General features: G+C 57.7%; 48 protein-coding genes and 1 tRNA gene (2 of these 49 cut by a window edge). 29 read left to right on the top strand and 20 right to left on the bottom strand.

Features of this window, described 5'->3' with window-relative positions; all coding sequences use genetic code 11:
* Positions 1–19 carry the start of a Glu/Leu/Phe/Val family dehydrogenase gene (locus tag AC1Q67_RS08940; RefSeq protein WP_492234395.1) on the bottom strand. 1,241 nt of this gene lie to the left of the window's left edge, so only the first 19 of its 1,260 coding nucleotides appear in the window; it begins with the start codon at positions 17–19; its stop codon lies off the left edge, out of view.
* 370 nt (positions 20–389) lie between these two features.
* Here AC1Q67_RS08940 and AC1Q67_RS08935 point away from each other — a divergent pair, with 370 nt between their 5' ends.
* From AC1Q67_RS08935 to AC1Q67_RS08895, 9 genes are all read left to right on the top strand, one after another.
* Complete coding sequence (locus tag AC1Q67_RS08935; RefSeq protein ID WP_492234396.1) at positions 390–1,580, top strand: OpgC domain-containing protein; 1,191 nt, start codon at positions 390–392, stop codon at positions 1,578–1,580.
* Between the two features lie 157 nt (positions 1,581–1,737).
* Entirely contained in the window at positions 1,738–2,151 is a 414-nt protein-coding gene (locus AC1Q67_RS08930; protein ID WP_492234397.1) for a DUF1622 domain-containing protein, read from the top strand.
* Positions 2,152–2,801: 650 nt separating this feature from the next.
* Positions 2,802–3,488: a Spy/CpxP family protein refolding chaperone gene (locus AC1Q67_RS08925; RefSeq protein ID WP_492234398.1), complete on the top strand. Its 687-nt coding sequence runs from the start codon at positions 2,802–2,804 to the stop codon at positions 3,486–3,488.
* 463 nt (positions 3,489–3,951) lie between these two features.
* A complete protein-coding gene (locus tag AC1Q67_RS08920) occupies positions 3,952–5,649 on the top strand; it encodes a 2Fe-2S iron-sulfur cluster-binding protein (RefSeq protein WP_492235680.1) in 1,698 nt (565 codons plus the stop codon).
* 1 nt (position 5,650) lies between these two features.
* Positions 5,651–6,352, top strand: a complete 702-nt coding sequence (locus AC1Q67_RS08915) for an iron reductase (RefSeq protein ID WP_492234399.1) — start codon at positions 5,651–5,653, stop codon at positions 6,350–6,352.
* Positions 6,349–7,125 (top strand): cytochrome c3 family protein, encoded by a 777-nt coding sequence (locus AC1Q67_RS08910; protein WP_492234400.1) that lies wholly within the window; start codon positions 6,349–6,351, stop codon positions 7,123–7,125. The genes AC1Q67_RS08915 and AC1Q67_RS08910 overlap by 4 nt, the downstream gene beginning before the upstream one ends.
* Before the next feature lie 551 nt (positions 7,126–7,676).
* Entirely contained in the window at positions 7,677–9,677 is a 2,001-nt protein-coding gene (locus AC1Q67_RS08905; protein ID WP_492234401.1) for a copper resistance system multicopper oxidase, read from the top strand.
* A 9-nt stretch (positions 9,678–9,686) separates the two neighbouring features.
* Positions 9,687–10,466: a copper resistance protein B gene (locus tag AC1Q67_RS08900; protein ID WP_492234402.1), complete on the top strand. Its 780-nt coding sequence runs from the start codon at positions 9,687–9,689 to the stop codon at positions 10,464–10,466.
* A gap of 132 nt (positions 10,467–10,598) precedes the next feature.
* The gene (locus AC1Q67_RS08895) at positions 10,599–11,054 is read left to right on the top strand and encodes a four-helix bundle copper-binding protein (protein WP_492238146.1); all 456 of its coding nucleotides are present in this window, start codon (positions 10,599–10,601) and stop codon (positions 11,052–11,054) included.
* An 83-nt stretch (positions 11,055–11,137) separates the two neighbouring features.
* Here the strand turns inward: AC1Q67_RS08895 and AC1Q67_RS08890 are convergent, their stop codons facing one another.
* On the bottom strand, positions 11,138–12,469 hold the full coding sequence (locus AC1Q67_RS08890) for a type II restriction enzyme NmeDI-related protein (protein WP_492234403.1): 1,332 nt from the start codon (positions 12,467–12,469) through the stop codon (positions 11,138–11,140).
* A gap of 250 nt (positions 12,470–12,719) precedes the next feature.
* Positions 12,720–14,279, bottom strand: a complete 1,560-nt coding sequence (locus AC1Q67_RS08885) for an oleate hydratase (protein ID WP_492235682.1) — start codon at positions 14,277–14,279, stop codon at positions 12,720–12,722.
* A gap of 843 nt (positions 14,280–15,122) precedes the next feature.
* On the opposite strand from AC1Q67_RS08885, the gene AC1Q67_RS08880 reads away from it, so the two are divergent.
* Together AC1Q67_RS08880 and AC1Q67_RS08875 are read left to right on the top strand one after the other, a co-directional pair.
* The gene (locus AC1Q67_RS08880; RefSeq protein WP_492234404.1) at positions 15,123–16,310 is read left to right on the top strand and encodes an MFS transporter; all 1,188 of its coding nucleotides are present in this window, start codon (positions 15,123–15,125) and stop codon (positions 16,308–16,310) included.
* Between the two features lie 250 nt (positions 16,311–16,560).
* A complete protein-coding gene (locus AC1Q67_RS08875; RefSeq protein ID WP_492234405.1) occupies positions 16,561–16,731 on the top strand; it encodes a DUF411 domain-containing protein in 171 nt (56 codons plus the stop codon).
* A 146-nt stretch (positions 16,732–16,877) separates the two neighbouring features.
* On the opposite strand, the gene AC1Q67_RS08870 is transcribed toward AC1Q67_RS08875, so the two are convergent.
* Positions 16,878–17,180, bottom strand: a complete 303-nt coding sequence (locus tag AC1Q67_RS08870; protein WP_492234406.1) for a hypothetical protein — start codon at positions 17,178–17,180, stop codon at positions 16,878–16,880.
* Between the two features lie 169 nt (positions 17,181–17,349).
* On the opposite strand from AC1Q67_RS08870, the gene AC1Q67_RS08865 reads away from it, so the two are divergent.
* From AC1Q67_RS08865 to AC1Q67_RS08835, 7 genes are all read left to right on the top strand, one after another.
* On the top strand, positions 17,350–17,757 hold the full coding sequence (locus AC1Q67_RS08865) for a FixH family protein (RefSeq protein WP_492234407.1): 408 nt from the start codon (positions 17,350–17,352) through the stop codon (positions 17,755–17,757).
* Positions 17,754–19,139, top strand: a complete 1,386-nt coding sequence (locus tag AC1Q67_RS08860; protein WP_492234408.1) for an efflux RND transporter periplasmic adaptor subunit — start codon at positions 17,754–17,756, stop codon at positions 19,137–19,139. Before AC1Q67_RS08865 ends, AC1Q67_RS08860 begins: the two co-directional genes overlap by 4 nt.
* Complete coding sequence (locus tag AC1Q67_RS08855; protein WP_492234409.1) at positions 19,136–22,327, top strand: efflux RND transporter permease subunit; 3,192 nt, start codon at positions 19,136–19,138, stop codon at positions 22,325–22,327. Before AC1Q67_RS08860 ends, AC1Q67_RS08855 begins: the two co-directional genes overlap by 4 nt.
* Before the next feature lie 310 nt (positions 22,328–22,637).
* Entirely contained in the window at positions 22,638–23,318 is a 681-nt protein-coding gene (locus AC1Q67_RS08850; RefSeq protein WP_492234410.1) for an RNA polymerase sigma factor, read from the top strand.
* Between the two features lie 102 nt (positions 23,319–23,420).
* Positions 23,421–23,912 (top strand): hypothetical protein, encoded by a 492-nt coding sequence (locus AC1Q67_RS08845; protein ID WP_492234411.1) that lies wholly within the window; start codon positions 23,421–23,423, stop codon positions 23,910–23,912.
* A gap of 72 nt (positions 23,913–23,984) precedes the next feature.
* A complete protein-coding gene (locus AC1Q67_RS08840) occupies positions 23,985–25,847 on the top strand; it encodes a DUF3141 domain-containing protein (RefSeq protein ID WP_492234412.1) in 1,863 nt (620 codons plus the stop codon).
* A 205-nt stretch (positions 25,848–26,052) separates the two neighbouring features.
* Positions 26,053–26,475: a hypothetical protein gene (locus AC1Q67_RS08835; protein WP_492234413.1), complete on the top strand. Its 423-nt coding sequence runs from the start codon at positions 26,053–26,055 to the stop codon at positions 26,473–26,475.
* 171 nt (positions 26,476–26,646) lie between these two features.
* Here AC1Q67_RS08835 and AC1Q67_RS08830 read toward each other — a convergent pair whose 3' ends face one another.
* The 7 genes from AC1Q67_RS08830 to AC1Q67_RS08800 form a co-directional block, all read right to left on the bottom strand.
* Positions 26,647–27,930, bottom strand: a complete 1,284-nt coding sequence (locus tag AC1Q67_RS08830; protein ID WP_492234414.1) for an MgtC/SapB family protein — start codon at positions 27,928–27,930, stop codon at positions 26,647–26,649.
* Positions 27,931–28,181: 251 nt separating this feature from the next.
* A complete protein-coding gene (locus AC1Q67_RS08825) occupies positions 28,182–29,711 on the bottom strand; it encodes a thymidine phosphorylase family protein (protein ID WP_492234415.1) in 1,530 nt (509 codons plus the stop codon).
* Positions 29,708–31,066, bottom strand: a complete 1,359-nt coding sequence (locus tag AC1Q67_RS08820) for an MBL fold metallo-hydrolase RNA specificity domain-containing protein (RefSeq protein ID WP_492234416.1) — start codon at positions 31,064–31,066, stop codon at positions 29,708–29,710. The genes AC1Q67_RS08825 and AC1Q67_RS08820 overlap by 4 nt, the downstream gene beginning before the upstream one ends.
* Positions 31,067–31,074: 8 nt before the next feature.
* Entirely contained in the window at positions 31,075–33,444 is a 2,370-nt protein-coding gene (locus AC1Q67_RS08815) for a phosphoketolase family protein (protein WP_492234417.1), read from the bottom strand.
* Between the two features lie 130 nt (positions 33,445–33,574).
* Positions 33,575–33,880 (bottom strand): hypothetical protein, encoded by a 306-nt coding sequence (locus AC1Q67_RS08810; RefSeq protein ID WP_492234418.1) that lies wholly within the window; start codon positions 33,878–33,880, stop codon positions 33,575–33,577.
* Positions 33,881–33,907: 27 nt separating this feature from the next.
* Positions 33,908–34,903, bottom strand: a complete 996-nt coding sequence (locus tag AC1Q67_RS08805; RefSeq protein ID WP_492234419.1) for a ribose-phosphate pyrophosphokinase — start codon at positions 34,901–34,903, stop codon at positions 33,908–33,910.
* A gap of 31 nt (positions 34,904–34,934) precedes the next feature.
* Positions 34,935–37,034, bottom strand: a complete 2,100-nt coding sequence (locus tag AC1Q67_RS08800) for a heavy metal translocating P-type ATPase (RefSeq protein WP_492234420.1) — start codon at positions 37,032–37,034, stop codon at positions 34,935–34,937.
* A 425-nt stretch (positions 37,035–37,459) separates the two neighbouring features.
* Between AC1Q67_RS08800 and ppk2 the strand changes: the two genes are divergently transcribed.
* Complete coding sequence (gene ppk2, locus AC1Q67_RS08795; RefSeq protein ID WP_492234421.1) at positions 37,460–38,248, top strand: polyphosphate kinase 2; 789 nt, start codon at positions 37,460–37,462, stop codon at positions 38,246–38,248.
* Here ppk2 and AC1Q67_RS08790 read toward each other — a convergent pair.
* From AC1Q67_RS08790 to AC1Q67_RS08780, 3 genes are all read right to left on the bottom strand, one after another.
* A complete protein-coding gene (locus AC1Q67_RS08790; RefSeq protein WP_492234422.1) occupies positions 38,223–38,879 on the bottom strand; it encodes a hypothetical protein in 657 nt (218 codons plus the stop codon). The two genes, ppk2 and AC1Q67_RS08790, sit on opposite strands and share 26 nt — an antisense overlap.
* 79 nt (positions 38,880–38,958) lie before the next feature.
* Entirely contained in the window at positions 38,959–39,612 is a 654-nt protein-coding gene (locus AC1Q67_RS08785) for a methyltransferase family protein (RefSeq protein ID WP_492234423.1), read from the bottom strand.
* Positions 39,609–39,743, bottom strand: a complete 135-nt coding sequence (locus tag AC1Q67_RS08780) for a DUF2933 domain-containing protein (protein WP_492235683.1) — start codon at positions 39,741–39,743, stop codon at positions 39,609–39,611. Before AC1Q67_RS08780 ends, AC1Q67_RS08785 begins: the two co-directional genes overlap by 4 nt.
* A 551-nt stretch (positions 39,744–40,294) precedes the next feature.
* Here AC1Q67_RS08780 and AC1Q67_RS08775 point away from each other — a divergent pair.
* The 4 genes from AC1Q67_RS08775 to AC1Q67_RS08760 all read left to right on the top strand — a co-directional run bounded on the left by AC1Q67_RS08775 (position 40,295) and on the right by AC1Q67_RS08760 (position 44,789).
* The gene (locus AC1Q67_RS08775; RefSeq protein ID WP_492234424.1) at positions 40,295–41,086 is read left to right on the top strand and encodes a DUF6629 family protein; all 792 of its coding nucleotides are present in this window, start codon (positions 40,295–40,297) and stop codon (positions 41,084–41,086) included.
* Between the two features lie 738 nt (positions 41,087–41,824).
* Positions 41,825–42,277 carry a hypothetical protein gene (locus AC1Q67_RS08770; RefSeq protein ID WP_492234425.1) on the top strand — a complete coding sequence of 151 codons (453 nt, stop codon included), beginning with the start codon at positions 41,825–41,827 and terminating at the stop codon, positions 42,275–42,277.
* A gap of 139 nt (positions 42,278–42,416) precedes the next feature.
* A complete protein-coding gene (locus tag AC1Q67_RS08765; RefSeq protein WP_492234426.1) occupies positions 42,417–43,217 on the top strand; it encodes a Crp/Fnr family transcriptional regulator in 801 nt (266 codons plus the stop codon).
* 804 nt (positions 43,218–44,021) lie between these two features.
* Positions 44,022–44,789, top strand: a complete 768-nt coding sequence (locus tag AC1Q67_RS08760; protein ID WP_235098031.1) for a Crp/Fnr family transcriptional regulator — start codon at positions 44,022–44,024, stop codon at positions 44,787–44,789.
* Between the two features lie 130 nt (positions 44,790–44,919).
* On the opposite strand, the gene AC1Q67_RS08755 is transcribed toward AC1Q67_RS08760, so the two are convergent.
* The 3 genes from AC1Q67_RS08755 to AC1Q67_RS08745 form a co-directional block, all read right to left on the bottom strand.
* Positions 44,920–45,135 (bottom strand): GDCCVxC domain-containing (seleno)protein, encoded by a 216-nt coding sequence (locus AC1Q67_RS08755; protein WP_235098033.1) that lies wholly within the window; start codon positions 45,133–45,135, stop codon positions 44,920–44,922.
* 183 nt (positions 45,136–45,318) lie between these two features.
* Entirely contained in the window at positions 45,319–46,392 is a 1,074-nt protein-coding gene (locus AC1Q67_RS08750) for an NAD(P)-dependent alcohol dehydrogenase (protein WP_235098035.1), read from the bottom strand.
* A gap of 158 nt (positions 46,393–46,550) precedes the next feature.
* Positions 46,551–47,021 (bottom strand): hypothetical protein, encoded by a 471-nt coding sequence (locus tag AC1Q67_RS08745; protein WP_235098037.1) that lies wholly within the window; start codon positions 47,019–47,021, stop codon positions 46,551–46,553.
* A 408-nt stretch (positions 47,022–47,429) separates the two neighbouring features.
* Here AC1Q67_RS08745 and AC1Q67_RS08740 point away from each other — a divergent pair, with 408 nt between their 5' ends.
* Both AC1Q67_RS08740 and AC1Q67_RS08735 read left to right on the top strand, forming a co-directional pair.
* Positions 47,430–48,776, top strand: coding sequence for a class I SAM-dependent methyltransferase (locus AC1Q67_RS08740; RefSeq protein WP_492234428.1), 1,347 nt, complete (start codon positions 47,430–47,432; stop codon positions 48,774–48,776).
* Positions 48,777–49,186: 410 nt separating this feature from the next.
* A tRNA-OTHER gene (locus AC1Q67_RS08735) sits at positions 49,187–49,257 on the top strand.
* A 286-nt stretch (positions 49,258–49,543) separates the two neighbouring features.
* Here AC1Q67_RS08735 and AC1Q67_RS08730 read toward each other — a convergent pair.
* A complete protein-coding gene (locus tag AC1Q67_RS08730) occupies positions 49,544–50,524 on the bottom strand; it encodes a Bug family tripartite tricarboxylate transporter substrate binding protein (protein ID WP_492234429.1) in 981 nt (326 codons plus the stop codon).
* A 247-nt stretch (positions 50,525–50,771) separates the two neighbouring features.
* Here AC1Q67_RS08730 and AC1Q67_RS08725 point away from each other — a divergent pair, with 247 nt between their 5' ends.
* The 4 genes from AC1Q67_RS08725 (at position 50,772) to AC1Q67_RS08710 (ending at position 55,287) form a co-directional block, all read left to right on the top strand.
* On the top strand, positions 50,772–51,467 hold the full coding sequence (locus tag AC1Q67_RS08725) for a HoxN/HupN/NixA family nickel/cobalt transporter (RefSeq protein WP_492234430.1): 696 nt from the start codon (positions 50,772–50,774) through the stop codon (positions 51,465–51,467).
* A 125-nt stretch (positions 51,468–51,592) separates the two neighbouring features.
* The gene (locus AC1Q67_RS08720) at positions 51,593–52,354 is read left to right on the top strand and encodes an N-acyl homoserine lactonase family protein (protein WP_492235684.1); all 762 of its coding nucleotides are present in this window, start codon (positions 51,593–51,595) and stop codon (positions 52,352–52,354) included.
* A gap of 131 nt (positions 52,355–52,485) precedes the next feature.
* On the top strand, positions 52,486–53,358 hold the full coding sequence (locus AC1Q67_RS08715) for a patatin-like phospholipase family protein (RefSeq protein WP_492234431.1): 873 nt from the start codon (positions 52,486–52,488) through the stop codon (positions 53,356–53,358).
* 246 nt (positions 53,359–53,604) lie between these two features.
* Positions 53,605–55,287 carry an FMN-binding glutamate synthase family protein gene (locus tag AC1Q67_RS08710; protein ID WP_492234432.1) on the top strand — a complete coding sequence of 561 codons (1,683 nt, stop codon included), beginning with the start codon at positions 53,605–53,607 and terminating at the stop codon, positions 55,285–55,287.
* Here the strand turns inward: AC1Q67_RS08710 and AC1Q67_RS08705 are convergent.
* Together AC1Q67_RS08705 and AC1Q67_RS08700 are read right to left on the bottom strand one after the other, a co-directional pair.
* On the bottom strand, positions 55,284–57,293 hold the full coding sequence (locus AC1Q67_RS08705; protein WP_492234433.1) for a carbohydrate porin: 2,010 nt from the start codon (positions 57,291–57,293) through the stop codon (positions 55,284–55,286). The genes AC1Q67_RS08710 and AC1Q67_RS08705 overlap by 4 nt on opposite strands.
* Positions 57,294–57,612: 319 nt before the next feature.
* Positions 57,613–57,671: the end of a hypothetical protein gene (locus AC1Q67_RS08700; RefSeq protein ID WP_492234434.1), read on the bottom strand. Its footprint extends 211 nt past the window's final position; 59 of the gene's 270 nt are visible here — the last part of the coding sequence; its start codon lies beyond the right edge, outside the window — the gene reads right to left on this strand; its stop codon occupies positions 57,613–57,615.

Below are 57,671 nucleotides of genomic sequence, written 5' to 3'. Positions count from 1 at the left end.
GACCGCTATAGATCGTCATTCGTCTTCATCCCTTACGCGTCGGCTGCTTGTCTTGTGGTCTTTAACTTCCGCGAAATGACTTTAGAAGATTTCCCGGTATCACGATTATTGTGCTTTGTATAATTGGCGCTGTAACCTTGGATCAATTCAATGCAGAATTCTATGAATGGCTCTTGCTCTTGTTCGGGATCGCGCTCGATATCCCAGATACCATGACTAACTCGATGACATTGAGTGCGGCTGGTATCTATCATAAGCGGATGGCGTGCCATCCAATGTGGTGTCGAGGTCAAACGTTTTCGGGCCGACGCGTCCTGTAGAGCGTGCGATTTCCTCGACCAAGTGTACGGTGAGGCGATGATTCGCCAGTAACTATCTCGGACCGATAGATGCAAGTTGACGCCATTTTCCCAACTACACAGCGCGATGTTCGCCTCGATTTATTCCGAGGACTTGCCAATTGGGCGATCTTTTTGGGGCACATATCCGGCACGATTCTCTCATGGTTCACGACGCGGAATTATGGCTTCAGCGATGGAGCCGACCTGTTTGTGTTCATATCGGGTTACACAGCAACGTTGGTCTTCGGTCGAATGATGGTGGCGCATGGGTTCGTCATAGGCGCCACAAGATTGATGCGACGCGTTTGGCAGATCTATGTCGCGCACATATTGCTCTTTGTCTTCTACGTGACGTCGATTCACTACGTGGCACATAATTTTGACGTTCCCCATCTGATGGATCAATTCAATGTTGCCCGTCTAATGGAGTATCCGGTTGAAACTCTTAGCCAGGGGCTGATATTGAGGCTCAAGCCACTTAATTTAGATGTGCTGCCTCTTTACATCGTATTGATGGGACTATTTCCACCAGTCCTCTGGCTTATGCTGCGATGGCGAAACTTGGTTATGATTGGCTCTGTACTGCTTTATGTGGCTGCGCGATATTTTCAGTGGAATCTTCACGCTTACCCAGCGGGCGTTTGGTATTTCAACCCGCTCACGTGGCAGTTGGCCTTCGTCCTGGGCGCTTGGCTTGTATTGGGAGGCGCCCATACGCTTCGATTTGTGATCCAGTCTCGGCTGGCACTACTCCTAAGCGTTGGATTTTTAGTCTTTGCCCTTCTGCTGACTTTGTCAGAGCGGATTCCAGAGTTGCAGAAGATGTTTCCTGCTATGGTGATGGAGGTATTCGTCCCCAATGATAAGACGAACCTCGCCCCTTACAGAATGCTGCACTTGGCTAGTTTAACCTTGCTTGTCGTCCGCTTTATGCCCAGTGACTGGTCAGGTCTCAACTGGCCGGTGTTTCGTCCATTGATCAAGTGCGGCCAACAATCTCTTGCAGTATTTTGTCTTGGGGTTTTTCTCTCCTTCGCGGCGCACTTGGTACTCGACACAATCTCGAATGGAATTCTGGCCCAATTGTTTGTCGGTGTCGCCGGACTGTCGATCATGACAGGCGTAGCCTACTATCGGTCATGGTCGAAACAGGTCGACAAGCTGTTATCGGTGCGTATGGACGGGGCTGCTCGCGAAAGCCGCTTTCCCGGGTTGAGGGGCGCTGATCGAACAAGCTAGATCGAAGGTTATTAGCGGCATCTACGGAAAGCCGAAGGTGCTGGCGGAACAAACCTGAGTCGGTGCAGAAGTCTAAGTTTTTGCTTATATGACGACTCGTGTCTCATGCAGTATCGGTGGAACTGCGTGAGAATCAGTGCGAAGGGAGAATGGAAGCATGATGACTTCCGAAATGGTTCTCAGCATTGAGGCGCGAGCGGCGGTGCTTCACGTGCTCCACTGGATGGCATTCGGCATCGAGATGCTCGGTGTGACGGTCATTGTTCTCGGCGTGATTGCTGCGAGCGGTTGGTCGGTTATTCAGACCTATCGAGGCGAATGGAATGGAGCGTTCCGCTCGTATCGCGCCAATCTTGGGCGCGGTATCCTGTTGGGCCTTGAGTTCCTCATCGCGGCTGACATCATAGGCATGGTGGCGATCGTGCCAACGTTCGAAAGACTGGGGATTCTTGGGTTGATTATCGTCATTCGAACGTTCTTGAGCTTTTCTTTGCAGATCGAGATCGAAGGCCAATGGCCTTGGCGCCGATATAGGGCAGACGCTCAGAATGGGGAAAAAGATGTCTTGTGAACGCGGTAAGTTCAAACGAATTGAAAACTAATTCTGCCTCTTCTCGGTCGCATAAAGGCAAGGCGTGACACGATCGAGTCGTTCAGAGGAAAGCTGATAGATCAGGTCAAAGTCCTTTCCGGCACGAGTCACGCTGCTTTCGAAATTGTTCAAGTGTCTCGGTCATCCTGTTGATCGATTCGCACTCGCCTTTCGTCATTGGATGATCCAAAGAGGGCGTTCGACAGCCCGGCACGATGGCGGAGGCTTTTCCAAGCAAACCTTGAACACTCGTCGTAAGTACAGACGAAATTATATGTTGGTCCATCCGCATCGGATGTAACCACTTCACGACGTTGGCGTTCTACAGATCTGAAATCGCTTGGAGGCAAGAGTTGAGGAAGATCCAGTAAATGGCTTCCGTAAACTCCTCCACGCCCGCAGCGGTATTCCGGATCGCTGGTCTGATTATCGATCATCATTTTATATAATTTCAGCTCGGGGCCCCAATTTCTCGGACATGCTCGAAGTCGCCAGATGCTGAGCGAGTGCTGTATTTATAAAACTTAACCTGGGTCAATTTACGAAGGGAATTTCAGGCTTACAAGGACTCTTGAAGATTACGACGGCCAACTCGGCATTTGTCGAGCGCAGTGATCGAGGAGATTCCGATGAAGAAATCTGTCAAGCTGCCCGCTATTGCAGCCGCAAGCGCAATCATCGCCGCTTTCGGGTATCCACAAAGCGTATCAGTTGCTGGGCAACAGTCACCTAGTCGCTTCATCGTTGCTATGGATGACATGAAATCCATGCAGCCGGACTCTTCGAAAAAGGCCGATCCTAGTATGGGGACGCCGAGCGGTCAGTCTCCGAAGATGGGACGCATGATGGACGACGATAAGATGGAAATGCCGCAAAAGGATCAGGATAAAATGGGTTCGGGTTCAACGAACCAACCCGGCGGCATGATGATGGAACGGATGATGCGACAGATGTGCGGAATGTCAGGCACTGCAGGGGCCGCAGCATCAACCGATATTACTGATCGAACCGAAGGACGGATCGCTTTTTTGAAAGCAGAACTACAGATCTCGGATAAGCAGGTTGGTGACTGGAATGCGCTGGCGGATGCACTGCGATCCGCGCGCTCGCACCTTGTCCAGGCGCAGCAACTTGTGGCTTCCGATAAGAAAATGACCTCGGCCGAGCGTCTCGAAGCCTACGAAAAACACCTGGCAGAACGGCTTGAGGCGGTCAAATCCTCGCGTGCAGCATACAACCGCCTGTACGCGGCGCTGAGCGAGGAGCAGAGGCGTACTTCAGATACGATACTTTTGCCGCTGATCGGGGCATTCTGATTTCTCGGTGCTCACAACGCACATGAGATATGCGACGTTGGAAAATCCGCTGCAACGAACAATCGTAGGAATTGTTGCGCTTGCTGTTTTCGGTCTTATCGAGGGCCGGGCAGCAAACGCTGGTCGTTTGCAAGAAAGCCAGATATCAGTTGGAATCCGTCTGCTGCTCACGTCTGATACCTTCATCCCTGAAGTGCGCGCGACCGCTCAAAGCCGCTGGGTTATGGCTCAGGCGCCAGATGGTCACTCCGAGCATCATCCCAATGCTGGGGCGAGTCCGATCTCCCCCAATATAGAGCCGCCAACAAATCAAAAGGGCGCACCCGCAAACACGCCGAGCGCTGCGCCGGCCGCAGGGGGAATGAGTTCGGGCGGGGGCGGCGCCATGAGCGAAATGATGGCGGGCGGCTGTATGGGCGGCGGCTGCATGGGCGGCGGGCGTAAGGAGTTTTACCCATCCCTGATGGCTCTCCCGTCGCTGACCGACGAGCAGCGTCAAAGCATCGAGGCGCAGGCACGTGGTTGGATCAGTTCAGGTACGGATGAGATCGCGCGTGCGCAGGACGAACTGCGTCACGCTAATGCGGCTGGCGACACCGCTGGCGGCGAGCAAGCCGCATCACGCCTCCGGGACGCATTGAATCAGGTCAAGAGTGGAACGACGACGCTGCGATCACTCGCTGAAGGGGCGCCGCCCCAGCAAATCGCATTGGATTGGTTCAAAAGTCAGATGAGCCTCGTATCTGATCGGCACGATCAAGAAGTGGTCGGGCCGCTCGGTTTCTCCTGGTTTCATTTGATCACAATGGCATTGGTGGCAACCTTCGCGGTTGCCATGGTTGCTATTTATCTGATGCGCATGCGCCGCGCGAATGCGCTCGTGGATCGTCTGGTCGGTGGCACGCCTGCCGCAGCGCTTGGCCCGGCGGCGGTCACCCCGTCGGCACGGTCATCCCCTGGCGGGACGCTTGGTGTCGCAGATCCGATGGTTTCACCCGCGCCGGTGACCGGGCTGCCACCCTCTGTCGTAGCGATTGGTCCGGCTGGTCAAGCTGGCCGTACGGGTCCGGGGCTCTGGAAAGGGAAATTGCGCGTTGTTGCTATCTTCGATGAAACTCCCAACGTCAAGACGTTCAGGCTGAGGGATCCAGGCGGTGGGCCGATTCCCTTCAGTTTCGAACCAGGCCAATTTCTCACCTACTCCGCCGAGATCGACGGCAAGGTGCTGAAACGGTCCTATACGATTGCATCATCGGCCGCTCAGACCGCTTATGTCGAGACCACCATCAAGCGTGAGGACAAAGGGATTTTCTCGGACTACATGCACCAGGAGATCTCCGAGGGCGACTTGGTGGACGTAATGGGACCCTCCGGCGCATTCACGTTTACAGGTAAAGAATCCGAGGGCGTGGTGCTCATCGGCGGGGGGGTCGGTATCACCCCCCTCATGGCGGCCATTCGCTATCTCGACGATACGGCGTGGCCTGGAGAGATATTCCTCATCTACGGCGCTCAGACGACCGAGCACTTCATCTTTCGCAGCGAGCTGGAATTTCGCCAGCGCCGCATGCGTCATCTGCATGTGGCGGCCACAATGGCGCGGGCCGCTGGTACGTCTTGGATGGGGGCCGAAGGACAGATTAGCCGGGAGTTTCTTACACAGTCCGTTCCCGACTTGGTGAAGCGTCGCATCCATCTGTGCGGCCCGCCGGGTATGATGCAGGCGATGAAGAAGCTCCTTGCCGAGATTGGAGTTCCGGCAGAACAGATCAAGACAGAGGCGTTCGGACCGGCCCTCGGAGCCGTGCCACCACCCGGTTTCACCGTGGTAAGCGAGGCCAGATCTACCGGCGCCGCAATCGCTCCGTCTGAGGCGAATGTACCGGCTATTGGTCCAGCAACCGCCTCGATACGCTTCTCAAAATCGAACAAGGTGGCGCCGCTCCCACCCGACAAGAGCGTACTCGAGGTTGCGGAATCCGTTGGTGTGCCGATCGACTATTCCTGCCGCGCCGGCATTTGCGGGGTATGCAAGACCCAGCTTCTTGAAGGCAAGGTAACGATGGAGGTTGAAGAGGCCTTGACGACCGATGACAAGGCTCGTGGCCTCATCTTGGCGTGCCAAGCGAAGTCGATCGATAACCTAGTCGTCGAGGCCTGACATGAGCGGGGCAGAGCGCGCTATCGTTGGGCTCGTGCTCACCATGTTGCTTTTTTTGGTTCCTGCGTTCGTCCTTCATTCATCGCAACGATTTGCCGGAAGCCTGGCCGGATTTGCGCTTGGTACCATCGCCGCAACCTTGATGGTCTCCCTACTCATTTATCCGCTTGCCAAGCGCAGTCTTGGGCTGAGGTCACTGATCAACCGGCTGATATCGATGCGCGCTCTTCTCGCATTTCACGTTTATGCGGGCGTGTTCGGAGCTTTTCTTGCTATCCTGCACACTGGCCACAAGTACCAGAGTGCGCTTGGTGTCGCACTGGTGATCAGCATACTGGTGGTGGTGGTAACAGGGCTCGTGGGCAGATACCACCTGCCTGAGACCGCAGCGGAGCTGCGCGAGGAGCAAGCGCGGTTGGCAACGCTAAGGTCCGCATACGACCGCACGGCAGCCGCCTTGGCAAACCGTAGCGCGGCGGGAAACAGCCCGCTCCCTAGCGCATCGACCTTGCTTGAAGTGCCGATCCTGCAACTCGTCGACGGCATAGCCGATCTGGAATATGCTATCGGATCGCGCGAAGGGGTGAAGCGCATCTTTACGCCGTGGATCGTCGCGCATGTTGTGGCGGCGATCGTGATGTATTTCCTATTGTCGCTTCACGTGGCGGGCGAGATCTATTATGGATTGCGGTGGCTATCGTGAAGAAGCTCGGCGCATTCTATACAGTGCTGATCACGCTGGCGCTGGTAATTAGCGTAGCGGCTATTGGAACTCTCTACAAAAAGGGATCGATATCGTTTCCAGGCTGGCAGGCCTCGTTCCAGCCTGGGCCGCTTTCCGCAAAGCACTCGTTTCTTGCTGAGAAATGCGAATCTTGTCACACGCCGACCCGCGGTGTTGAGGCAACTGCCTGTATCAACTGTCATACCACGGCTGCTACCGACCTGGCCAAGCAGTCGACCGCATTTCACGCAAACGCCCAGAACTGCACTGGTTGCCATGTAGAGCACACCGGTGCAGCGCGGCCGATAAAAATGGCTCACACCTCTCTCGTTCGGATCGGTTCACATGCTGCCTATGGCGACACAGGACATCCGAACGTTCCGCGCCAGATGGTGGACGATTTGAAAGAGCTCTTGGGGCTACCCGCCTCGGAGCCGATTGAGAAGTCGCAACTCGACTGCGCAGGCTGCCACAGCAACCGTGATCCGCATCGGGAGCTGTTTGGGCGGGACTGCGCGAACTGTCATGCGACCGCGACTTGGCGGATTTCCCCATTCTTGCACCCATCGCCGACTTCGAAAGACTGCGCGCAGTGCCATCAAGCACCGCCGAGTCACTACATGATGCATTTCCAGATGATGGACCGGGGTATTACCGGTCGGGAGCATGCTCAAGTAAACCAGTGTTTCGAATGCCATCGTACAGACTCGTTCAACAATATCAAAGGCGTCGGCTGGTTTAAACACCACTGAGAAAACATGCCTTATGACGAGCATGGTCAGATTTGGTCCGACACCATTTGATTTTGGCTTCGCCGATCTCGTCTAATGAACGAACGCCCTCCGATACGTGAAAGCCTGCATTCTAGGAAACAAAACGTGTGAGCGTAGCTCGATTCCTTAGTTGGGTTGGACCGGGACTAATGGTTCAATCTAGCCTACAGTCTCGAACCCAATGTATGCGGAATTGTTTCAACCGTGACGCCGAGGTGATCTGCGATATCCTGGGTGGCGGTCGGTCGATGTCGCCGGTGGCACTAAGCAGTTCTCATAACAGCTTGCCATCACAGCACGGAGAACGGCACGCAGTGATCGAGAGCACCAAAAGAAATTCCTGCACAAGGGTACAACCGCGCTGCTTACTGTTGCGCGAAAACATCAAGCTTGCGAGATCGCAGCAATCTTTAACGTAGATCAGTTTTTTAAATCAACGGAAGCCTAACTTGCCAGTCGCTTGTACGCGACGCTGACTCTGGTCAGGCACCATGGTTGCCTCGATTAGATGCGTCCAAAATGGTGTTGGCATGCACAAGATATGGAGCGCTGCTTGGTGTGCAGTGATTGCCTGTATCCCCGCAAGCAGCGGATCGGCGGTCGCCGAAACACATGACATCGTGATCGAGCGTCATGTTGTAAATGTAACGGGACGCGAGCGCGTTGGCATGCTCATCAATGGCCAACTTCCAGGACCAATTTTAAGGCTCAGGGAAGGGGAAGACGCTGAGATCAATGTCACCAACAAACTTGATGAGAATGCGTCGATCCATTGGCACGGTTTGATCGTGCCACCCGAAATGGACGGTGTGCCGGGAATTTCACCGGGATACGGGGATGGTATCAAGCCAGGTGAGATCTTTACTTATCGGTTTAAGGTTCGGCAGGCCGGTACCTATTGGTTTCATAGTCACTCCTCGGGCGAGCAAGAGCAACTCGGGATGTACGCCCCTCTCATTGTTGAGCCGCGCGAGCGTGAGCCATTTAGTTATGACCGCGACTATGTGATCATGCTCTCAGACTGGACGGATGAGGATCCGAAACGCATTATCAGGAATCTCAAACAGGATAGTAGCTGGTATAATTTTAACCGCCGTACCCTGGTCGGGTTGATACAGGAGCTCAGCCAAGCCCCCGATGAGGAAGCGCGCCGAGCGATCATTAATGATCGCGCGACGTGGGGACTCATGCGGATGGACCCGACTGATATCGCGGATGTGTCGGGCTACACGTTCTTGGTGAATGGTCAATCGCCGGAGCGGAATTACACTGCCTTGGCCCGTCCGGGCGAGCGGGTACGTTTGCGTTTTATCAATGCGGCGACGTCGACGTACTTCGATGTTCGCATTCCAGGGCTCAAGATGACGGTCGTGCAGGCCGACGGCAACAACGTGTCACCGGTGCAGGTCGATGAATTCCGTATCGCAGTCGCAGAGACTTTCGATGTCATTGTGCAACCAAAGGAAGATCGCGCCTATACAATTGTAGCGGAGTCGATGGACCGGACCGGCTTTGCTCGCGCGACCTTGGCGCCGCGACTGGGGATGATTGGACAATTACCGGTTCATCGCGCTCGACGGCTCGTGTCCATGTCCGAAATGGCGATGAATCCTGGGCCGACGGGTATTGATCGTGGCACGGTTCATCCGGAACAGGACATGCTGGGTCATGTAGCACCGCAGATTCCCATGGAAATGGAGAACGGCACTGGCGGCATGCCAAGGATGGGTGATGCGCCTATGACGGGAAAAAGCGTCATGCCCATGAAGCGCGGCAGCGTAGGGCAGGAGGAGAAGCGAAAGACGAAAAGGCCTTCTTCTAGTCCAAGCATGCCGGGAATGAAGCATGAGAGAATGCCGGGGATGAGTGGGGCACCGGCCGACGAAAGGGTGGCCTTTGCGCAGATGCAAAGCGGAGGTCACGGCAGCATGCCTAGCATGGCTGATCAATCGAAAGGCAAGCCCGGCAACTCCACTCCTTCAGCAGTTCCGATAACGCCGGCGCCTGAGCAAGGGGGAGAGGATATGCCAAGCGTTGGTGAGATGGGTCAGCAGGCGATGCCCGATCCGATCACTCACGACACCGGAGCGCCCCCCGGCACAAGAGTTCTTTCCTACCGCGACCTGAAGCCGCTCAAACCTTATCCCTACAGGCGCTTTGACCGGATCATCGAAATCCGGCTGACCGGGAACATGCAGCGATATTTCTGGTCGATCAACGGGCGCAAATTCAGCGAAGCTGAACCTATTACCTTGCGTTTCGGCGAGCGCGCTCGATTCCGTTTCATCAATGAGACCATGATGAATCATCCAATGCATATCCATGGTACGTGGATGCTTCCGGAAGTTGGAAACGGGGCACGCAATCCCATGAAACATACGGTCAACATCAAGCCCGGTACCACGCTGGATGTCGACATACCGGCAGATGCGGAAGGACCATGGGCCTTTCACTGCCATCTGCTCTACCACATGGAGACAGGCATGATGCGCCAGGTCAACGTGGTGCGCCGGACTGCGTCGACCCATTAGGAGGCGGCCATGAATCGGGTCCTGCTGTTCAGCCTCTGTCTCGCCGCTTCTTTCGCACGGGCGGGTCTCGCCACCGCTCAGACGGTTTCGAGCCCATCCCTGGACATTCCATATTCCGGGCTTCGCAGTTTGCCCGGGTCGAACTTTCCAGATCAGGCCCTGTTCGGCGGTGTCCGTTTCGACAAATTGGAATGGGCGGGTTTGGGCGCCGGTAACTCTGCCCGCTGGGATATGGAAGCCTTTGTCGGCAATGACTACGATAAGTTCTTCTTTAAATCAGAAGGTGCTTATGATGGCAGAAAGCAGAAGTTTGAGGAGGCTCGATTTCAGGCGCTCTACTCGCGCATGATCAGTTACTTCTTTGATCTACAGGTTGGCGTTCGTCATGATGTCTCGCCGAACCCGTCGCGTACTTATGCGGTAATTGGCATTGAGGGCTTGGCGCCGGGCGTGTTCGAAATCGATGCGGACGCGTATGTTAGCCAAAAGGGCGAGTTATCTGCATCATTCACTGGGTTTTATGATCTTTTGATAACGAACCGACTTATCCTACAGCCGCGTATCGACGTAAGATGGCAGCTACAGTCGGTTCCAGAGTTGGAGCTCGGCAGCGGTATTACCGATTTCGAACTCGGCGCTCGGCTCCGATACGACATTACACGCAATGTCTCGCCGTATGTCGGCGTGAGTTGGGATCGTAAGCTAAGCGAGACGGCGGCTATTGCGGAGCGCAACCTGAAGGCAGTCTCAAGCGTGAATTTCGTAGGCGGAGTACGCCTTCTCTGGTGAGAAATTCCAAGTGGATTGAGTTTAAACGTTCTTCTAGAGGCACCTTGAACATTAAGCGTTCGCGGGATTTGCTGGCTGATTAGGTTCAAAATCTCGACGCCGTATCAAGCAGTTCGAACGAAGGTAGATAACATGATGGACCGTCGTCAGCTTCTCGGATCGTCTGCGGTTCTTGCCGCAGTCAGTCTCGCCGTGGGGCCCGTTTCGGCTCACGGACCAGATCATTCTGCGATGCCTGGAATGACTCCAGGTGCCATGACGCGGGAGAGCTGCATAGAAGAGTGCCTAAGATCCCATCGTATGTGCCTCGAGACTGCAAGGTACTGTACCGAAAAGGGAGAAGGTCATGTTGCCGCAGCACATATGGCTCTCCTGCTCGATTGTGCGGAGATGTGTCAAACCACAGCTAATTCCTTGCTTCGCTTTTCTCCGCAACACGGTGTCATATGCGGAGCATGTGCTCAGCTATGTGAGGCTTGCGCTAAGGATTGCGAATTGTTTGCTGGTGACGACCGGATGGCGCGCTGTGCTGCGACGTGTCGCGAGTGCGCCCAGCATTGTCGTGGAATGATCAACGTGAAGCTGTGAGTTGATAGTCTTTGCGAGAAGGCGTCGGGCTGCAGTGATCGCCTAACTGCCGATATTCATCGTGGCGAGCGGGGCTGTGGCCTTCAAGTCGGCACTTCGGACGACCCACATCCATGCATTCCGGCGCTTGGAATTTTGGTGGATGACGAAACGGAAGTGATCGGTCTGCTGATGGCAAGCAAGCCCTTTAGGCCTTCGCCGAAGCGGGCAATCGATTCTCGATGATTTCGAAGTTCGCTGTAAGGAAGATACCGTAAATTTAATTCAGACACGCGGGAGAACGCAGGTCGGCCAAATTGCGTCCGGACCTCGCCTTGCCGATTATCAGGGGCGACGAGAAAAAGGTGATGCGCGGCGCCGCCTTCTATGCCGAGCGCGAGGTCCAGCATTCTCAAGATGCCGGAGTAGATGCTGGTCGTATGCTCGACCTCAAAGGCCGCTGCGACATGTCCCTGGGTATCGATCCAAAGAACGTCGATTAGTTTGATGGTATCGCCTTGCATTGCATATGCAATATTGTCGGGCAACTGCACAAGGCAGCCGTCGCTAAGCCGGCCGTTACGGTAGGATCGGGAGGAATCATTCGAGGCGATCCATACGCTATAGCCCAGTGCCATTCCAAGATCCCGGAGCCATCCCTGGATTTCGGTGTGAGTGTGGTCGGCGTCGCGAGCGATAGTTGTCGTTGCCGCAGCGGATTCGGCGCGGACCTGCTCGAGAATTGCTTTCCATGCATCGAGCGAGCCGTTCATCGCCTGCGGCGGTAGCGGATAACGTTCCGTACCTAAATCGAACAGGAACGCAGCGGCCGCTCCTAAATCATTTGACAGCAGGCTCCGATGTTGGGAGTTCAGCGTCAGGATCCCTTTTCGCATCCCCAGATATTGATCCCACCGGCCAAGTTTGACGCCGGCATTTGTCAGCGCGTTGTAGCCTCTAATGATAGCTGTGTTGAACGGGGGCATGATCGTCGGATGCAAAAAATACAGCAGGTTAGCAGCAGCCGGCCCGAGGCCTTTTATTGCCACCTGCTCTAAAGTCCGGATTGCGTCGAGTACGTGCTGCTCGGTATCGCAGCAAAGGCAGGTGTCGAGGAAACGACCGAAGGCAATCTGGTTTGGACGGCTCTCATAGATGTCTGGAATACGTAGTTTTGGCTTCCACATAAACGCGTGATTGGCACCTTTGAACACTTGCCGCTGCTCGGCGATCGAATCGAGCACCGTCTCCAGGGAGGATCCCCTATAGGCGTTACCGAAGGTGTCGGCCTTGATTTCCGTGATGACCTCCTGTAGCCCGCGCCGGATGGACCGGAAATTCTTGATCCTTTCCTCCCACAGGAACCAGTTCCGGTAGGTCCCACCCTCGTCGTCCCTCCAGTGCCGTATGAGTTCTCCGATCCATATCTCATCCACCTACTAAAGTCCTTTCTGTTCACAACCCGCTGACCGATGCAGTTGTTCGCCGAATCCCTCAGCCAATTGCACGAAATATAGCTGGAGGTTGTGATCCGCGAAACGGCCATATCTCGGAAGATCATCCAAGGACCACGAAATAAGCATCAAAAGCCAATTCTTTCCTCGGAGGCCTTATCCGATAGCGGTGGATCTAGACCACACCCGGCCGCCTATCCGAGTGATTCAATTCGCGCGTGATCAGCATTTCTCAGGCGAAGGCTTTTTCTAGCGTGTCAATGAGAACGCTAATCGACTTATCGTGTCGGGTGATGGGAGGGACGGGGCGCCTAATTTTCAGAAGCTCGTAAACTGCGGTCTGTGCTGCCCGGACTGAGTATTCAACAGTAAACACAACGTCATCCGGAATCTCAACAAACTGGCTAATAAAGGCAAGATTCTTGGAGTTCGAGGGGACCGGGAGTGGCCGATCAGAGCTGCTCCGTGGCATAAACATGCTTGTGATATATGGCATCCGGCAGGGAATGCAGGTGGACTTTTCGAATACCGTCCTGCTGAAGTTTAGGTGGCCACACAACTCGTGAAGAATCTCGGCGCCACCGCATTCCGACATAGGCTTGGCAACGAAATCCCCGACCCGGTCAGGATGCAGCGCATAGCCCCAAAACACCTGAACATCTTGTGGCTGTCCGATGAAGTGCGGCTGATGATAGAGAACTATCGACATCAGCCAGTTCGAATCCTTGAAGGTGACGAGTCCGCCTGTTCCTGCGGGGTTGCCAGAAAATGCTTCCATCTGGTCGAAGAATGTTCGATCACGACATGTGACCGTGAAAGATGCCCAATAGGACTCTGGAATTGAGGTGTTAAATGCGGTGGGATTGCCGAACTCCGGTCGCCTCGCAGCGATCTTCTCCCACAACTCCCATCCGCGGCTATCGGCCTTGGTCAGTTGTCCCGGAGGCCTTGTCATTGAACCGAGACTCGATGCATCTGTCATCGAACCATTCTGGAAGAATGCAAGGTCATCGTCATCGAGAAAAACGATTGTGTCGTTTCCATTCTGATCCAGAACAAGGTGCTTTACAGAGATTTTGTCGCCATCTTCTTCAAATCTCATATCGGTCACCCGCGTGTTCCGAACGAACTGGACATCCTGCTTTTCCAACCAAGTCATCAAGGGACGGACGATTGCATCGTATTGATTGTAAACAGTTCGCTTCACGCCGCCGAGCGTTTCGATACGTGGAAACTCGTTCATGAAGCGATGAAGATAGCGCTTCAGTTCGACGGCACTGTGCCAAGGCTGAAAAGCGAAAGTCGTTTGCCACATATACCAGAAGTTTGTTTGAAAGAATGATGGAGACAGCCAGTCTGTGATTCGGCTCTTGCCGAGTTTTTCCTCCGAAGCTTCAGACAGTCTAACTAATTCCATCCGGTCGCGCATTGTGAACCCCATCGTCGACACATCCACTTTGAAGCGGTTACGATCGACGAGGCGAGCCCGTGAATGTGATTTATGCTGGAGATTGAATGCCACGGTTTCATCGCGGACTGACTGGCTTGGATGCTCTAGGGAGGGAATGCTCGATAGAAGGTCCCACGTGCATTCATAGTGATCTGTTGTTAGCATGCGGCCACCGCGTAGCGAATATGAACCGTCGGCAAGTTGAGTGCCGTCCAAACTCCCGCCAAGCGTCGGCAACTCTTCGTAAATTATGATATTCCGCCCGTCGACCCCGCCGTCGCGGATTAAGAAGGCCGCTCCCGCGAGCGATCCGACGCCACTGCCGATGAAATATGCTTTCATAAAAGCCCCATCTTTGCCGAATTTTATATTGAAGTTTCGCTCTGATAAATCACGCGGACTCTCGGAGGATTGAGCTAAATCATAATTGTGACGGTCGATGCGCGAGCAATTGTTCGGCATCGATCTCGCGAGTAGACATCTCTGACCGCCCACGCGCTCACTATGCGACAGTGTCAGGGTAGCATGGATTAAGTTCCGCCCCCAGCAGACGCTAGGCAGACGAAGCTTGCTATCCGCTACACGGATCCAAACTATTTGATGTGTTTAGTGCTGAGCATGGCGATTTAGATCCTTTCGGAAAAGAAAACCGATAATTTGGGATTGGCGTATATCCGTCGATTGCCAACGCCAATGCTTTGTCGTTGATCGAGGCGAAGCGTCGTTACGAATAGATCGTTGGCGAATATGGAAATTGAACCCGCACCGACGGTACCTCTCGATTTAAGTCAACACCGCACTTGGTTCGAGAACTTATCCGCGAGAAATTCCTTGTTCACAAACCGCCGGCGAAGATGATCGTAAGGGCCGGCATTGCTACGGTGTTCAGTTGTAGCTCCAACCAGCCGCCGGTAGCATCCAAATAAAACTCGTTTCTTTTGGGCCGGGTCGGTTGGTGGTGGGACTTGGCACAAATTATCAGGGGCAAAAATTTCTAGGATCACTAGTCTGTTTCTGCTTGCGATGCCCACAGCAATGCGCAGACATAAAGCGCTTAGAGGATGCGCGGGAAGTCGTTTGGAATCACTGCGCTTAGAGGGCGGCACTGTCCAGTAAGGGGGCTATCGAGTGTTCGAAGAAACATGCTCTCGGCCGCTTCCAGTACGCGCGCGGTTTGCAATATTGATGGGCGTATTTGCCATCGCTGTCGGCTACGGCATTATTCTGCCGATGCTTCCGTTTTTGATTGAACGACTTGCCCGCACTACGGACGCTACGACGCTATCGGGGCATACCGGCCTTCTGAGTGGAATTTATGCTATCGCCCTCTTTTTGTTTGCGCCGCTCTGGGGGAAAATTTCCGACCAGCACGGGCGGAGACCTGTCATTCTCTTAGGATTGATTGGTTTTGCCGGATCGTTGGGGCTGTTCGTGTTGGTGCAAAACTTGCCGGCCCTTTATTTTGGCCGTTTTCTCGCGGGTCTATTCGCGGCAGCAGTCACGCCGGCGGCATACGCCCTGATTTGCGACCATGCTCCTTCAGAGGAATGGCGCGCTCACCGTTTTGCTCTAATAAATATCGCCGGCGGTGCCGGCTCTTTCGTTGGACCGATGATCGGCGGCATGGTTCTGGGTGCTACTACTGGCCTCCTCACCGAAAGGGCGGAGGAAACATTCGTCGCCGGTTTTCTTGCTGCTGTGGTTCTAACTCTCCTAGGAGCATCAGCGGTGTGGAGCCTTGTTCCCGATACGATAGAGCAGAACGATGTTAGGGCCAAGAAAGCCGAAAGAGGAGGCGAGTGGTCGCTTGTTCTACGTCTATGGTTCATCGTGTTCGTTACTGCGGCGGCGGTCGGTGCCTTCGAAGTAGGATTATCCCTACGAGGCAAACAAACTCTCGGCATGGATAAGTTCCAAGTCGGCATGATGTTCACTGAATGCGGCTTGGTGATGTTCGTTGTCCAAGGGATGGTGCTTTCGCCCCTCATCAAGCCTCAAATCACGCGTTGGCTCTTGGCGCCGGCCCTCCTAATGTTGGCGGTAGGACTCGTCCTTGTTCCGTTGGCAAGCAGTCATATCGCCGTGATTATAGATATTGCCCTTGTCGCGGCTGGTGCCGGTGCCATTTTTCCGATCGTGACATATTGGGTGTCGTTTCATGCTGGTCAGACGCGAGGTGCTAACTTGGGTCGTGTAACCGGGGCAGCGAGTCTTGGGCAGGCGCTCGGCTCGACGACAAGCGGCCTGCTGTTCGATGTTTCGATCCTACCGAATGCCGCTTTTGCCGTCGCCATTATAATCGTTATAGCGGGTATCGCAGCAACTCTGGGTCTTCCCCGCATGCTTGCTGGTCTAATGGGCCGGGCCGATTGAATAGATCAAGCGAGATAAGGTTCAGTAATCTTCGAGCCACATTTTTGAAGCTGCGGTGCACCTAAATGCAAGATAATGAGGTCATGCTCCGCAAGGTTGGTTGGGTTGGGTTCGTCAGCTCAAGAAAGCTCGCTTCGCTGTTAAAATTAATGAAATGATAAATCTTCACGACGTTCGGAGGCGTCTCGGCATCGCCCCGATTTGACCGCTTATGATACTGCTGAGATAAGCGGATACGTCCTTGAGGGTCATGTCCGCTGTAGCCGCTATACGAGAACTATTAGAAAGGCGGCCCAATGTTGTCGGGTTGTCGGTTCCTGGAATGCCCGGCGGCTCATTCGGAATGGAGAGCGGTGTATCCGAAAGCTATCAGGCCATTCTCTCCGGGGCCTCTGGTCGTCAAACATTTTCGCGTTTATAGAGGAAATCTGGCTGGTTGAGGCGGTTCTTTTAACCATATTGCAGGTAACCGGCACGCGATTGTTCCAGATCAATTGTGTTTGCGGATTTGTAATGTGATCTCTCTTCCCAAGTCCGCGATCCTATGTGAAATTGGGCCATGGATTTTTATCGATTCATCAGTCGTTTGCTCATGATCTTTGCGATCGTTGGGCTCGTTGTTGTGCCACTGCCGCGCCCCGTGATGGCGCAGCCATCTTCCGATGCTTCGACGCACGCGATGATGGATGGCATGTCTGCCCCGGCCACGACGGACGAGATGGCCAACGACATGCCGTGCTGTCCGTCGAAGGCTCCGGCGCCGATCACTTGCGACAAATGCATCTTCATGGCGGGCTGCAACGCCCAGTGCTTCACCGGCCTGTCGGCGGCTATTGTCCAGCCGTCTTTCACCGCCGCCGGAACCGTCATGTCCCTGCGGAATGAGTCCTGGCCCGATAGCCTGGGTCATCCGCCTCCCGACCAGCCTCCTCGAATCCTGATCTGATCGGCGCTTCGCCGCCGTGCTGCCGCGCGCTGAATTCGCGCGGATCGACGCATGCCGTTTTGCGGCAATCATGATCATTCGAGGATTTTTGAAATGAAGAAGCTCAATTCACTGCGCGTCCTTCGGACGGCGCTCATCGGTGTTGCCGTTGCCGGTTCGATCACCGTCGCACGCGCCGACATCAAGGACTATGAATTCCAGCTTGTAGATCAGACCGTCAAGGCCGGTCCGGACAAGACCGTCACGGTTCGGCTTATCAACAAGACCACCGGCAAGATGGTGCCGGACGCCATCATCATCGCAACCCGTCTCGACATGGCCCCGGACGGCATGAAGGAGATGGCGACGAAAGTCGTGCCGGTACCGGGCGGCGAACCGGGGACGTACAGGTTCAAGGCGACTTTCGGAATGGAAGGCCGCTGGCAGCTCTCGCTCGGAGCCAAGGTGCAGGGCGAGGCCGGGACTGTCGAAAACAAGTTCGTCATCACGGCGCAGAAATGAAAACCGTCAGCACGGTTATCGCTGCCGCCGCCGCGTTGATCGCGGCGGCCGGCGGCGGATTCATCATGGTTCACGGGCAACATCGGGGAGCCGAGGCTCCGCGCCTTGCTCTCGTGACGGTGGCGCGGGCAAATGACGCGCCGATCTATTACCAGGATCCGGACGGCAAATCGCTATACTCGCCGACGCCGAAGACAACTCCGGACGGCCGCGATTACATCGCCGTCTATGCCGACACAGAGGAGGCGTCCGCTCCCAAAGTGCCGACGGATCGAAAGATCAAGTACTACCGCAATCCGATGGGACTGCCGGACACATCGCCGGCGCCGAAAAAGGATTCCATGGGGATGGACTACATCCCCGTCTATGAAGGCGAAGACAGCGACGACGGCTCGGTCAAACTTTCGGCCGGAAAGATCCAGCGCACCGGCGTGAAGTCGGAACCCGCGGCACCTCGCATCATTCGCACCTTGATCCGCGCACCGGGCACGATCCAGCTCGACGAGCGCCGCATCTCCGTCATTTCAATGCGGGCGGAAAGCTGGGTTCAGAAAGTCGCGAACGTCACCACCGGCAGCAAGGTCAGCAAGGGCCAGCCGCTGATGGAGATCTACAGTCCGTCCGTGGCCTCGGCGGCTGCGGAATATATCGCCACAATCACGTCGAAAGGCACGAGCGGCGTGGCCGCATATGGCCGCGGCTCGCGGCAACGGCTGATGAACCTCGACGTCCCCGACGCGGCGATTGCCGCCATGGAAAAGAGCGGCACCGTTCCCATCACTATCGATTGGTCGGCGCCGCGCGATGGCGTGGTGCTGGAGCGCAACGCGATTGAGGGGATGCGGGCGCAGCCCGGCGACGTCTTGTTCCGGGTTGCGGATACCTCCGTGGTATGGGCCATGATCGACGTCGCGGAGCGCAATCTTGGCGCGTTGGCGGTGGGCCAGCCGGTGACTGTGCGTGCGCGTGGCTTTCCGGGGCGGGAGTTCACCGGAACAGTCAGCGTCATCTATCCGCAGGTCAATCGTGAAACGCGAACGGCGCGGGTCCGGATCGAACTGACAAATCCGGACCTCGCGTTGCTTCCCGACATGTACGTCGATGCGGACATCGATATCGGCAGTCCGCGGCCGGTGCTCGCCGTTCCCGAGAGCGCCGTGCTCGATACCGGCAGCCGTCAGGCGGTATTCGTCGACAGGGGGCAGGGACGCTTCGAGCCGCGCGACGTGAAACTCGGTCATCGCGGCGATGGCCATGTTGAAATCCGTGAGGGCCTCGCCGAGGGCGATCCTGTGGTCGTGTCGGCAAACTTTCTGATCGACGCGGAAAGCAATCTGAAGGCCGCCCTCAAGGGCTTCTCGGAAGCGGGAGGTCAGCCATGATCGCCCGCATCATCGATTGGTCGGCGCGCAACCTGCTGCTGGTTCTGTTCGGCGCCGGTTTTGCCGCCGCCGCCGGCATCTATGCGCTGGTCCATCTGCCGCTCGATGCGATCCCCGATCTCTCCGACACGCAGGTCATCGTCTATACCGAATATCCCGGACAGGCGCCGCAGGTGATCGAGGATCAGGTCACCTATCCGCTGACAACCGCGATGCTGACCGTGCCGCGGTCGAAAGTCGTGCGCGGATTCTCGTTCTTCGGGGTCTCGTTCGTCTACGTCATTTTTGAAGATGGCACCGACATCTATTGGGCGCGTTCGCGGGTGCTCGAATTCCTCAATGGCGCGGCCTCGCGGTTGCCGGCCGGTGTGAGCCCCACGATCGGCCCCGACGCCACCGGTGTGGGATGGGTCTATCAGTACGCGGTGATGTCGAAGGAGTTGAACCTCGCCGAGACACGCACCATCCAGGACTGGAACCTGAAGTTCGCGCTGGCGAAGGCCGAAGGCGTCGCGGAGGTGGCCAGCGTCGGCGGCTTCGTCAAGCAATACAATGTCATTCTCGATCCGCAGCGCATGCGCGACCGCGGCATCACCATGCAGAAGATGCGTGATGCGATCCGCGCCAGCAATGCCGATGTCGGCGGCCGGACGGTGGAATTGTCGGAGTTCGAATACCTCATTCGCGGCAAGGGCTATCTGAAGAACATCAACGACCTCGGCAACATCGTGCTGAAGACTGACAACGGCACACCGGTGCTGTTGCGTGATGTCGCCCGCGTCGAGCTCGGTCCGGACGAGCGCCGCGGCATCACCGAGCTTAACGGTGAGGGAGAGGTCGCCAGCGGCATCGTGCTGCAACGGTTTGGCGTCAATGCACTCGACGTGATCGACAACGTCAAGAAACGCTTCAAGGAGATCGCCAGCAGCCTGCCGAAATCCGTCGAGATCGTTCCGGTCTATGACCGCTCCCACCTGATCAACGCGGCCATCGCCACCCTCAAGCACACGTTGCTGGAGGAAAGCATCGTCGTCGCGCTGGTCTGCATCGTCTTCCTGCTGCATGTCCGCAGCGCGCTGGTGGCGATCCTGATGCTGCCGGTCGGGGTGCTGATGGCGTTCGGCGCGATGAAGCTGCTCGGTCTCGGCTCCAATATCATGAGTCTCGGCGGCATCGCGATTGCGATCGGCGCCATGGTCGATGCGGCGATCGTCATGATCGAGAACGCGCACAAGCATCTGGAACGGGCCGAACCCGAACGGTCCAGAGTCGACATTCTGATCGAGGCGGCGTCGGAGGTCGGCCCCGCACTGTTCTTCAGCCTGCTGATTATCACCGTGTCGTTCATGCCGATCTTCACGCTGGAGTCGCAGGAAGGACGACTGTTCAGCCCGCTGGCCTTCACAAAAACATTTGCGATGGCTGCTGCGGCCTTGTTGTCGGTGACGCTCGTTCCGGCGCTGATGATCATCTTCGTGCGCGGAAAAATCGTTCCCGAGCACAAGAACCCGATCAACCGCTTCCTGATCTGGATCTACCGGCCGGTGATCAAGGCCGTGATGCGCGCCAAGATTCTGGTGATCGCGCTGTCGCTCGCCGTTCTTGCGGTAACGGTCTGGCCGGCTCGTCAGCTCGGCACCGAATTCATGCCGAACCTCAACGAAGGCACGCTGCTCTTCATGCCGACGACGCTGCCGGGAATTTCGGTGACCAAGGCGGGTGAACTGTTGCAGATGCAGGACAGGATCATCCGGTCGTTTCCGGAAGTGGCGTCTGTCTACGGCAAGGCCGGCCGCGCCTTGACGGCAACCGATCCGGCGCCGTCGGAAATGTTCGAGACCATCGTCAATTTGAAACCGAAGGAGGAATGGCGCACCGGCGTGACAATCGACAGTCTGATCGCGGAGATGGACAAGGGGCTGCAATTCCCCGGCGTCTCGAACGCATGGACCATGCCGATCAAGGCGCGCATCGATATGCTGTCGACCGGCATCCGGACGCCGGTCGGGGTCAAGGTGATCGGCACCGATCTGGTCGAGATCGACAAGCTCGCCAAGCAGATCGAACAGGTGCTCAAGGCCGTGCCTGGTACCTCGTCAGCTTATGCCGAACGCGGCATCGGCGGCTATTATCTCGACATTACGCCGGACCGCGCGGCGCTCGCGCGCTACGGCATCATGGTCCAGGACGTTCAGGACGTGATCGGGACCGCGCTCGGCGGCCAGACCGTCACGATGACGGTGGAGGGCCGGCAGCGCTTCAGCGTCAATATGCGTTATCCGCGCGACATGCGGGACAGTCCGCAGGCGATCGCAAACGATGTCCTCGTTCCGATGCCGGCCGGTGGCGCGGTGCCACTCGGCGAGATCGCCAGGATCGAACCGGCGCGCGGGCCGACATCGATCCGCACCGAGAACGGCCAATTGGCGACCTATATCTATGTCGACATTCGCGACCGCGATCTCGGCGGTTATGTTGCCGACGCGCGGCAGGCGGTACAGGCCAGCATCCAGTTTCCGCCGGGTTACTACGTGGTCTGGAGCGGCCAGTACGAGTACCTCGAACGCGCCACCGCTCGGCTGAAGGTTGTCGTGCCGGTGACGCTGCTCATCATCTTCCTGCTGCTGTATCTCAACTTCCGCTCCATCGCCGAGACCTTGATCGTCATGCTGTCGCTGCCGTTCGCGCTCGTCGGCGGACTCTGGTTGATGTGGTGGCTCGGCTTCAATCTATCGGTCGCGGTTGCCGTCGGCTTCATCGCTCTTGCGGGCGTGGCAGCCGAAACCGGTGTCGTGATGCTGATCTATCTCGATCATGCATTGGTGGAAATCAAGGCAAGGCGTGACGCCGAGGGCCGGGCATTGACGCGCGCCGATCTTTACGAGGCCGTCATGGTTGGCGCGGTGGAGCGCGTGCGCCCGAAAATGATGACCGTGGTGGCGATCATGGCGGGGTTGCTGCCGATCATGTGGAGCACCGGCACGGGCTCGGAGATCATGCAGCGCATCGCGGTGCCGATGATCGGCGGCATGATTTCGTCCACGCTGCTGACGCTGATCGTGATTCCGGCGATCTTCGGGCTGGTCAAGGGCTTCCGGTTGCCATCAAGCGATGCCGGTGTTCCTCAGCCTCCGGTCCGGGATGCTGGAGTGGTGGCACCGGCACGTATTCCGGAGCCAGTCGAATAAACGGGCCTACAAGTGGGCACTGGCGTACATCAGTAAAAGCACGTCCAAATGCGCTATATGAGATGGCGGATCCCAATCGAAACCGACGTCAAAATTCTCAGATCAGGGTGCAAGGAGATAGTCCGCCGAGATCAGCTTGCCGCCTTTAAATGGCTATCATCCAAGACGAACTCATTAGTGATGGACCGAAGATTAATGCTTGATCTGCGTTAAAGACCGTCAGCGGTTGGAATTGTACGTTTAATTTTGGTGCTGTTAACGGCAGTTCAGGACAGCGTCTCAGTCTTGCTTGGAAAGATTTGGCTGGCCGATGAACAGAAACCGCGGGTCCGATGACCCGCAGCCTGAAGATGATGCGGAAGGACAGGAGGCCGCGAAACCAGCGGACGCCGCTGTACGACGCGCGCTCGTCGAGGCGCGCGAGGAGTTCCTCGCTTTTTTGCGACACCGATTGGGCAGTCGGGACGAGGCCGAAGAACTCCTACATCGCTTCTCGCTCCGGGCGATTGAACGCGCATGGCAGTTGCGAGACGTGCGTACAGTCCGCGGATGGCTTGGGCGCATATTGGCGACCACCCTCGTCGATCATCAGCGCCGTGTCACAAGACGTCGCCGCCTGGAGATCGACATGGAGCATATTGATGTCGAGAATTTGGCGATTGAGCCAGATCGAGAAACCGACGAAGCCGTCTGCAACTGCCTTCATAAACTGCTACCGACGCTCAAGGCAGAATATGCCGATGTCATTTGGCGCTCGGACATTCTTGGCGAGCCCCGCGATCGAATTGCTGCCAGCCTTGGTACAACGCTCAACAACATCGCGGTCCGACTTTACAGAGGACGACAAGCGCTACGGAAGAGGCTTGAGGAGATCTGCTTGACCTGCCCGGTACACGGCTTCCTTGATTGTCGCTGCGATGAGGCTGAACGTATTCGCGAACTAACTCGACGTGTCGCTGAAAATGCCAAAGCTCCGTCCGAAGACGGGTGAGTATAATGGAGAAGAAGAATCTGGGTATCTCTGGTGAGGCCACGTGCGTCGTTGGTTGTAGTGCACCCCGAGATCGAAAAGAGACCAACATGAATCTGGTAAATGCTGTGCAAGTCAGCTTCCGGCGGTGAAGCAGAAATGATGAAGGAGGATACAATGGCAACAAGAAACGACCCGCCAATTAGCTTGGATCGCATGAACGCTGTGCTGGCGTGGTGGGGACTATCGAGTGCGGATGGTGCCGGTAAATTTGACGGTCAGTTTAAGCGCTTTCAGACCTTCACGTCCGATCTTCAGAAAGTCTGTGGTGAGACATATGGTGCTCAGATGAGTGCTCTCCTTGGTGCCAATGAGCGAATCGGGCGCTCGTTTCTCGAACTCATCCAGTGTCGGCGTCCGCAGGACGTGATAGCCGCAAAATCGATCATCATGGCTGCGATCCTGGATGAGGCGTCTCTACAGACAAAGACATGGCTCGAACTTTCGCAAAGGGTTCAGGAATATTGCGCGACTGTGGCGAGCGAGACTGCGGACGAGATACGACAGCAGGCAAACAAAGCCACTGATTCCGAACGCAACGCCAAAGTTTCGTAATTGCATATCGGGCGGCCGTCCTGATCTTCGATCCGCCTTCAACTTCTTCAAACTAAGGATCAGATATTGGAGATGATGATGCGTGAAGCTAAGTCGGGTTCCGATCTGATTGAAGTGCCGAAGGCTTCACCAAGTCAGCAGTTGGCTGTTCAACAGCGTGTTGTGGCCGCCGCTACGGCGAGTGACGTGAAACCAACCGGCGAGGGGTATCCAGTCCCGGCGTCGCCAGTCCGAATGGCAGAGATCGTGCGTAATCCCCTTGCCTATCAGCAGGATTTCTTCGAGCGGTCTATTTTATTCTGGGATACGTTGCGCCAGCGCGCCAACAACATGCTCGCGCATCAGCGTGCCGGCATGCCGCCGCTTCTCGACTTCGACTATGAGACGCTGGTCGATGCCCGCCGTTTCGAACGACCCGTCAATTACGCCCTCCTGCGGATCACCCGGATCGGCGACAATTGTATTGAAGATTGCGTCGATCCAACAAAGCCGCCTGTTGTCATCGTTGACCCTCGCGCGGGGCAGGGGCCGGGCATCGGCGGCTTCAAGCATGATTCCGAGGTTGGGATGGCCATGCACGAGGGCTATCCGGTCTATTTCGTTTCCTTCTTTCCTGAACCCTGTGTGGGCCAGACATTGGCCGACGTGCTTCATGCGCTCAGACGTTTCGTCGAAGACGTAGTCAAGCGCCATCCCGGCAAGCCCCCGGTGCTCTATGGCAACTGTCAGGCCGGCTGGGCGGTCACCTTGCTCTCAGCGGACTGCGAAGGCTTGGTCGGGCCAGCCGTGCTCAACGGCTCTCCACTCTCCTATTGGGCGGGTGAATCCGGGGTGAATCCCATGCGGATCGCTGGCGGGCTGCTCGGCGGTGTCTGGTCCACCCATCTTCTCGCCGATCTTAACGATGGCCGTTTGGACGGCGCGTGGCTCGCCTTCAACTTCGAGAATCTTCAGCCAGAAGCCGTCTGGGAGAAATACGCCAACCTGTTCATGCATGTCGATACGGAACGGGAGCGATTCCTTGAGTTTGAGCGCTGGTGGAACGGCTTCTATTTTCTCAGCCGGGAAGAGATCGTCGCCATCGTCGAAAACCTCTTCATCGGCAATCGCCTTGAGGAGGGCAAGATGCGGATCTGCGATGGATGCGTCGCCGACCTTCGGCGCATTCGCAATCCGCTGGTGATCTTCGCTTCCTATGGCGACAACATCAGCCCACCACACCAGGCGCTCGGCTGGATCACGATCGTCTACAAGGATACAGGCGATCTCAAGGCTGCCGGCCAGCGCATCGTTTATCTGACGAACCCCCATGCTGGCCATCTCGGCATTTTCGTGTCGGCCAAGGTCGCGCGCTTCGAACATCGCGCGATGCTCGAAAGCCTCGGTGAGATCGAGACCCTCGCTCCAGGTCTCTACGAGATGAAGATCGACAATCCGACCGGTAATCCCGACTGCCACAAGCCGGAATATTCGGTCCGTTTCGAGGAGCGGCGCGTTGAAGATCTGCGGTTTGAGACGCCGCGGGCGGCATTCGAGCAAGTTCGCCATTTGTCGGAGGTGAACGAGCAATTCTATAAGACGATGATCAGCCCATTCGTGCGCATGGCCTCCAATCCCTGGACGGCGACCGCGCTCGAGTGGTTGCACCCTATGCGCACGAGCCGCTACCTGCTTTCGGAATCCTTCAGTCCTTGGATGCACGGCGTCGCCGCGCTCGCGCGTCTGATTGAGCCACGCCGCCAGCCGCTGCCGGAGGGCGATGCCGATCTCCGTCGCGAACGGGAAGCGATCGGGCGAGTTTCCGAATCGATCGAAGACGGGCGCAAGCAGCGCGATGCGGCGGAAGAGCAGATATTCCGAATGCTTTACGATGGTGCCAAGTCTGCACGGCCGGCAGCATCATCAGCGGCCGAAGCGCATCGTAATGGCCGGTGACAAAGCACTTCAGCGTTAGAATCTCTCTCTCGCAAGACAATCTATTTGACAAATTGGCAAAGCGGCGCCCAGCCACTGGCGCATCTTACGTTAGAGTTCTGTTGACAGTGTAATACCCGCACAATGTGCAGTTGCCCGCCCGGGTTTGCGGCCAAGCATAGCCCTGCTGAACCTCAGGGCTGTCCGCAATGGAAGGAAGCACCCCATGGACTTCGGCAAAGACCCCCTCAGCGGCATCCTGATATTTGTGCTCGGCGTCCTCACCTTGGGAACGGCGGTATATTTCCTGGCTCTGCGCCCCCCACTTCTGCCGGAAGACATCCGATATTCTGGAATCGACATTGCGACCTTGCCACCGGCATTTCTCGTCTGGCTTGGCGTCGTGTTCCGGAGCTGGGGCGGGTTCATTGCCGGCTTCGGGATTGTGCTGCTCGGTATCGGAACCTTCATGCTGACAGGGCGCACGCGGTGGCTTTCTTGGGCAACTGCGGCTGGCGTTGTCGTTGCCTTCGGACGTTTCGTTTACGGCAATCTCGTCCTGAGTTCGGACTTTCTTTGGTTCATCGCGGTCCCCTTCTTCCTGGCAGTAGGCGCTGCTCTGTCCCTGCTGTTGAGGTGCGGGCGATAAGGGCACAGGATGAGCGGAGGACCGGACCTGTGAAAGTGCAAGCAGCCAAATGGGCTTTCCGACAAGGCAGGATCGTGAATGCGATGCCCCCAAGAGACAGTTGTCTTTTGGAGGTTCGGCAACGCGTGCAATTCGGGATTGGATAAACGGATCGCTCGAAATTTTCTTGGCTTAGTTTCCTAGAACCGCGGGCATACCCAGCCATTCGAAGTGCGGTAACGTAACAAACGCCATAAGGCCGAGGGCACCGGCCACAGCCGTGGCCCCGGCCAACGGCAGCCAGAAGCGAACCGGCCCGGCGACGATGGCGACCGACAACCGGCCTAGTGCGTTCGTCGTGAGTGCGAGAAGCACTGCATGCCCGACTGCCTCTACGGTGGCCTGTTGCCCGAGAAGCCGCAGCGCGCTGAGCACCGCAACGTCAACATCGAACATACCCGAGACGGCGGAAGTCGCTACCATTCCACTGCTGCTTCCGATCGAGAACGCAGCGCTCACTGTGGAAACGACCGCGAAAAACCCCGCGAACAGGGCCAACGGTCCCAGTTCGAAAGGGTTGCGTGGTGGTTGTGTCGCTACGCCGGAGATAGCATGGCGCGAGAAGAAGAGAATGCCGCAGAGCGTAAAGCCACCAATCGCCGCCAGAATGGCCAAGCCCACAACGCCCAGTACGGACGGCGCGACGATTGCAACAATCGCGGTGACCCGAATCAGGGATACGGTTGCAGCTAGACTAGCCGCTCCCGCCAGCGGCCACTGGTTTGCGCCGGTCCTGGCGCTTCGTGCCAACGCCAACGTTACTGCGGTGGACGAGATGACCGCTCCCGCGAGACCGCTCACCAGGACACCTCGAGTCGTACCGAACGCCCGAACGGCAATATAGCCAAGGAAAGAAACGGCGGCCGTCAACACGGTGAAGAACCAGACCTGCTGAGGATTGAAGCCGCCCCAGGGATCGATAGCACGATCGGGCAGCAACGGGAGGATGATCGCCGTCATCACGGCAAGCACAAGCGCCGAACGAAGTTCGATCCAGGAAATTCGCTTGAGAAGTCCGTGCAGAAGATCACGACTGGCGAGAACGGCAGTGAGTGCTGTCCCGGCGGCGGCGGCGGCTCGATGGTCCCCGACGACGGCGAGAGCCCCCAGTGCGAACACGCTGAGCCCGGCGACAACGCCGGTTACGCTGTAGTTCTGATCATGAGCGGATTCACGCACATTGTACCACGCGAATACGGCGGTAAAGCCAAGGAAGCCCGCGATCAGCACCGAGGGCGCGTTCAGACTGACGGCGAGCGCCGCGATGATACCACCGAGCAATCCCGCGATGCTGTATGTTCGGATGCCAGCAGTGCGGCCACCGTCCGGGGTTTCCCTTTCCCGCCAGCCGCGCTCGAGCCCAACGAGTAATCCAATCGCCAGAGCCAGGCCAAGCTGAGGGATCAGCGAATCCACGTCGTGCACCGTGTCAAAAAAGCCTGGGTCCGGTTGCGATCCACTGACGCGGGAGAGGTTGGTCCTCCGGTTGCATGGCGAGCGTCGTATATGCGCAAGGCTTTGTTTCCTTCTAGCGCGACAAGGCTTGTATGACCAGACGGCGAGTATTTACTATCTACATCAGCTCGACACTAGCAAAGCAATGGAGGCGATCGAGGTGTGCCAAGACATCAGCGAGAACGATGCGATTGCACCCGTCCACAATCACCTCATGGTTCGACCTTGATGATATCGCCGGACCGGGCAGCGTATTCGAGAGCATAAGCGAGTTCGCCGCGCGTCTCGGCATGGACATGAAGCATTGGCTGGCCCTTATCAATTTCGTGGCCCAGCCGCACGTCCATGCGAACGCCGGCAGCCTTGGCCTCGGGGGCTCCGGCGAGTTTGGCCAGTCGGGCGAGCTTTCGGTTGTCGATATGGACAATACGTCCTGCATGCGGCGCCACAAGCGGGTGAACGTTGGAGGCGGTCGGGGGTGTGCGCATGCCGCCCTGCGCCTCGCAGATGGCCTTAAATTTCGTCCAGGCTAAACCTTCGGCAAGCGTTTTGAGCGCGAGCCGAGTCCCTTCGCCCTTTTCGGCTTTTCTGCCGATTTCGAGCGCTGCGCCCGCAAGCGCCGCGGCGCGCCTCCTAAGGTCGTCCGGTGCATCGTGTGCATTTTGAAGGACAGCCAGGATGTCGAGAGCCTCAAGGGCCGGCCCGATACCCCGGCCGACGGGCTGCGACCCGTCGGTCTGGAGACATGTCGCGGTGAGGCCGAAGCGTGCTGCGACTATGCCAATACGCTTAGCAAGGTGATCGGCGCTCTCTTCGCTGCGGACCTTTGCGGTCGCGCCGACGGGAATGTCGATCACCACATGGGTCGAGCCAGCGGAAATTTTCTTTGACAGCACGGAAGCAATGAGCTGACCTTCCGTATCGATATCGAGTTCACGTTCGACGCGCAGAAAGATATCGTCGGCTGGACTGAGATGCACCGCCCCACCCCATGCGATGCAGCCGCCCTCGGCCTCCACCACACGCCTGAGCGTCGCAATGTCGAGGTCGACTGGCGCAAGCGTCTCCATCGTGTCAGCCGTACCCGCCGGCGAGGTTATCGCGCGGGAAGAGGTCTTGGGCATGATAAGGCCATGTGCCGCAACGATCGCGACAATTATCGGCGTGGTGCGATTGCCCGGCAGACCGCCGATACAGTGCTTGTCAATGACAATCGGGGTATCCCAGTGCATGCGGTCGCCCACCTCGACCATCGCGTTGGTCAGGTCGGCGGTTTCCTCCTCATCCAGAGGCAGGGCAGCGCCCGCTGTCAGGAAAGCGGCAAGATGCACGTCGGTGTACCGACCCGCCACGACATCCTTGACGATCGCCGCAAAGGCGGAGGTGTTGAGGCGGTTGCCGTAGATGCGCCGGCGGACGCTTGCCAGCGATTCGAGCGCGGGGGCGTGTGTGACTTTCACGGCCTCGCCGTTAACAATGCCGAGGATTGTCCAGGCGGTCTCCGAAAGCGCAATCTCGTCGTGCGCGACTAATCCGTCGCCCTCAACCTGGAAGAGGGTTGCCTGTACTTGTCGGCTGTTGGTCGAAACGAGGATCTGCGATCTTGCGGTAAGGCCCTCCGATCGGCAGACATGGCAGTCTGTGCGCATGATGACAACCGCCTGATGCTGGGTATGGAGGCCAAGACGTTTGGCGCGGAGCGTCGGCTGTGCGACTGCGTCGTTCGGTTCGAGGGCGGTCATAGATCGAACGCCTGATCCTGACGGGGAACGGTCGCGTTCCACCCGAGATCCTTGTCGATGCGAACGCGTAGCGCCTCAGCCGCTTCGGGCTCGCCGTGCACGATGAAGACACGCGAGGGGCCGTGACGGAAGCCTGAGAGCCAGCGCATCAGTTCGTTGGCGTCCGCATGAGCCGAGAGCGTCGTTAGATCGTCGACCTCCGCGCGAACTGGAATCCATTCACCGTGGATCCTGATCTCCTGAGCACCCTGCAACATCGCTCGTCCTCGCGTCCCGGCGGCCTGGAAACCGGAAAACAGGATCGTATTTTTCTGATCAGGCGCGAATGTCTTCAGATGATGGAGCACGCGGCCGCCGGTCGCCATACCGCTCGCGGAGATCACCACCTTGGGATAACGGCTGGCGGTGATTGCTTTGGAAGCTTCGACATCTCTTGTATAAATTGCAATTCCGCAGATCGCGCCGCAGATTTCCGGTGTGAGGCGATGATCAGAACGGTGCGCGTGAAGCAAATCGGTCGCGTTGATCGCCATGGGACTGTCGAGATAGATCGGAATGTTCGAAAGTCTGCCGGCGGTCTTCAACTTCCAAAAATGATAGAGCAGAGATTGTGCTCGACCGACGGCGAAGGCTGGGATCACGACGGTGCCGCCGCGCTGGACCGTCCGCTCGATAACGGCGCCGAGAAGCTCTGTGGTGTCGCCCGGCTGATGGACACGGTTGCCGTAGGTGGATTCGACGACAATGTAATCGGCTTTCAGGATCGGCTCGGGATCGAGCATCACCGGATCGTCATAGCGTCCGAGATCGCCGGAGAAGGCAACGCGGCGGCCAGCCCATTCGATGTCAGCGGTTGCGGCACCCAGGATGTGCCCGGCATGACGGAATGTCAGCACCGCGCCACCCGGAAGCTGAACGGTCTTGCCGAAGGGGATCGGCGAGAAGAACTCAACCGTACGTTCCGCGTCGTGAATGCCGTAGAGCGGCAAGGCGGGCTTGTGTTTCGAGAATCCCTTGCGGTTGGCGTACTCCGCATCCTTCTCCTGAAGATAGCCGCTATCTTTAAGGATCATCTCGGCCACATCGCGCGTGGCGTCGGTTGCGAAGATGCGGCCTCGAAAACCGTCGCGCACAAGCTTGGGCAGATAGCCGGAATGGTCGAGATGGGCGTGGGTCAGGACGACAGCATCGATGCTGGAAGGCTCGATCGGCAATGGCGTCCAGTTCAACTCGCGCAAATTCTTCAAGCCCTGGAATAGGCCGCAGTCGATCAGAATGCGCTTTCCGCCGTGAGAGAGAAGATGTTTCGAGCCGGTGACGGTTCCTGCACCGCCGAGTGAGGTGAGTGTGAGCATGACGGCCTTCAGATCGAGGGTTGGAAAAGATCAGCCGGGTCACCCCGTCCGTCGATGGCGTCGCGTTCGGCTGGCGTGAGCAATTCGTTGCGCTGCCACCCGGCAAGCGCGGCCGCTGCATCGATCAGGTGAGCCCAGGTGCAGCGATTGGCGAACAGCATGCCGGTGACGTCGAGCGTGCCACCGCGGCTAATATAGCCGCGTGCGACCGTCCGTGTCGGGCCGCCGTCCAGCCGGCGCAACAGGCCGAGCATCGGCTCAGGCCGCGTATGCGTGACGATCACGCGGGGAAGCTGCGGAGGAAACAACGCGGCAAGATCCTTGTCGCTCGCGGTGAAGGCGGCCTCAATCGGATCGCGCGGCGCACGGAAGCGACCCGGCTCAGCCATCGCCGTCACGAGGGCTTTGAGGCCGCGCGCCAAGAGGCGTTGTGACACCTTGAGCGCCTCCTCAAGCTGATAGGCTCCGATCGCTACCAATTGCAGGTCGGGTTCGCCGGGATTGCCGTCGATATGAGCCGCACCCTCAGTGACGAAGCGGCTCGCGGCTTCACCGTCGAACCGGTGCGGCATGTCGCGCTTCGACACAATGAGACAGGCTACCTGGCCACGCCCCTGGTAGACCGAACGGAGCGCCGCCATGGCGCTATTGGCATCGACAGGAAATATAACACGGGCGGTGTCCGACATTTCGCCGAGCAATGCCTCTCCGATCGTCGGATCCTGGTGCGACTGCTCGTTCTTGGAGTTCTCCCAAGTATGGGAGGTTACGACGAGGGGGACTGAAATCCAGCCGGGTTTCTGGCCGATCTCACGCTGCCGCCGGGCGAAAACGATCTCCTGACGCAGACCTCCAAGCATCTTCATAGCGAAGGCTTCGTAGCTGACAATCAGGTTGATCCCGCCTTTGTTGGCAAGCGCCGCACCCGCCACTGCTTCCTCGTTCAGCGCGGTGATGACGGCCCCATTCACTGCCTCCGCGACGCCGGGTTCCGACGCGTTGACGCGATGCCGCAAGCGATTAAGGGTCGCGCCCATGTGGTTGGAGCGCAACTCGTCGGGGTTGCCAACTCGCGGTCGCAGGTCCGGATTGGCGTCGACGACGCGTACGAACCAGCGATCGAGCGCATGCATGGCGCAGTCGGGCGGCTCGCCCGCGCGAGTCCATTCGGGTTCGGGAAGCTGAGGCGGCGGCGGTTGGCGGATTGCCAGCGAATGCCTGCTTTCGGGCGGTCGATTTTGATGATCGTGGATGGCAAGCGCGCCAACCGCGCTGTCGATCTCTTCGGGTGATACAAAGAGAGTGGCACAAGCTTCGTTGAAGGCGCGTCGCGCCGCTTCGTCCCGGAACGGATTTCCATCGATCGGAAGATTGTGCGCGGCATTTGTGCCAGCGCCCGGAAAGCCGAACCCCTTGACTGTCTCGGCGATCACATAGGGCATGGGTGCGGGATAGGTGTGGTCGGCATCGGCGGCGAAGCGTTCAAGACGCTCCTCGGCCGTGAGGATCGCCCAGGCGAAGGCGGCTGGGTCACGTCCGTCCACGGTGAAGGGATCGAAGCCATTATGGCGAAGATGGGCTGCGAGCCAATCGGAACCGCCCTGCTGGGCGATCTGCGCGCGCTCCTCGATGCGGCGTCCGTTGAGAATCATGACGGGGATCGCAAGGCCCGAATCCTCGGCGCGCCACCAGCGGGGCGTCCAGTCGGAGCCGCGCTGCTCCTCGAAAGCACCGTCGCTCAGGAAGGCGATAAGGCTCTCCCCCGGAAGCGGCATGTGGATGTATTGGACTTCCGCGAAGCCAAGATAGCCGCCTTCGGAGATCGCGCCAGCGGTGTTGGGACCGGCATGGCTCCCGAGCGGGACCGCGGCGCTACCCTCCGCATCGATGGCATAGGAATAGAAATCTGCGGCGAGTTGAGAGAGGCCCTTCTCGGTCCGGTCGTATCGGCCTTTCTGTGCCGGCGAAACATCGCCGGTCAGCGCATTGACAGCTTCGATCGCGGCGACGCAATGACCTTGCCCCATTATCCAGGAGCGGGTCGTTGCGGTGATCGAGTTGGCGGCGAGATAGCCGACGAAGGCTGGAACCATATTGAGTGAGCCGCCAGTATGGCCTTCGGGGGTTGGCTTGAAGGCGTCCGCCGGCAATGGGGCGCCGGACAGATCGACCCGGCGGGCATAGGTCATATGGACGACGGTCCACATCGCCGCGCAGGTCAGCCGGTCGGCGGCGGCGAGTAGGTTGTAGAGCGTGTCGGCATCAAGCGGTGCGGATGCTGCTAAGTTGGCAATTCGATCGGCTGTTTCAGCGCTGTGTTGAATCGGCCCGTAACCCTTCCGCCATTGCTCGAATGCTGCCGATTTCAATTCGCTCATACTTCCTGCCCACGCTTGTGTGATTGTGTTCCGTGTCCGGGCATTCCGCTTAGGCGACGTCGCAGTTGACACCACTCGGCCGGGTCGAATGATTGTTGGCAGAATTGCTCCGTAGCTCGTATCGGGTTGTCTAGAAGAGGACCCTGAAAACGAGCAAGGTCGCCAGCCCAGCCAGGACAAGCCAACACGACCGGTAAAGCGCTTTCATCCAGACGACTTCCGGTCGCCCAAGATCGCGTTCGGTCGCGTGCTTGTCGTACATGCCCCAGCCATGCATCAGAGCTCCTGTGACTAGCACGAATAGAGCTAAATCGGCGATGTAGGGCGACGCCATCGCTCCCAGCCCAAGGCCGAGAAGGCCGGAGCCAAAGGATGACGCCAGTTCTGCCCGCTTCAAACGAGAATTGGATGCCGCAACGGGGTCGCTCTGCTTCACATGCCGTTCTCCGGAGGGGCTTCGGCATCATCGTCCGGCCGTCCATGGCGGAGGATCGCTGGCCGGAAAGGAGTCCATGCCCGCTCGCTCAACCTCATCCAGCGGTTCCGGTGGCCGACGGTGACGGATCAAGTCCTCCTCGGCTTTATCCGCGAACGCGATGGCGGACGCAATCAGCGGCGCGAGGGGAATGGCATTGCTCGGATGCGAAACACTGTCACTGGAGACGATCCGCTGTGCGACGGCCTGAAGACGCTCGTAGGCGTCGTCGGCGAGGACACCATGGACTACTGCACAGATCGGCCGTGGCAGCCCCTGAAGTGGCAATTGCCGGGCCGCCTCGATCATCGTGCGGCCGGAGGAAGCGATGTCATCCACGAGAACCGGTTGCCGCCCACGCCATTCCGAAAGATCAGGGAGTTCGACGTCGACGCTGCGGTCGCCATGGCGAATCTTGCGTAGCACTGTGTAGGGTGCGCCGATGCGTGCTGCAATGGCCGAGACCCACTGGTTGCTTTCCTCATCTGGCCCGATGATGAAAGGCTTTTCCACTTCTGCCGCGATCCAGTTGGCGAGAAGTGGCGCGGCATGAAGCGTCTCGGTTGGGATCGTGTAGAGAGCGGAAAGAGCGGGATAGCGATGAAGGTGTGGATCGACAGTCACCAGTCGATCGAAGGTCGAGGACACGAGGCGGGCGAAGGTTTTTGACGTTACTGCCTCGCCGGTAAGAAAGCGACGATCTTGCCGCATATAGGCGAGATAAGGCGCAATGAGCGTGACCTCGCGCGCGCCGAGCGACCGGGCCGCATCGGCCGCGAAAACGAGACGCAGGAAGCCGTCGTCCGGTCGCGCCAGTGTGCAGACGAAATCGACGCGTCGGTCCGCGACATCCGATAGAATCCGCACATAGGTTTCTCCGTCGGGAAAATGGCGTGTCTCGATCTCGCCAAGCTCCCATCTTCCGGCTTCTGCCAAATGGCGGGCGAAGGTCTCGTTTCCGGGTAGGGGCAGAATCAGGCGCATGACCGTCTGCTCGTTTGATCCGGCGACGCCTTCATTTGTGCCGCCTGTAGAAACGCAGAAACTGCGCGTTGATGGCAACGATGACAGTACTGGCCGACATGAAGACGGCGGCGACGGCCGGGGTCATGAGGAAACCCGTTCCGAAGGTGATGCCGGCCGCCATCGGGATGGCAATTGCGTTATAACCGGTCGCCCAGATCAGGTTTTGCACCATCTTGCGGTACGTGGCGCGCGACAGGCCGAGGATTGCGGCCACATCGCGTGGGTCGCTCCTGACTAGGACGACGTCGGCGGATTCCACGGCGACATCGGTACCGGCACCGATGGCGATCCCGAGATCGGCTACGACCAGCGCCGGCGCGTCATTCACGCCGTCGCCAACCATGGCGACCTGCAGGCCGCGGGCCTGCAACTCCTCGATCTTCTCGGACTTCTGGTCCGGCAGCACCTCGGCGAAATACTCAGCTATGCCTAATTCCTCAGACACCGCTTGGGCGACTCCCTTGGCATCGCCAGTGAGCATCACGGAGTTGATCCCGAGCGCCTTCAATTCCGCGATGGCGTCCTTCGATTCCGGCCGGACAATGTCGGCAAGCGCGAACAGCGCGCGCGGCTCTTCAGCGCGGACAAGAACGACGACGGTCTTGCCTTGACTCTCTAATTGCTTGAGCCGCTCGTGGTCAATCGCCTTGCCTTGCCTGGCGAGGTGGCCGGGACTGACGATACGGATGTCCTGACCATCGACATTGGCAACGATGCCTTCTCCGGTGATGTTGCGAACATCGCTTGCCTTCGGGACGGTCAAGTCGCGATTCTTTGCTTCGGCGACGATACCGTGGGCAATTGGGTGTTCGGACTGGCTCTCGGCTGCGGCTGCGAACGCGAGTTCCTCGTCCTCGCTGCCGCCGGTGAGCAGTACAATGTCACTGACTCCAAAACGGCCCTCTGTCAGCGTGCCGGTTTTGTCGAAGACGACCGCGTTGAGGTTACGCGCCCGCTCGAACGCCGCACGGTCGCGGATCAGAAGTCCGTTCCCGGCGGAAAGCGACGTGCTGACGGCAACGACGAGTGGAACGGCAAGGCCGAGCGCATGCGGGCAGGCGACGACCATTACGGTTACCATGCGCTCGAGCGCAAACTGGAGCGACGCACCGAGCACAAGCCACCAGATGAAGAACGTGCCGAAGCCAACAGCGAGAGCGATATAGGTCAGCCAGGCGGCAGCACGGTTGGCGATATCCTGTGTCCGCGATCTTGTAGCCTGCGCCTTCTTCACGAGATCGATGACTTGGGCGAGATAGGTCGCATCGCCGGTGGCGGTCACTTCGATGGTCACGGCATTGGCGCCGTTGATCGCGCCGCCGATAGCGGTGGCGCCAACCGTCTTCGAGACCGGGCGGGATTCGCCGGTCAGCATCGCCTCGTTGAAGCCGGATGATCCTTCGATAATCGTCCCGTCTACGGGTACCTTGGCGCCAGGGCGGACGAGAACCCGATCCCCCGGCTGCAATGCGGAGATGGAAACCTCGTGCGTTGAGCCGTCGGCGTCGATTTTTGTTGCGCTGTCGGGCAGCAGGCGGACCAGTTCCTCAAGTGCGCGCGATGCACCCATCACGGAGCGCATCTCGACCCAGTGGCCGAGAAGCATGATGGCGACCAAAGTCACGAGCTCCCAATAGAACGGTTCTCCCGGAAAGCCAAAAGTGGTGGCGGCCGAGAAGAAGTAGGCTGCCGAGATCGCCAGCGCGATCAGGGTCATCATTCCGGGCTGCCCTTTTCGCAGTTCGGACGTAAAGCCCACAAGGAACGGCCACCCGCCATAGACATAGGCGATCGTCGAAAGAGCGAATAGAACCAGTCCGTCTCCAGCAAAGGCGAGCTTTTGGGCGATGCCTAGCCAGTGCTGGATCATTGGCGAAAGAAGCAGAACCGGCGGCGTGAGAATGAGCGTGACCCAGAACCGTTTGCGGAAGTCAGCGACCATTGCGGAGTGGTCGTGGCCACCGTGCCCGGCATGCTCGGAATGGCTGGAGCCGGCAGCGGCCACAATCTTGGCATCGGTATGGTCGTCTGGCCGTCGGCCGACTGCATGACCATCGTGGTGGTGGGTATGAGGCCGATCGGAGGTCATTTTACGCACCTGCTGTTTGTTACGGCCTTCGGGAGAATATGGCGCCCATGGAATGTTTAACGAAGCTTGGCCCGCGTGAGACGCGAGCGCTATTTCATGCGGGGTCTGTTTGGTCGCTGCTTCCCCAAAGCATGTCTTTGATCAAGGTTAAGTTTGCCGATCGTTCATCTCGTAGGCAAGCTCAACACTGACAGCCTCTTTGCTCATTCGCCGGGCCATGCGATGCCGCACTCGGAGAGAAGGAGGCCGATCAAGTGGAGATGGGCTAATAACCGACCATCACGCGTTCCACGTACCAGCGCTTGCGGGCACGAAGCCCTTCGCAGCAAGAAACGATATCGGCCTGCGTCAGTTCCTGTTTGTCGTGAATAGCTACACGGGGCACAACTGAGATTACTCAGCAGTCCCCAAATTGGAGTAAGCCAATGGCAAAGAAAGCAAAGAGCCGATCTTCAGAGGACCATGCAAAATATAAGGCGTTATTGCACGAGCTCCAAGTTGAGCTCGTGAAGGTCCAAAGGCATATTATCAAGCATGGACACAAAGTCTTGATCTTATTCGAAGGTCGCGATGCGAGCGGTAAGGACGGCACGATCAAACGTATCGTCCAACACCTTAGTCCGCGCGAAACTCGCGTCGTAGCGCTAGGCAAGCCGTCTGACAGAGACCGCGCCTCCTGGTACTTTCAGCGTTATGTGCCGCATTTGCCCTCGGCCCAGGAGTCAGTGCTCTTCAATCGCAGTTGGTACAATCGAGCGGGTGTCGAGCGGGTAATGGAATTCTGCACGGATCGTGAGTATGAGAGCTTCTTGGAGGAAGTCGTTCCGTTCGAGCAAATGCTCATCGGTTCAGGAATTCAGATTCTAAAATATTATCTGGACATTGGTAAAAAAGAACAGAAGAAACGTCTTCGATCTCGCCGTGACGATCCGCTAAAGCAATGGAAGACGAGCCCCATCGACAAGGTGGCGCTGAAACACTTCGAGGGTTATAGCGAGGCTCGGGACCGGATGTTGGCGAGAACGTCGAGTCCTATCTCTCCATGGATTGTAGTTCGCGCCGACGATAAACGTGTCGCGCGTCTTAACGTGATCCGCGATCTGCTTGCGCGTCTGGCTTGCCCCGAGACGAATGAGCATCTGGCGGTGCCGGATGCCAATGTAATTTTTACCTACGACGAAGCGCACGCTAAAGCAGGATTGCTCGCAACGTGAACGTGAAACAGCACGAGCAGGGATCATTGCAAACATGAACCGTGTAGGCCAATCGACGACGATATGACGACCCATTTATTTCAATTGTCTCGCCAAAAGTTGGTTTCACGCTTGCGATCGGTCCGCGATCAGGGCTGCGGTGATCGTATTTGAAGTCCAGCACCACAGCTTGTGAACCTGGACGCTGAACCGTTACGCTGATCGTGTAGAGATCGGCATACACGTTGTAGTAAGCACCATAGGTAATCGTATTGGCGATTGTCATGGGCTCAAGTATTTTCTCCGAGAGTCCGATCCCGGAGATCTTTGCGGTCACGGTCGCATCCGTGATTCGTATATTACTAGCGGAATCATAGACCGCGACAACGACGTGGTGTTCGTGCTGGCCCTTCGGCGCTCCGCCATGCATCGGTCGCTCGGCCAAGTGAGGTCCAGGGCCTTTAATGATTTCGGCCGGTACCACACCGAGATAGACAGTCAACCCACCCGCCGACTTGGTGTCATCGCTTTCCGCGGCTTTCGCAGGACTCCATGTCAGGATGACCACGGCAAGCAGCACGACGACAAAGCCGAAATGCTTCTTGGATGTGATCCAATAGCGCGATGCGAGTCGTCGTGATTGTTCTCTCATGTCACCCGCCTTCACATGTCAACGCGATTCCTTGGCAACCAGCTTATGCGCTACGCTCAGCACTCTGCCTCGACCGAGCCTAGGCGGCGGACTGACGGATACGACTTAGACGCGGAATAAAGGCAGGCACGCGCGCGGCATAGTCAGTATAGGACTTGCCAAAGGTAGACGATGTATCTCGTTCTTCTTGCCGTGCGAGGCGGGCGTACATCCAGACTAGGAAAGGAAACATCGCAAGCGTCAGAATGGTCGGCCATTGCAGAAGAAATCCGAACATCACCAAGACGAAGCCAACATATTGCGGGTGACGAACGTAGCTATAGGGTCCGGTGGTCGCCAGGCTATGACTTTTCTGGGCTTCGTAGAGCACCTTCCAGGCCGCTGAAATCAGGATGAACCCGCCGCCGATGAAAACAAAGCTTAGAATATGAAATGGACCGAAGTGCGGGTTTCCCTGCCAGCCGAACAACTCTTCGAGAAGGTGCCCGGCGTCATGGGAGAACCAATCGATGCCGGGATACCGGCTCTGGAGCCAGCCTGATAAGAAATAGATTGTGAGCGGGAACCCGTACATTTCGGTGAACAACGCGACGATAAATGCGCTGAATGCTCCGAACGATCGCCAGTCGCGGCCCGTTTGCGGTTTGAAGAAGCTATAAGCGAAGAAGATGAAGATCACTGAATTGACGATGACCAAGCTCCAGAGACCGTAGGCGGGCGCGGCGTCGCTCATGTGCCATCCCTCTTGGTCCCGGCATCCGATTGAGATCCGGTATCATGCCGCGAGTGACCTCCATGTCCGCCATGCATGAACAAATGCAAGAGCGGACAAGCGAGCACCAAGAGGAAAAGCCCCCAATTCAGGACGTGGGCACGATGCTCCGTGAAGAGCAGAAATCCAGCGATCGCGAGCAGGACCAGAAGGGCAATACCGGTTCGTGACGTCAGAAATCGGCCTTCTGGCCCAGAAGGTCGGTCTGCGTGATCATGATGTGACATGCGGTTCTTTCATAAAACAACCAGCGTATGCAACGCGCAGCCAAAGCTCATTGCGTCACTCTGCAATTCTTGAGTCCGTCGTCGATTATCTTCGATGTCGAAACTCTCGTGAAAAAGTATCGCGACCGGGCACCGGCGTATTTAATCTCGGTTAAACAAACTTTGCTTAGTGTGAAGCCGCTGCCAAATCCCGGACGCCGATGGCTCCTTCAGGATGGCATACACATAGGTCGTCCCTTTCGATACGCTCCGATGGGCGCCGGCACGGCGGCCAGTGAGTGCAGATACGCGGGGGCCGGGCTCCCCGTCAGCAGGCTACCTTCTGATTTGACCATGACGGGCTAAACGAGGGGCCAGAATAGAAGTTCCGATCATGCGAGGCACATCCGAACTGAACTGGTAAGTGAGATCGGAAAGTGTTTGACCTCCACCGGCAATTTGGAGAAATCTCCATTGCTCGTTCAAAATATCGCCAGATTAGGTGCAATCGTTCGCGGGTGGCGATGAAGGATATCCTCATGTGCTTTTCGGCCGAAGCCAGTTTCACTGCCGCCGCAGTTCTAGTGTTGGCTGGTGCTGTTAGCGTGGTTCGTGCCTACAAGACTGATCGCAGGTATCTCCCCATTGCCGCTCTTCCTCTTCTATTCGGTTTGCAGCAGGGGTTTGAAGGTGCGGTCTGGATGGCAAACGGGAATGCTGCCTTGGTCGCGCAATTTTCGTTGGCCTACATGTTTTTCTCTTGGCTTGCGTGGCCGGTTTGGGTTCCATTCTCCGTGTATTTCCTGGAATCCGAGCGACGCAAACCCCTTTACTTGGTGCTCGCTATTGTGGGCGGCATGCTCGGCGCCATGCAATACTTCCCTTATTTTGCACATAATGACTGGCTCACGACGCAGTTCCTACCGCGCGTCATTGTCTATGAGGGCAAGGAGCTTTTTGACTATATCATCGGTCGCCACACGACCTATGCAATCTACGTTGCCGTCGTGGTGGGATCATTGCTTTTATCACGCGAGGCGAACATCAGGATTTTCGGACTGTTAGTTGCCACGGTTTTGATCGTCACTTATCTCTTTTTTTCATACGCCTACATCTCTGTGTTCTGTTTCGGCGGAGCGCTGATGTCCCTCTATCTGGTGTGGATAATATTCGGGGGTGGCTGGCGTCCGCGAACACCGAGGGCTCACGCCACCGGACAAATCGCCTGATTGTCAAAGCTGCCAGCAGCAATCTGGGCGCATACCCGGCAGCAACATAAGAAGGACGGTTAGCGTATCGAACCAGGGTCAGCTGGGATTCGACAATGCGCTCCGGACAACATCATGCTGTAGCTGCGGCGCGGGTTCGCCACATATCAATTTCGCTATATATGCATGAAGGATTCGCGACGAGAGCCAGTCCATCAAGCCCTTGGTAAACTGGAAAACGAGGTCACAAGCTCATCGACGGTACAACTACAAGCGCCGAGACGAACGTCGATACCAGCGGCGTGTAGCCGCTGTTTTTCGGGTTTATCGATGAATCCGCAAATCACTCGCCTGGGCTTCAATTCCAGAATGAGGTCACACATCGATTCGGCGTCCGATCGCTTCCGTGGACGAAATTCTTTGGAGCCGTTGGCCGCATTGATGAGCAAGATACCGTCACACTTGCCGAAAAATGGACATAGCAGAGATGTGGACCCAGAATTCATCACCAGTACAGCAGTCGGCACTGCCGACTGGCCGGATGCATTCTCGGTCACGAGTTTCCTATATGTACCCAACATTTTTAAAAGATAGCCAAAACCCAAGCTTCTGGCCTTAATCTCGATCAGACATCAAGCACATCATTACATAAGATTTGCACGACCGGCGCGAATTGATACAGATCAAGCCACTGGGCGGCGGACACGATTATTGAAATTGCAGTGTGTCCTGTGTCCTCGGAAATTGAACGAGCGCGGCATGTTAGCCTTGCCATCGCCAAATCGGCCCAATAGTGCAATCTCGCTTTTAGAGCGTGGTGGAACGGTGCTGAAGTGGGCATCGCTTGTCGCGGCGATCCTGCTCTTGTTTACGTTTGTGACCGTCATGCCCTCGTATGCATGCCAAGATGGCGATAAGTCGGCACCACATGTTACGCAAGCCGCGACTAAGTTGATTGCAAAACAGCCGGCTATAGTCGCCTCTGTTGCCAAGCCTGCAATTATAACTGTCGCTCGTTTTGATGAGGAATCAGGCTATCGTCATGGTCTTGAGGTCGGCTCGTGCTGTGCTGGTTGTACGGCAGGTATGATTGCTACGGGCTGGTCCGCTGCTCAAAGCCTCATTTTGAAATTGGATTTTCCACTCCCCCAAACGTACCTGTCTTCGATTCAATCGGATAGCCAGTTTCGACCCCCCAGAATCACTCTCTGATCAAGCTCTCGATCGAACACGCCATCGCTGGTTTCGCGGGTGAGCAGCGTTCGACCGGAAGGCAATAGATGCTGCGGGTCTCGGTTCTCGAACCCGTCCTTGATGAGACATGTGTGCTCAGTTCTTTGGGAGTCGAAAGATGTTAAGCTTGATGAGTGTGGCAAGAAAGATTTCCTCAAATCGTCAAACCAGTCCGGTGCGCGGGGATGACTTTGATGCCGACCGCGCAACGCGCGGGTTGGATATAGATGACCGCTATAGGTCAACAGATCGCCAGATTAAGGCGGGATGTGATCTATTCCGCGCCGGTGAGAAAGGCGATGCAATCTACAGCCTCATCAGCGGGTGGGTTGCCCTGTATAGTTTGATGGAAGATGGTCGTCGGCAAATTCTCCAGTTCGCCCTGCCAGGAGCCGTGCTGGCCTTTATGCCTACACAGGGTTCAGTGATGAATTATAGCGCGCAGGCCCTTACCGATGCGACCGTCGGCATCATTCCGCATTCGAATCTTGGGCGTCTTGCTATGAGCAATCCTGAGATCGGAATGCAGCTTGCAGGTCTCATCTCACAAGATCGTAGCTTCGCTTATGACCATTTGTCCAGTATGGGTCGACGTTCCGCACGAGAGCGGGTGGCATACTTGCTTCTCGAACTGTTCATTCGATGTCGGCTGCGTTGGCCAGGACATCGCAGCGAGGAAATGTATCTGCCGTTGACTCAGGAGCACATTGGTGACGCAACGGGTCTCACCCACATTCATGTCAATCGGGTGTTGCGAAATTTACGAAAGGAAGGGGTGGCTGAATTTCACTATCGACGCCTTCGTATCCTAAATCCGGACAGACTCGTTGATGTTGCTGGAATCGATCCGCGTGTTGCTATGGCATGGATCGATAGTGATTTGTTGAATGAGGAAAATGCCCAGCGTTTCCTCTACTAGTCTCACCCATTCACATCCATCGACGCTGCGATGTTGTTAGCGTCGCGTCGTCGGCAGCATTTAGATATTCTGCTCCGATTGTGCGAGCCTTGAGCTGCTGATTTGCAGCGGCCATCATGTTTGCCTAAGAAGGGACCATCTTGAATCATAATTAGAGACTGGATCGTTCAAATCGGGACGGTGACAGCAGATTGCTCTCTCGGATTGCCCCGTCATGGAAGCGCTTTAGCTTTTCTCAAGACGACGAGCATTTTGAGAAGGTTGCTCGGTGAACACGATCTTACCGAAGCACTTCGGAAACTGTCGCCTGAGGTGATCCATGTCTGGTGGAGGTCACGTCATATTCCTCCATTATCTTCTGCGTGTCTCAGAAATGACTGCGGTGCAGAGGGTTATGTAGGCGTTCTACATGGGGATCGTGATGCAGGCTTCTCGGTTTCGGAAGCAGGAAAGCGCTCGTATGTAGCTTCGGTGGGCCAACCGAACGCTTGAGAAACTATCGTCGGGGGATGACACTGCGGGATGCGACGAGGGGTGCACGAAAGTCGCTATGCCACCCCCGTGAGTGTTCGGGCGCCATCACGAGGCGATGGTGATCCCAACAAATCTCACCAGATGTAAACATCGGAGTTATGTAAAGTGTAATATAACACAGACCAAAGCGTCTTAATAAAAGGAGAGGTGCTACCTCAAATTTAGGTCTCGGATTGCTGAAGTGGAAACCATTGAAATTCCAAGATTCGGCCTTCCACCCACTCCCCCTAGGCGAGGGAGTTCGTCTGCGACGACGTGGGTGGTCAAGCGATGGCGAGTTTTCCAAGAAGATCAAGAGCACTACCGGTTGATTGTGTCGCCTGTCGGGTAAGTATTGAAGGGTTGTGCGGAGACTGTGCCTCGGAAGTGCGGAAGGTTCTTGCAGGCTACAAGTCGAGCGATCGTACAATTAACGCTGGTGAAGATCTGTTTCGGCCGGCTGAACCGTGTGCGGGGCTCTATCATCTCGTTGACGGATGGGTATTCTTATATAGCCTGATCAAAAATGGGCGTCGTCAAATCCTCCATTTTGTGCTCCCTGGGGCGTTGCTTGGGCTCTATCCTGGACCTGTCGCAGTCTACGGTGCTGAGGCCTTAACGGAAGCCACAGTCTGCGTCATCCCGCATGAAAACCTCGGGCCACTCATCGAGGAACATCCCGGAATTGGATTGCGCCTCGCCTGGACCGTCTGGCGTGAGCGGAATCTTGCATATGATCACCTTTCAAGTGTCGGGCAGCGCTCGGCACGCGAACGGGTCGCACGTTCCCTACTTGAGCTCTATGTTCGGTATCGCATGACGTGGCCAGCCTATCGTTCGGAGGAAATGCATCTTCCTTTAACCCAGGAGCATATTGGCGACGCGACAGGTTTGACTGGGATCCACGTCAATCGGATCCTGCGTGGCCTTTCCAACGAAAAGATTGTCGAGTTCCACTATCGACGACTCCGTATTCTGAATCCCGACAAGCTAGTGGATGTAGCTGGGATTGATCCCCAAACGGTCCTTTCATGGACAGGCCGACATCCGTCTGCCTAACATTGGTGTCCATGTATTGACACTGTATGCGTGGCTCCGCACTCGATATCGCCAGTCGTAATCCTGCCGATCATGACGGCAGGTCTTATGACGTCGGCCCAGCGCTTATCGGCTTTAGGGCTATGGGCATCTAAGTGGTCTTCCCCGTACAGCAGCTGGTGCTGCTCTGGATCGGTGGACACGGCACAGATCCAAAAGAACAGAATACGCAACAGTCGCCTGCTAGTGGTCTTAGTCTCGCTCCACAGCCTTTGCAGTGATAAAAGAACTGGCAGGCATCAGTCGGCATCGTCTCGATAGCCTGATAGTTGCACTTCGGACAGGTAAGGGTTGATTCCAGCCGCACGGATAGCTTCCTGCTTGTTGCTAACTATAACACATCTATGGTGGGCGTGCGGCCCCTTTCTGCTAGTTTATCTTCAAACTGAGACATTACCGAAACACGCAGCTGGATAAACTGACTAAGGAATCCGAGCGCATCAGTGCGCATATCACATGGTCAGCTCCGCCATAAGCGCTGCGTCCGATATCAGGGAGTAATCGCGACTTTCAGCACTCCGTCTCTCTGATGAGAGAAAAGATCATAGGCCTTCTCGATATCGTCGAGCTTGTAGCGGTGCGTGACCAACGATGTCAGATCGACCCGGCCTGAAGCGATCACACCCATAAGGCGCCGCATCCGCTCTTTTCCACCCGGACATAACGCCGTTACGATCTTATGATCGCCCAGCCCAGCTGCGAAGGCCCCGAGCGGGATGGTGAGGTCGGTCGAGTAGACGCCGAGGCTCGACAGCGTGCCGCCCGGCCGGAGCACGCGTAGCGCTGCCTCGAAGGTCGATTGCGTACCCAGCGCCTCGATGGCAACATCGACCCCGCGACCGTCAGTGATCCTCATGATCTCCTCTACCGGATTCACTTTCTTGAAATCGATTGTGAAATCCGCTCCGAGCTTGCGCGATACTGCCAATCGTTCAGAGACCCCATCGACAGTGATGATCGTGGTGGCGCCTTTCAGCTTGGCGCCCGCCGTGGCGCAAAGCCCGATCGGTCCTTGAGCAAAGACCACGACACTGTCGCCGATGCGAATATCTCCGTTCTCTGCGCCGACGAAACCTGTCGACATGATGTCTGGGCACATCAGAACTTGCTCGTCGGTCAAAGCATCAGGTACAGGACTCAGATTAACCAAGGCGTCGGGAACACATACGAATTCGGCTTGGCAGCCATCGATGGTATTGCCGAACTTCCATCCGCCGATCGGCTTCCAGCCGTGCTTGGTGCCCGCGCCATCTTGCGAGTGGTAGCCACAAAGACACGCGTTGCTGTGGCCACTTGGCGTAATCGCGCCGGCAATGACGCGCTGGCCTTCGTGAAATCCCGTAACGGCGGAGCCGAGCTTTTCGATAACGCCTACTGGCTCGTGACCGATGGTCAGGCCTTTGGCCACCGGGTACTCGCCTTTGAGAATGTGCACGTCGGTTCCGCAAATCGTCGTGGTCGTGATCCTGATCAGCGCGTCGAGCGGACCGATATCCGGAATCGGCTTTTCGTCCAGAACGATCCGGCCAGGTTCGACAAAGACGGCAGCCTTCATCTTCGCCATGAGACGTCTCCTTTCACAAACGTGGTGACTGCCAAGGTGTCCATGGCCTCGGTAGGACCATTGTTCACTTCTACGCTTTCATCAGGCAGCCTTCTTAGATGACGATCAATGACTTCGGCCGGACGACATGCAACAGGTTTCAATACCCGCCACGTAAATTACTGCCGACGGTCCATCATGTTCTGATGCTGCATCATCTGTTCCATCATCATCTGCATCATTCCCATACGCTCTTCCATCATCCCCATGCGTCCGCGCATATCATGCGGTTCCCGCGTGGTTGACGACTTCTTACTGTCACCCCGCATCATCCCGACGCCAGGCATCATTCCCATGCTGGGGCCGCCCATCTTCATCATCGTTCCCATCGCCTCTTGCATGGTCGACATGTGCTCGGTCATCAGTTTCTGGCGCTCTACAGGATCGGACGTGGAATGTATCTTCGCCATCTGCTCCTGCATCTTTTTCATGGAAGGCTGCATGCCCTGCATACTGTTGCTCGTCATGGGGCCACTTGGCGATGTTTGAGGCAACGGCGTCGCCGGCGGTTCGCTGGGCATTTGCGCGTGGGCGAGGGCGCCAGAGCTAACGACGAGAAGTCCAGCGAGGAGTTTCGACGCGACTTTCATGAGATTCTCCATGATCCTGTAGTAGGAGCAAATCTCGCGCGGATGGCGGCTTTAATAGTATCCAAACGCTGAAATCTGCCTATATCGATGATGTTTCATCTTTCTGCGATCGAAACGTTAATCCACGTTAAACACAGCCCGGTCTGCTCGAACAGCTTCGGCAGAAGCAAGATTGATCAGAACAATTGACGGCATGACACGAGCAAGCTCGTCTCCAGATTATTTGGCGACGCCGCAGGGAGCCAGACGGTTTCGGCTGTTCGCCGAGGTTAATGGAGCGGGAAGGTTCGGGGCGCGTGCCGGATCGCGCTCGTAGTCGAGCGCGGTTGTTTAATCCGCATCAGAGAATTCAGCCGCGGCCGGTAGTTGACTGCCAATCGGTCGTCGTCGACAGGGGCGGAGCTAAAAATGAGCGTTCAGTCTGACCGTTCCTCGATCTTTACGACCTCCAGCAGACTCCAACCGCTTGATGAAAATGAGATGAGGCGGTCAAACCCACGCCAGTCGCTCAAAAATACTGGAGTGAACACCGGCGTGTTTCTACTGCGGGGACTGCTACAGCAGATTATCCGCAAGGGCGCATTGACCATGGTCGCGCCAGACGGCTGTTCGCACCATATCGGCAACGGTTCACCATCTATAACCATTCGTATCGTTGATCCCGGCGTAATTCCTCGGTTGATTTTAAATCCCGATATGGCCTTTGGAGAGGCCTATATGGACGGCGCGCTCGTCGTCGAAGACGGCGATATCTACGATTTCCTCGCTCTCTGTTTTGCCAATATGGGCTGGGGCAGCGGGCATGGGCTACAGCGCCTTCGCGCCGTTATCAGGCATCTTGTCCGACGCATCGCCCAACATAATCCCATTCCAGTCGCACGTGTGAATGTTGCGCACCATTACGATCTCTCCGACACACTTTATGAGATGTTTCTTGACGCCGATCGCCAATATTCCTGCGCCTATTTCGTCTCACCCGACGATACGTTGGAGCGCGCACAGGAACAGAAAAAGCGGCATCTCGCGGCAAAACTCTTGCTCCGCTCAGGCCAGCGGATCCTTGACATCGGATCGGGGTGGGGTGGGCTCGGTCTTTATCTTGCGCGGGTTGCCGACGTTGACGTTACAGGTCTGACGCTCTCGACCGAGCAACAAGCATATGCGCAACGACGCGCCTTCGAGATTGGTGCAGAAGATAGCGTAAGATTTTTCCTAAAGGACTATCGACAAGAAGTAGGCCAGTACGACCGCATCGTGTCGGTCGGCATGTTCGAACATGTCGGCGTCGGACATTACCGTGAATACTTCGAGAAGGTCAGGGACCTCCTCAACGAGGATGGTGTTGCATTGATCCATACGATTGGCCGTGCTGATGGTCCCGGCGCGGCCAATGCCTGGATCAACAAATACATCTTCCCCGGTGGATACGTTCCCGCGCTTTCCGAGATTCTACCAGCCATCGAACAGGCCGGACTTTATGTGACAGACATCGAAGTGTTGCGTTTGCACTATGCGGAAACCTTGAAGGCATGGCGGCGCCGCTTCAATGTGAACCGGCAGAGCGTCGCCGAGATCTATGACGAGCGCTTCTGCCGCATGTGGGAATTCTATTTGGCTGGTTGCGAAGCAGGATTCCGCCATAGCGGTCTGCTGAATTTCCAAATTCAGGTGAGCAAACGCATCGACGCTGTACCGCTGACCCGAGATTATGTCCTTGACTGGGAGCGCTCGCACCTCGGCGACGTGACGCGTTGATTTAGCCCCTATCACTCGTCATTTTCTAGGTAACGACCGAGATTGAAATAGTTGAAACTGATGATCGGATGACGGTAGGAAGCGTAGCCATGCCGACGTGTCGCCGACCGTTTGTGAACTGGAGCAACTGGTGTGACGGCAGTGACAGAACGACCGTGATTAATAGGCACACTACGATCGACATTCGCTCGCGATAGGCATTCGACTGTGGGATGGCCATTCAAGTCCGAGTGCTAAGCACTTGCAGCTTAACGCCGCATTGACAGACGTGGGCGTTCGTTGCGGGCAAAAAATGGACTCCGGGGAATGTCCGCCTTTGGCCGCGGTCATCGTGGTCAGCTAACTAGCGACTGGAAATTGGCTGTGGCCAGTCCCATTGCAACGTATCTGCAACACGACAGTCGTAAGTTATTGGAGTTGTTGAGGTGAAAACGGTTTCCTAAACCGTAGGTCGGAAGTTCGAGTCTTCCCGGGATCGCCAAGTCTTGCCGGTCGCGCGCAAATCGCGCCGTGTCCAAATGCCGATGGCACAGAGCAGTGCAATGGCACTGGCCGATTGACTTTAGATTTCAGGCCGCGCTCGACACCGGTTCTTCAGCGGCCGGCTCTGTGTTGTTCATCTGAACGCCACTACAGCAGTTGTGAACCTTATGAGACATGCCCGGTCGGCAGCCCCAAGGCGGTATGCGTTTGTCCGCGATGTGTCGCCGGCCCGGCATCGCATGCCGGACTGGCGAGACGTTGTGCGTGCGCCCGTCTTGTACGGGTTAATCCAGTTTGACGCCTGCCTCGGTCACGACCTTCTGCCAGCGCACGGTTTCCGCGGCCACCATGGTGCCGAACGCCGCGCCTGTAACATCGGGAACGTCGGAGCCGTTGCGCTCCCACGCTTCCTTGATCGCAGCCGTCTGCATCGCCTTCTGCAACTCCTTGGTCATGCGTTCGACGACGGCTGGCGGCGTTTTCTTCGGTGCGAAGACCCCGTACCAGGTCGAGACTTCGTAACCGGGCACGCCTGCTTCCGCGGCTGTGGGCACATCCGGGAACGCCGGCACCCGTTTTGGCGCCGCGACTGCAAGCGCGCGCAACTGCCCGCTGCGGATTTGCGGCGCCGACGAGCCGAGCCCGTCGAACACCAGCGGCACGTGACCGGCGACAAGATCCTGCATCGCCGGGCCCGCTCCGCGATAGGGCACATGCAGAATGCGCGTCTTGGTCACGATCTTGAACAACTCGCCGGCGAGATGATGCGTGGTGCCGGCGCCGGCGGAACCGTAATTCAGCTTGTCCGGATTGGCGCGAAGATAGGCGACGAATTCCGGCAGCGTCTTGGCGGCAACCTTGTCAGGATTGACCACGATCACCTGCGGCGGCCGCGCGATCAGCGCCACCGGTACGAAATCCTTCTCGAGATTGTAGTCGAGATTGGGATAGATCGCCGGAGCGATGGCGTGATGCGCCGCGCCGACGAAGAAGGTGTAGCCGTCCGGCGCGGCCTTCGATGCCTGGGATGCGCCCACGGTGCCACCGGCGCCGGCGCGGTTTTCGATCAGCACGCGCGTGCCCAGTTGCGTGTCGAGCTGGGCAGCAAGCGGGCGGGCGAAGGCATCGGTGCCGCCGCCGGCCGCGAACGGCACGACAAAGACGATTGGCTTCTCCGGCCATGTCTGGGCCCGGGCCTGATCGGCCACCGCGACAGAGCCCGCCAGGAGTGCAGATAAAGCGTACAAGCCGAGTTTCAGTTTCACGTCAGATCCTCCCGGGATTATTGGATTGCGTCGTCTCTAGGCGACGCTTTGGGTGTCGTTACGCAGCAAAATACCGCTCATGTTCCTGCAATGCGTCTCGCCCGACAACGGGACGTTTCGCCGCTGCCCTTGCGCTCCGAGGCGCGCGACTCCGCCCAGATTGGCCTGATGTATGAGGATTTATTGACAATATCATACAGCGCATGCGAGCGTGCGCTGCCGGTTCAGAGATGAGACGTCACACCAAATGTTCGGAATTCTGGGCTTCGGCTTTCTTCTTGGCATGCAGCATGCGTTAGAGGCCGATCACATCGCGGCGGTGTCCAGCATCGCGGCCCGGCGATCGAGCGTCGGTGACATCGTCAAGCATGGGCTGACCTGGGGGCTCGGTCACACCATCACCCTGTTCATGTTCGCCGGCGCGGCAATTCTGCTCGGCCATGCGATCCCCGAACACCTGGCGTCCCCACTGGAAACCGCCGTCGGCGTCATGCTGGTTGGCCTCGGCGCGCATGTGCTGTGGCGATTGTGGCGCGACCGCGTGCATTTCCATCAGCACCGGCACGGCGACGGAACTGCGCACCTTCATCTGCACAGTCATGCGGCGGAGTCCGTTCCGCACCAGCGCAGCAGCCACGATCATCGGCATGGTTTCCGATGGCGGTCGCTGTTGGTCGGGCTGATGCACGGCATGGCGGGCTCGACCGCCTTGCTGGTGCTGGTCGTCTCGCAGTTCACGAACCCGCTCGACAGCCTGTTCTACATCCTGCTGTTCGGTGTTGGATCGATGCTGGGGATGGGCGCGCTGTCGACAGTGATTGCGGTGCCGCTGGCTGTTTCCGCGCGATGGCTGACATGGGCCAATCGCGGACTTCAGGCCGCTGTCGGGATTGTCACCATCGGGATCGGCGCGATGACGATCTACTCCACTGCGCTGGCGTAGGGACGTCCATCCTGTCGCGCGGCTTGTCGTCATAGCTGCCGGTGTGCAATGTGCCGGCAAAAGAACAGCCGACGAGGAACACCTTGCCCCATCGTCACGAAATCTATGCCATCCGCTATGCGACGATGACGGGGCGCCAGCCGCATCAGAATTATCTGACGCCGGATGTCCACAACGAGGGCACCGACCTCGACTATTTCATCTGGCTGATCCGGGGCAAAGGCGGCGACATCCTGGTCGATACCGGCTTCAACGATGTCGCGGCGCGCGAGCGCTCGCGTAACCTGACCATCAATCCGTCCGATGCGCTGGAACGGTTCGGCGTTGCGCCCGGCAGCATTCGCGACGTCGTGATCACACATCTGCATTACGATCATGCAGGGAATCTCGATCGCTTTCCCAGCGCGCGGTTTCACTTGCAGGATCGCGAGATGAGTTTCGCCACCGGCCGCTGTATGTGCCACGGCCTGCTGCGGCATCCGTTTTCCGCGGAAGACGTCACGCTGATGGTGCGCCATGTGTTCAGCGACCGTGTCGTGTTTCATGACGGGGATGACGAGATCGTCCCGGGTGTGACGCTGCATCATGTCGGCGGACACTCGGACGGCCTTCAGGTGGTGCGCGTCGAAACCGAACGCGGCCCCGTGGTGCTCGCCTCCGACGCCGCGCACTATTACGGCAACATGCATCGCCGCAATCCATTTCCGATCGTCTACAACGTCGGCGACATGATGGAGGGCTGGAAGATCGTCGAGCGCCTTGCCGGTCATCCCGACCGTGTCATTCCCGGTCACGATCCGATGGTGCGCGAGCTTTACCCGCAGGCCAGCGACAAGGCCGATGCTGTCGCGCTGCACAAGAATCCGAAACGATCCTTCACCGCCTAGCGCTGCCATCGCCCTCACGACGGGGAGTGAACAAGCGATCTTGATTGCCCGCCGTCCGAAGGCGTTGATATAAAATGAGCGAGCCCCGCATGGACATCGCCGGCGGATCGGCGAGTCACGAGTGAAACTCGATGCACGGCAGAGACGATCACACCTCAGCAAAGACAGCTTTCGTGTTCGCGGGCGGCGGAAGCTTTGGCGCGATTCAGGTCGGGATGATGCAGGCGCTGGCAGCGCATGGGGTCACGGCCGATCTCGTGGTCGGGTCAAGCGTGGGCGCGATGAACGGCGCTTACTATGCCGGCGCGCCGACACCGGACGGCGTCAAGAAACTCGCGGAGATCTGGCGGGGGCTGACACGGCAGGATGTGTTTCCGGTCTCGGCGCGTTCGTTCGTCAGCTTTCTGTGGCGGCGGGATTTTCTGATCTCGCATGACGGCGTCCGCAAGCTGATCGAGGATCATCTTCCGTACCAGAAACTGGAAGACTCGATCATTCCGATTCATATCGTCACCACCGACATTGTGACCGGCGAAACTATTGTGCTGTCGGAAGGCTCTGCCGCCGAAGCGATCGTTGCCAGTACGGCCATTCCGGGCGCGTTCGCGCCGGTCAGACACAACGACCGTTTTTTGGCCGACGGAGCGATATCGAGCAACACGCCAATCCGGGTTGCCATCCAGAAGGGCGCAAAGCGGCTCATTATCATGCCGACCGGGTTTGCCTGTGCGGGGCAGGACCCGCCGGTCGGCGCGGTTGCAACCGCACTGCACGCGCTGACACTGCTGATCTCGCGGCAGATGACCACCGAGCTGGAGTATCTGGAGTCGACCATTGACTATTGCGTGGTGCCGCCGCTGTGCCCGCTGGTCGGCTCGCCTTATGACTTCACCCGCACAGACGACCACATCACGCGGGCCGTCAAGAGTACCGAGGAATGGATCGCCGGTGGCGGGCTTGGGAAGGCGGGCATCCCGGCCGAAATGCGTCCGCACCGGCACTGAGTGCGTTCGGCGCGAAGCGCGATTGATATATTGCTCTGCAATATGCCGCAGGTTCTACGTTCGCGATATGACAGCATGACGTCAAAGCGCCGGCATATCCCGCGGCACTTCCGATGCCGGTGCCTCACGCTTTGGTGTATAGTTCCCGTCTATCGATGCTGTTCTCGCTGCGCTATCGACCTGCGTCGTGAAACGCGCCAACATGCGGACTGCCGCTACGGCTTATGAATTGCTGCCGAGGTTTTTATGGAAACGCTCTCGCTGCTGCTTTCGCCCCGCTTTATTATCCTGACTCTTTGCATTTGCATCACCGCGCTTCTGGTTGGCTGCGCGATCTACTACGACTTCAAGCATATTTTTCTGTTTGCCATTCCGATCACGATTTTCGGGTCGCTGTCGGTGCTCGGCATCCACGACATGCTGCAGAAGAGCCACGCGGTTTTGCGCAACTATCCGATCTCTGCGCATATCCGGTTTCTCCTGGAGGAAATCCGCCCCGAGATGCGGCAGTATTTCTTCGAGAGTGAAAAGGACGGCAAGCCGTTCAGCCGTGACACGCGTGCGGTGGTTTATCAGCGCGCCAAGATGGTGCTCGACAAGCGCCCGTTCGGCACGCAGGAAGATGTCTACGCCGAAGGCTATGAATGGATGAACCATTCGGTCTCGCCGAAGCCACCGGCCGATGAGCATTTCCGTATCACCATCGGCGGTCCGGACTGTACGAAGCCGTACTCGGCGTCGGTGTTCAATATCTCCGCGATGAGCTTCGGTGCGCTCAGCCCCAATGCGGTTCGCGCGCTCAATGCCGGTGCCAAGAGGGGCAACTTCGCGCACGATACCGGTGAGGGCGGAGTAAGCCCGTATCATCGTGAGAACGGCGGCGACCTGATCTGGGAAATCGGCTCGGGATATTTCGGCTGCCGCAATCCCGACGGAACGTTCAATCCTGAGCTGTTCGCAAAGGTTGCGAATGACGACCAGATCAAGATGATCGAACTGAAGGTCAGCCAGGGCGCCAAACCGGGGCACGGCGGCGTGCTTCCGGCGGCGAAAGTGTCCGAGGAAATCTCGCGCATTCGCGGCGTTCCGATGGGCGAAGACTGCATTTCGCCGGCCTATCACCGCGCCTTCTCAACTCCGATCGAGATGATGCAGTTCATCGGCGAGATGCGGCGGCTGTCGGGCGGCAAGCCTGTCGGCTTCAAGCTCTGCATCGGTCACCGCTGGGAATTTCTTGCGATCTGCAAGGCGATGGTGAAAACGGGAATCTATCCCGACTTCATCGTGGTCGATGGCAACGAGGGCGGCACCGGTGCGGCGCCGGCCGAGTTCATGGACCATCTTGGCATGCCGATGCGCGAAGGCGTCAGCTTCGTTCACAATGCGCTGATCGGCATCAATGCGCGGGACCGCATTCGGATCGGCGCGGCCGGCAAGATCGCGACAGGTTTCGATCTCGCGCGCGCCATGGCGCTCGGCGCGGACTGGTGCAATTCCGCGCGCGGCTTCATGTTCGCGCTCGGCTGCATCCAGTCGCTGAGCTGTCATACCGATCGCTGCCCCACCGGCGTGACGACCCAGGACCCGACGCGCAGCCGCGCTCTGGTGGTGCCGGACAAGACCACGCGCGTTTACAACTATCATCGCGCCACGCTGCATGCGCTGGCGGAACTGATCGCAGCATCTGGTCTCAGCCACCCGCAGGAAATTCGCCCGATTCACTTCTCGCACCGGATATCCGGAACCGATGTGCTGTCGTTCGCGCGGCTTTATCCGCAGCTTCGTCCGGGCGAATTGCTCGAAGGCAAGGTCGATAGTCCGCGCTTCCATGCCTGGGCATTCGCGCAGGCGGAATCGTTTGCGCCGCTCCCGGTGCCACCTGCGTCCATGCCGGCGACGCCGGTCGCCGTGCGCGGAGTTGGGGCCTAGAACTCGCCGTGCAGGCGTCCTGAGAAGATCGAGACCGGTCCGCGGTCCGCGTTGTAGGCGGGGTTTACGATCAGCTGATAATCGGCGGTGAAGGTGAAGGCCTTGCTGAGCGCCAGCGCGTAGTAGGTCTCCAGAATGCGCTCGTTGCTGTAGTTCAACCGGCCATCGCCGATCAAAAGACCCTTGCCGCCGGCGGCCAGGAAATCGCGGTGTGCGCCCGACAGTCCGTTGATGGCTCCGCCGAGGCCGATGGTGTCGGCCGGCCGTCCCCAGTAGCTGCCTTTAACTGAAACGCCGCCGGACACGCTCCGGTCGACATCCGTGAACGAGAGGATCTCGTTCTGGCCGTCGTTCCAGCTCGCGCGCGCGAAGATGCCGATGTCGGTTGCGACCTGCTGTTCGGCGTTGACATAGAATCCGTACTTGGATCGCTCGCGCCGCTCGCCGATGACAATGTCGTTGATGTCCAGACCCGGATTTGCCGTGCTGATTCCAAGCACATCGCGATAGCTGGCGGTGTTGCCTTTGTTGGCGAATACGCCGACGCGCAGCTTGCCGGGCTGGTTGAAGATCGTATGGCGCTCCTCGAATTCGACCACCGCGCCGCCGGTTTTGAAGGTGAGCACGTCGCTGTTGGGCTGCGACGGCACCTGGAACAGGCCGGCCCTGATCGCCCAGTCCTTGCGGTTGAGTTCGACCACGGCGCCGCGCGTGAAGCCCGGCAGATCGGCCGGGAAGTCGTAGGCGGCGGAGGCCCACATCGCCCAGTTCAGGAAATCGGCGCGCGGATCCTTTGCGTAGGAGTTGCCGTCGAAGTAATCGCCGACGGCAAAGCGCCCCACCGTCACCGTGACGCGATTGATGTCCCGCTTGCCCGGCAACTGATTGGCGGCGTCGGCGACGTCTTCCTGTTCGCCGCCGAGACCGAAGGTCTGGCGGAAGAAATAGCGCTGCGCGCGGAATTTCGGATACTCCGCTCCGCCCTTCTGCGCTTCGCCATTCGAGAAGCCGGCAAGACCGAGCGTGCTGCCGATGCCGAATCCCTGTGCGAGTTCAGGGTTGAAGTAAAATTCTCCGCCCTCCCACAGCCGCCAGCCGAGAAACGCGCCGGCGGTCCAGGTCTCGCGGGTGCGTCCGGCGCCGGGCAGGCTGTTCGGCCCCTGGTACGGCGCGCGGAAGGACGGATAGCCTTGGGTGATCACCGTGGTCTGGCCGTGAACATTCCAGTCGGTGGATTCCGGAAGCGAAGGCGGCTTGATCGCGGCGCCTGTCACCCATGGAGGTGCATCCCACAGCCGGTAGTTCAGTCCGAGCTTGACGGTGTGAACCTGCGGATCGACCCGCACATCGGGCAGCGGCACGTCGCCGAGCCCATAGGTGCGCGCGCCAAGATCGATGTAGTTGTACTCGACCTTGCCGGACCAGTTGCCGCCCATCGCGAATTCGACGCCGGCGCCGGCAACCCAGCCCAGATGCATGCGCGACTTGTTGCCGATCACGTCGCCTGCGGGGTCATTGAGATCGACGCGGGTGCGTCCCCACGCGGCGCCGCCGGTCACATAAGGCAGCCACGTCCCGAAGCCGTAGCCGATGCGGCCGCGCGCCGTGCCGAAGTAATCGAACGTCGTGTGGAATGGCGCAGGCACCAGCTTCGGACGATCGAGCGGACTCGTAAAGGAAATATCGGCTTCGACGCCGACCACCCATTTGTTCGGAAGCTGCAGGTTGTATCCCGCCTGATAGCCGCCGATCAGACCGGTGATGGTGTGCGGAAAGAAGATGCCTTGCTGTGGCAACGGATTGGTGCCTGGACCAAAGCTGCCGCCGCCGTAGCCGACGTGCCCGCCGACATAGAGACCGCTCCAGTCAAAAACCGGCGCAACCCGCGGCGCTTTAAGGGGCAGGGCGGCGTCGGCCGCCAGCACGACATCAAGCGACGTCGCTCCCAGCGCAAGTCCCGCGACTGCGCCTTTCATCAGGACTATGTGGCGTTTGATCGAGATCATGAAACGGCCAGCGCACGGGATCGCATCTGCGGGTGGAGGGACCAGAAAGAACCGGGCTTGCTGGCATTTGGCGGTATTTGCGAATTGTTCTCAAGTGATTGTTTTGCTTGTGAGCAGCCGATCTGTGGGCCGGCCGGAATTCGCCCGGGACCCATGGCATTGTTATGTGACAATCAGACGACATGCAGCTGTGGCTTAGAGACGCTCCGCGAATCGCGCAAGCAAAAATGAAATGACCCGCCCGGGGGGACAACCGGGCGGGTCCTTGGGTCGACGCGGCGTGGATGAGGCGTCGCGCCGAACTCAACTTTGAAGCGGATCAGTAGCAGCTGCGAACGCGGCCGATGTAATTGCCGTAGGCGTCGAACTGGCGGACCC

It is taken from the genome of Afipia sp. GW823-FHT06G09 (assembly GCF_058794875.1).
The sequence above is the reverse complement of the archived record's forward strand: the minus strand, read 5'-3'. Positions and strand labels throughout refer to the sequence as shown.

Excerpts from the sequence above, each read along its gene's own strand:
- AC1Q67_RS08935 (WP_492234396.1), top strand. The coding sequence starts at position 390 with ATGCAAGTTGACGCCATTTTCCCAACTACACAGCGCGATGTTCGCCTC.
- AC1Q67_RS08930 (WP_492234397.1), top strand. The coding sequence starts at position 1,738 with ATGATGACTTCCGAAATGGTTCTCAGCATTGAGGCGCGAGCGGCGGTG.
- AC1Q67_RS08925 (WP_492234398.1), top strand. The coding sequence starts at position 2,802 with ATGAAGAAATCTGTCAAGCTGCCCGCTATTGCAGCCGCAAGCGCAATC.
- AC1Q67_RS08920 (WP_492235680.1), top strand. The coding sequence starts at position 3,952 with ATGGCTCTCCCGTCGCTGACCGACGAGCAGCGTCAAAGCATCGAGGCG.
- AC1Q67_RS08915 (WP_492234399.1), top strand. The coding sequence starts at position 5,651 with ATGAGCGGGGCAGAGCGCGCTATCGTTGGGCTCGTGCTCACCATGTTG.
- AC1Q67_RS08905 (WP_492234401.1), top strand. The coding sequence starts at position 7,677 with ATGCACAAGATATGGAGCGCTGCTTGGTGTGCAGTGATTGCCTGTATC.
- AC1Q67_RS08900 (WP_492234402.1), top strand. The coding sequence starts at position 9,687 with ATGAATCGGGTCCTGCTGTTCAGCCTCTGTCTCGCCGCTTCTTTCGCA.
- AC1Q67_RS08895 (WP_492238146.1), top strand. The coding sequence starts at position 10,599 with ATGATGGACCGTCGTCAGCTTCTCGGATCGTCTGCGGTTCTTGCCGCA.
- AC1Q67_RS08885 (WP_492235682.1), bottom strand. The coding sequence starts at position 14,279 with ATGAAAGCATATTTCATCGGCAGTGGCGTCGGATCGCTCGCGGGAGCG.
- AC1Q67_RS08880 (WP_492234404.1), top strand. The coding sequence starts at position 15,123 with ATGGGCGTATTTGCCATCGCTGTCGGCTACGGCATTATTCTGCCGATG.
- AC1Q67_RS08875 (WP_492234405.1), top strand. The coding sequence starts at position 16,561 with ATGTCCGCTGTAGCCGCTATACGAGAACTATTAGAAAGGCGGCCCAAT.
- AC1Q67_RS08870 (WP_492234406.1), bottom strand. The coding sequence starts at position 17,180 with ATGACGGTTCCGGCGGCGGTGAAAGACGGCTGGACAATAGCCGCCGAC.
- AC1Q67_RS08865 (WP_492234407.1), top strand. The coding sequence starts at position 17,350 with ATGAAGAAGCTCAATTCACTGCGCGTCCTTCGGACGGCGCTCATCGGT.
- AC1Q67_RS08860 (WP_492234408.1), top strand. The coding sequence starts at position 17,754 with ATGAAAACCGTCAGCACGGTTATCGCTGCCGCCGCCGCGTTGATCGCG.
- AC1Q67_RS08855 (WP_492234409.1), top strand. The coding sequence starts at position 19,136 with ATGATCGCCCGCATCATCGATTGGTCGGCGCGCAACCTGCTGCTGGTT.
- AC1Q67_RS08850 (WP_492234410.1), top strand. The coding sequence starts at position 22,638 with ATGAACAGAAACCGCGGGTCCGATGACCCGCAGCCTGAAGATGATGCG.
- AC1Q67_RS08845 (WP_492234411.1), top strand. The coding sequence starts at position 23,421 with ATGCTGTGCAAGTCAGCTTCCGGCGGTGAAGCAGAAATGATGAAGGAG.
- AC1Q67_RS08840 (WP_492234412.1), top strand. The coding sequence starts at position 23,985 with ATGATGATGCGTGAAGCTAAGTCGGGTTCCGATCTGATTGAAGTGCCG.
- AC1Q67_RS08835 (WP_492234413.1), top strand. The coding sequence starts at position 26,053 with ATGGACTTCGGCAAAGACCCCCTCAGCGGCATCCTGATATTTGTGCTC.
- AC1Q67_RS08825 (WP_492234415.1), bottom strand. The coding sequence starts at position 29,711 with ATGACCGCCCTCGAACCGAACGACGCAGTCGCACAGCCGACGCTCCGC.
- AC1Q67_RS08820 (WP_492234416.1), bottom strand. The coding sequence starts at position 31,066 with ATGCTCACACTCACCTCACTCGGCGGTGCAGGAACCGTCACCGGCTCG.
- AC1Q67_RS08815 (WP_492234417.1), bottom strand. The coding sequence starts at position 33,444 with ATGAGCGAATTGAAATCGGCAGCATTCGAGCAATGGCGGAAGGGTTAC.
- AC1Q67_RS08805 (WP_492234419.1), bottom strand. The coding sequence starts at position 34,903 with ATGCGCCTGATTCTGCCCCTACCCGGAAACGAGACCTTCGCCCGCCAT.
- AC1Q67_RS08800 (WP_492234420.1), bottom strand. The coding sequence starts at position 37,034 with ATGACCTCCGATCGGCCTCATACCCACCACCACGATGGTCATGCAGTC.
- ppk2 (WP_492234421.1), top strand. The coding sequence starts at position 37,460 with ATGGCAAAGAAAGCAAAGAGCCGATCTTCAGAGGACCATGCAAAATAT.
- AC1Q67_RS08790 (WP_492234422.1), bottom strand. The coding sequence starts at position 38,879 with ATGAGAGAACAATCACGACGACTCGCATCGCGCTATTGGATCACATCC.
- AC1Q67_RS08785 (WP_492234423.1), bottom strand. The coding sequence starts at position 39,612 with ATGAGCGACGCCGCGCCCGCCTACGGTCTCTGGAGCTTGGTCATCGTC.
- AC1Q67_RS08770 (WP_492234425.1), top strand. The coding sequence starts at position 41,825 with ATGTTAGCCTTGCCATCGCCAAATCGGCCCAATAGTGCAATCTCGCTT.
- AC1Q67_RS08765 (WP_492234426.1), top strand. The coding sequence starts at position 42,417 with ATGTTAAGCTTGATGAGTGTGGCAAGAAAGATTTCCTCAAATCGTCAA.
- AC1Q67_RS08760 (WP_235098031.1), top strand. The coding sequence starts at position 44,022 with ATGGCGAGTTTTCCAAGAAGATCAAGAGCACTACCGGTTGATTGTGTC.
- AC1Q67_RS08750 (WP_235098035.1), bottom strand. The coding sequence starts at position 46,392 with ATGGCGAAGATGAAGGCTGCCGTCTTTGTCGAACCTGGCCGGATCGTT.
- AC1Q67_RS08745 (WP_235098037.1), bottom strand. The coding sequence starts at position 47,021 with ATGAAAGTCGCGTCGAAACTCCTCGCTGGACTTCTCGTCGTTAGCTCT.
- AC1Q67_RS08740 (WP_492234428.1), top strand. The coding sequence starts at position 47,430 with ATGAGCGTTCAGTCTGACCGTTCCTCGATCTTTACGACCTCCAGCAGA.
- AC1Q67_RS08725 (WP_492234430.1), top strand. The coding sequence starts at position 50,772 with ATGTTCGGAATTCTGGGCTTCGGCTTTCTTCTTGGCATGCAGCATGCG.
- AC1Q67_RS08720 (WP_492235684.1), top strand. The coding sequence starts at position 51,593 with ATGACGGGGCGCCAGCCGCATCAGAATTATCTGACGCCGGATGTCCAC.
- AC1Q67_RS08715 (WP_492234431.1), top strand. The coding sequence starts at position 52,486 with ATGCACGGCAGAGACGATCACACCTCAGCAAAGACAGCTTTCGTGTTC.
- AC1Q67_RS08710 (WP_492234432.1), top strand. The coding sequence starts at position 53,605 with ATGGAAACGCTCTCGCTGCTGCTTTCGCCCCGCTTTATTATCCTGACT.
- AC1Q67_RS08705 (WP_492234433.1), bottom strand. The coding sequence starts at position 57,293 with ATGATCTCGATCAAACGCCACATAGTCCTGATGAAAGGCGCAGTCGCG.